Raw genomic sequence first — 57,671 nt, 5'->3', positions numbered from 1 at the left:
TCTGGCCTGATCCGTTTAATACCTGACGCACATTTCCACATTCTCAAATTTTCAAATTATCCTTCGAACCCCAAGTCCTCAGTCAGACCGTTTCCGTCAGCAGCGGCGGTCGCCAGTGCATCACACCGGTTGTTGTAAGGATTGTCTGCATGCCCCTTGACCCATACAAAACGAACCTGGAATTGTTTTGCAAGCTGATAATACTGCATCCACAGATCTTTATTTTTCTTGCCACCCTTAAAATCCGTTCTCACCCAGTTATTCAGCCATCCTTTTGTAACCGCATTCACCACATATTGGCTGTCGGAATAAACAGTAACCGGCAGCGCAGCAGTCTTTAGCGCCCGGATACCCTCAATTACAGCCATCAATTCCATGCGGTTGTTGGTGGTACGTTTAAATCCCGCAGAAAGCTCCTTTATATGTTTCCCATACATCAGTACAACACCATATCCCCCCGGGCCGGGGTTGCCACGGGAAGCGCCGTCTGTATAAATAATAACCCCCCTGGATTGCATAGCGGACAAAGATAATGGTTGCCGCCTAATAATCGGTTTATGGATTTTTACAGTCCTGTACTCTCATTTTACAAAACAACTCTTTCGCCAGCTATTATGAAAATCCTTATCCATCTTGCAATCTGTTACAGTGTGATTTTATCTTATATCCCCGGCTGCGGGTCTGCAGCCCGGCCATCCCCGTCTGCAGTCAATGATCCGGACCAGGCTGCAGATTATATTCCCCGCTCCGTTTCGGGTATCTTCCTGCCGGAAGGATACAAACGCAGTGCATTGCCGGCTTCCGCCTTTGGATACTACCTGCAGAACCTGAAACTAAAAAAAGATAAAACGGTCTATCTGTTCAATGGGGCCAAAAAGCCCAATCAGCAGGCGCAATATGCGGTACTGGATATGAGTGTAGGGGCCAGGGATCTTCAGCAATGTGCAGATGCCTTGATGCGCCTGCGGGCCGAATATTTATTTTCAGAAAAGCAATTCGGACAGATCCGGTTCCCTGCGGGAGATGGCACCTTGATCTCCTACAACGATTGGCTAAAAGGATGGCGGTATAAGCTTTCCGGAAACAAGCTGATCCGGGTGCCGGGCAAGCCGGTACCCTGCACCCGCGAGTCGCTGTTAAAATACCTGGAAACCGTTTTTACTTATTGCGGAACCTCCACGTTACCCGCGTCTCTTTATAAAAAACCCATAATGGAAATGCAGCCCGGCGACGTATTGTTAAAACCGGGCGCGCCCGGTCATGCCGTGATCGTTATGCGTATGGCAGAAAATGAAAACGGGGAAAAAATATACCTCCTGGCACAAAGCTATATGCCCGCTCAGGACATACACCTTCTTAAAAACCCGGCGGGCAGCCGGAGCACGCCCTGGTATGTTTTGGGTAATGACCAGCATATCCAGACCCCGGAATGGACCTTCTATACCGACCAGCTGTACGGCTGGAAATAGAAAGTACAGCACACATTATTCTTCCTGCCTCAAAAGCCGCTTGTCTACATGCAGATGCCGGGTATAAAGTATCTTTACTTTTTTGAACTCGGGGTGCACTGGATTCAGCAAATAGTTATACTCTTCCGGCATTACAGCAGAAGGCACTTTGAGGGCAAGGAATTTTTTTTGTTTCACAAACCGGTCGCCGATACTCCTTAACGGATCAGGGGGTGGATTCACAAACCAGCTTTCAGGAAGCTGTTCGGGTTGCCACTCCATTATGCTGCCCTCCGGCATTTCCAGGCCAATAATGCAAAGATCCAGCTTTATAACTGTGGTAATGTGCACCACACTTTCCAGCAGGGCCAGGGAAGGCGAGGCCGCCGTGTATAAAATATACGTGCCTTTATTATGCCAGCGGCCCGGAAAACGCGAGGCACCGGTACCCGTCAGATCATCGATATAATTGCATTTGCTGATACGGTATATTCTCATATTTGGTGTTTGGTGAAGATCAGGGTCGTAGTATGCGGCTGGTCATGTTTCAATCAGCAACCGGCGGCAGATGGCTTACGCAAATATACCCTGCTCAATACGCCCCAGTTCATCCATAAGAAGCTCAATGCCCATAGAAGTATCCAGGAAGGTCATGGGCTTTTGAGCGCCCAGGGCATCTACTGGTGTTGTCATCCAGGTTTTAAAAGCATCCAGGCCGTCAAAAACATCCGTCCCCCTTGCATAAAGCCGGGCCAGCTCTATAATACGCTCTGATTGTTCTGCACTTAATTTCTGGGCCGGGGTGTACCGGCGTAAGGTTCTGTCTGAAGTATGTATGATACCGGCCATTTCTACATCGGATATTCCCATAACGCCGGCCAGATGATCCAGGGCTTTCTTGGGAAGCCCTTCGCGGATGCGGTCGATAAAATCCATTGCATTCTGAACGGCTTTAAAAGCGTGTTCATCCTTCAGCCCCATGAGCGTAAGGGAAACGCTTACATTGCTTGAACGGGTTTGATACACTGCGGCCGGCTCTTCGAGAAGGTTGTCCGGGCGATGTTCTTTCTGATATTTTTTTTTGGTGGGTTTCACGCTTTGCTTATTTGACACAAATTTACGGTCATTTGTCCGGTTTTTGAATTTTTTTTCTTCCACCATGAAATTAATGCCCCCGTGATGAGTTCTTAGCCAAAATGAACTTAATTTGGCGCAACAAAACCTGGTTAACGAAAGAACGATCATGAGCCAACTGCTAAAAATCACCACCCTACTTCATGGACTGCTACTATTTTTTATCCCTGCTCCCGGCCAAACAGGTCCACCACAAAAAACACATTTCCGCCTCTCGCTCGCTGCCCTGCAATCAACCGAAAGCTTCAGGTGGTCTATCGCCGGTAACGAACAGGGTACTGGTCCAAACATCTTATCGGAGCTCCGTTTTGCCGCACTGAAACGCACAGGGTTCCGGGTGGAGGGCCGTTACCGGCTGAATCGATACCTGGACCTGAGTGCTGCTGCCGGCCGGCAATACGGGTATTCCGGCGGAGTTACGGATGTTGATTATGCCGCAGACAACCGGAGCCGCCCAACGTCCTACCTCCGGCTCCAGAGTAAAAAGAATCCCACCTCCTGTTACCGGTTTCAGCTCCACTACAGAATAGCCCACACCCGGTCCGTATCTGTTTCCGCCGGTGGAGGCTATGCCATTTCTAAAGCCCGCTACCGGATGCAGGACCGTTCGCCCGCCTCGGTTAAAGGTCTCTACGATGCGCAATGGCAGGGGCCGGAATTCTGCCTGGAAGGATGGGTCCAATTAATGCAAAGCTGGCGGTTGCTGGCCGGTCTGGGTGGCCGGTACAACAAATACAAAGCGCAAGCCGATTGGATATATCGCTCCGATTTTAGTCATCCGCTCAGTTTCGTCCACCAGGCAAAAGGTTGGGGAATGAATGGGTCGCTCGGCTTAAATTATCAACTTACAACCAGGTTCGGTCTGCACCTCGGTGGATCAATGCAACAATGGGAAACAGGCCCCGGCAGTGACCTGCTGTTCATGGCCAATGGACAAATAACCCCAACGCGCATGAACGAATCCGTCAAAACACAATTGTGCATTGATTTGGGCGGCGTATTTGATTTCTGGTGATCCTGCCAGGGGGTTTTCGGAACCATCTCAAACCGTCTGAATCGCCGGTACCGGACAAGTAAGGATCCAGGGTCTTACTGCCTGGATGTTTGTCCTTCCCAAAAGGCGTCCTCGCTCCATAAAAAAAACCGCCGGGAGGCGGTTTCGAAAAAACTTGATGCAGGAGTTACTTAAAAAATATAGCGGATACCCAGCTGCATGTTCCAGGTACTAACAAAATTATTGGCTTTGCTGTACAGGGCTTTACTGCCCGAAGGGTCAAATGTAAATTTTCCGGTGTTCCGATCTACCCCCACAATGCCCTGGTCAGAAAACCCGCCATAGTTATAAGAATACCTGTTTCCCCATCCATTGTTAAATACATTCAGCAGGTTCTGAATATCAACACTGATCTGGAAGGTATGTTTACGGCTGCCAATCGTCGGCTTGATGTCTTGCAGGAACCGCAGGTCCAGCTGGTTCACCCAGGGTAGCAATCCATCAAAACGCTCAACATAGGAGCCTTTGCGGTCCTTCAATTGCTTGTCGTTCTCAATAAAGGCCCAAAATGCATCAGCCTGTTCTGCCGGGGTATAGGTTGTGGAAACGTCATCTTTTTTAACGGTTAATGAAGTAAACTGCTGTTCGAGTCCATTTCTGGATTCGGGAACATAGAACAAGTCATTGGTGGCACCGTCCCCATTGATATCGCCACCGTACCGGTACAGGTAACGTTGCTGGGAAGCACCGGAATAAAACAAGGTAATGGTACTCGCCAGGTTTTGATTGGCATATTCAAATCTGTAAGATGCATAGGCGTTTACCCGATGAGGGATGTTGTATGCAGAGTACCCCAGTTCCGGAGCATTGGGGTTTGCAATGATCGCGTTTTGAGTCCAGGAGCTTTGTGAGCGGTCTCCGTTGTTGGGAGATATATCTTTTGCATTAGCATATGTATACGCCACAGAGGCCTGCCAGTTTTTAGAGAACCTCCGGGACAGCGCTGCAGTTAAAGCAAAGGATGATCCTTTGGAGGTATTGTCCATTACAAACACCTGTCCAACTTCGCTCGTGAAAGAGCTGTTATAGACATTCCGGTCATCGCCGCCAAAACCAGTACGTTGTCCTTTCACATCCCCCAGGTTGGCGTTGTAGTGATAAACAGCATTGATTGTTTTGGAAAAGATCCCTTCAACAGAGGCGGTGTATCCGTCGCCAAAGCTTTTATCAATAGCCAGGTTGCTTCTCCATACCTGCGGTATCTTAAAATCCGGGGAGGTCACACTATAATAAGCTCCCGGAATGATTCTGATTGTTGATGGCAGTGTTTGAGGAACATGCGCTGTCCTATTGGGATCAAACAGGTAATCATTCATGTTCGCATTGGAGGAACTGTATGTAGCAGTAGTGTTTAATACCCCGTTATCAGACGATTGGTTTACCAGCCACACAAACGGGATCCTTCCAGTAAAGATGCCGGTTCCGCCTCTAACCACCCAACTCCTGTCGTCTCCGGCAGTATAAGTAAAGCCTACACGGGGAGATACCAGCAATTTTGCCTTCGGCCAGATACCCACGTCTGCACGAAATTCCTGGCCGGAGGGGTCACGCAGTGGAATAGCGTATAAAGAATCATTAGACACTTTGTTGCCGGGATAGAACGGAAGATCAAAACGAACACCATAGGTGAGTTTCAGACGGTCGTTTACCGTATATACATCCTGCAGGTAGAAGCCCGCCTGACCAAACTTTGCTTGTGCTGCTTCTACTGCAGCCCGATCCGTATTGCTGTAAGTAATCGCAAAAACAGAGGGGGGATTATTGTCAAAAAAGTCCTGCATAGATGCATAGCGGTAATAACTCTGTCCACCGAAGTTTGCAAATGAGTTCTCAAAACTCATATAATCAAAGCTGATGCCCGCCAGGATGTTGTGCTGCCCCAGATTCCAGGTAAGGTTATCTGCAATGTTTACGGTATTATTCTTAACGTAGTTCTGGTAAGAATATATTTCAGAGCCAAAACTCATTAAAACATTGTTAGCATCTCTCATGATATCCACGAAAGGAAATTGAGATCCCGGCGTGGCACGAAAGTCGTGGATCTTTGTAAACGAAGCCAGGAACTGGTTGGAAACAGAACTATTAAACTTACTGTTAAGTTCCCCTACCAGAGAATACACGTTATTGTTCTGCGTATAGTTGGAATTAGAAAAGCTTAAGCCGCCGGATCTTCCTCCAACACGGCCGTTCGAAATGCGGGGGTTAGGGCCACTGCTTGTGTTGGTTAATACATCATCAGAAGTTTCAGATTGATTGTATCGTATGGAAAAGCGGTTGTTATCATTAATATTCCAGTCGATACGTCCCAGGAACTTGGTGTTTTTGGTATTAAAATCATAACCAGAGAATCCTCCCGGATCGTATCCGTATTTCGATTTCAGAAAATCGCTCATCTTCACCATGTCCGATTCCTGAACATTGGGGGTGGCATTAGGATTGCTACTTCCGTTTGAAGGAATCCAGTTTTGGCCGGGATTCACCTTCTTTTCATATTCACCGTTTACAAAGAAGAACAATTTGTTCTTGATGATGGGGCCGCCTACACTGGCACCAAAAATATTCGAAGAAGATTTCAGGATGGAAGGCAGTTCAAACCCATCCACTTTTTTGCCGTTAAAGCTCTGGTTTTTGTAGTAGTCATACACCGTTGCGTAAAACGCATTGGTACCACGGCGTGTAACTGCATTTACGCCCGCACCTGTAAAACCGGCCTGGCGTACATCATAAGGTGCCAGGTTTACCTGCACCTGATCGATTGCATCGATAGAAATTGGCTGGGATGCACCACCCGGAAGCGGGTTGGAGCCCAATCCAAAGTTGTTGTTAAATACAGAGCCGTCAACCGTGATGTTATTAAAACGATTACTCATTCCCAAAAAGCTGCCTCCGTTGGACTGCGGCGAGAGCTTCGTAACGTCCATCAGACTTCTGTTGATATTAGGAAGATTGGTAATCTGCGTTCTGGAAATATTGGTTGCAGCACCAATACGCTGGTTCCGCGCTGCGCCTGAAACGATTACTTCAGACAGCTGTCGAGCCGCAGTGCTCATGTTTACCGTAGCCTGATAGATGTCGCCGAGAGGAATAGAAATATCAGATAAGGTGTAGGTTTCATAGCCGACATTGGATACCTCAAGTGCATAAGGCCCGCCGGGGTTCATATTCTGGATATTAAATACACCTCCATTCTTTGTTATTGTACTATATACCGTCCCCGTTGGCGTATGAGTTAACACAACTGTTGCACCAACAAGGGCCTCCCCGTTCTGTCCTTTTACTGTCCCGGAAGCTCCGCTCGTTGTTACCTGCGCATGCAGAAAAGCCGTGGAGAGAAGCGCCACAGCGATGAATAGATAAATCTTCTTTAGCATAAAATTTGGGATTAAGTGATTTCAGGGGCAAAGAAACAGAATAAACTTTAACATTTCAGGCGCAAATATTAACAAATTGTAACCAATCCGCTAACATTCGTTCATAAATTGACCGGGATCAACCCACACTCAACCCAGGCACGAAACTTTAAACTAAAACGGGCAACCATAGCACAAAACAGTGAAACCTGTAACGACCGAACACGAAACTTTGCCGCCTAAACCAAACCCGGCTTACAATCGTTATCTTTGTATAAATTTCTGCAAAAAATATGTTTGATTCAATAGAAACCGCCATTGATGCAATCAAAAATGGCAAGTTGGTTATCGTTGTAGATGATGAAGACCGTGAAAATGAAGGTGATTTCATTACCGCTGCAGCAACCATTACCCCGGAAGTCGTAAATTTTATGGCCAAGAACGGCCGTGGGCTGATCTGTACCCCCCTGCCGGAAGAGCGGTGCGACGAGCTGAACCTGCCGCCTATGGTGACCAACAATACCGCGCTGCACGAAACCGCCTTTACCATTTCAGTGGATCTGCTGGGTAACGGCTGTGGCACCGGCATTTCCGCTTCAGACAGGGCCAAGACCATTGAAGCGCTCAATAACCCCTTCACCAACCCTTCTGATCTGGGCCGTCCGGGACATATCTTTCCCCTGCGTTCAAAAAAAGGCGGGGTGCTGCGTCGTGTAGGACATACGGAAGCAGCTACCGACCTGGCCCGGCTGGCAGGGTTCCCTTACCCGTACGGGGCCGTACTCGTGGAGATCATGAACGATGATGGTACCATGGCCCGGTTGCCCGACCTGATCGAAGTAGCGAAAACATTTGATCTGAAACTTATCTGCATCAAGGACCTGATCGAATACCGTCTGAAACGCGATTCCCTGATCGAAGAGATCGTGCGCGTAAACATGCCTACACGCTATGGCAACTTCACCCTGGTGGCATTTAGAGACAAGAACAGCAACAACGAGCACCTTGCGCTGATCAAAGGCGAATGGGAAAAAGGAGAGCCGGTACTTACAAGAGTCCATTCCTCCTGCTTTACAGGTGACATCCTGGGCTCGCTGCGCTGCGATTGTGGCGACCAGCTGCACAAAGCCATGCAAATGGTAGAGCAGGAAGGTAAAGGCATTATTTTATATATGAACCAGGAAGGCCGCGGCATTGGACTGATGAATAAATTAAAAGCCTATAAACTGCAGGAGAACGGTATGGATACCGTAGAAGCCAACCTGCACCTGGGCTTTAAAATGGACGAACGGGATTATGGTGTGGGCGCCCAGATCCTGCGGCACCTGGATGTGACCAAGCTGCGCCTGATGAGCAACAACCCCCGGAAACGTGTAGGCCTCATCGGCTACGGGCTTGAGATCGTGGAAAGTGTACCCATTGTGATCAGCCCCAACGAACACAACGAAAAATACCTGCGGACAAAAAAAGAAAAACTGGGCCACGAATTTTAACACTCCACCTCGGGGATCATCGTTCCTAAAGATACATCCCGGTAACCGGTAGCGGTGCTCTGGGATTTTTTTTTGCCTTACCGGCGAAGGAAAGCAGCCTCCCGCCCTGCGCCTGCCCGCTTCCGTCGGACTACCCGCCTTTTTTAACCCGGAGGTGCGGCAATCAAATCAGCCGTAATTATGAACCGGTATCAAAATGATCTTTATAAATTTATTGTCCGGTCAGTAAGGATACTGACCGTGGCGCGGATCATGGTTTCTTCACAAACCGTTTAAGAGGATATTTTTTACTAAAATCAATACCGGTCCATTATAATATTCTTCAGCAATTACAAATTTGTAATCAACATTTTGGCAATCACCTTGATTACAAATTTCTTGATTACAGCCGGTAGATTTTTACCGGCTGCCGCCGTTACGGGTTGTTCCTGTAACGGCGTCTTCCTGGAAAAGCCATTTTTGAAAGGCTTTCCTATTCTATTTTGCCGGCTGCTTGCCTGTGGTTTCCTTTACTATTATAGTAACCCTGCAAGCCTGGCCGGAACCACCCGGAAGCGGGGCGGCCCCGTCAGCACCACAACTGGCAACCATCAAAGACAGGGTCCGGAAACAGCGGTTCGGCCCTTCCATCGCATTCCTGATCGATATGCGCCAGCCTTCTTTCAAAAAGCGTTTTCTTATTTATGATCCGGCCGGGGACCAGATTACCGGTTCCGGATTGGTCACCCATGGGCCTTGCGGAGAACGATGGCCGGGGGGCGGCATTACAGTAATGAGTCAGGTAGCATGTGTACCTCCCTGGGATGTTATAAAGGCGGGAAACCCTACCAGGGAAAATTTGGACTGGCCTATAAATTATACAGACTCGACAGCAGCAGCAGCCATGCATTTGAACGGTACGCGGTCCTCAACTCCCATGCCTGCGTACCGGAAACAGATGTGAACTACGAAATTTGTCAAAGCGATGGCTGCCCCACCGTAAGCCCTGGTTTTTTAAAAAAGCTGCAATCCCTTATTGATGCTTCCACACAGCCCATACTGCTTTCTGTTTATGATTCCGGGCTGCATGCAGCGCCCCCTGTACACCCGGTAAGAGGGCTCAATTCTTAAACCACTGAACTTTACAAAGAACCATCCCCCCGATCGCGATCGGGAAAACATCAAACTTTATCTATCTTTGCCGCCTATGAGCAAAAAAGGTGAAATCGTTTTAAGTGGAGTACGGCCTACAGGGCAGCTTCATTTGGGGAATTATTTTGGAGCGCTGCGGAACTATGTAAAAATGCAGGACGAATACAGTTGCTATTTTTTTATCGCAGACCTGCATTCACTCACCACCCACCCCGATACAAAGGAGCTTAGAGAACACATACTCTCAGTTACCTCTTATTACCTGGCCAGTGGGTTGGATCCGGATAAATGCGTATTGTATTGTCAGAGCGACCTTCCGCAAACAACCGAACTTTATCTTTATCTCAACATGCTGGCCTATAAAGGCGAACTCGAAAAAACCACCACCTTCAAGGACAAAGTAAAGCTACAGCCGGAAAACGTAAATGCCGGGTTGCTGACCTACCCCGTGCTGATGGCTTCCGACATACTGATCCACCGTGCACATTTCGTTCCTGTTGGTAAAGACCAGGAGCAGCATCTTGAAATGACGCGTACATTTGGCAACCGTTTTAATCACCGTTACGGCGAAGTGTTTCCGGAGCCCAAAGCGTTCAACTACGGGCAGCAGCTGCTAAAAGTGCCCAGTTTGGACGGTGCCGGCAAAATGAGCAAAAGCGAGAACCAGTACGCCACCATATACCTGTCGGACGACGATGACCTGATCCGCAAAAAGATCATGAAAGCCAAAACAGATGCGGGGCCTGCAACAGCAAATTCAGAAAAGCCCGATTACATTGTCAACATCTTTGACCTGATGCGACTGGTAAGCGACCCGGCGGTCATTGAAAAATACGATGCTGATTTTAACGCCTGCACTATTCGTTACGGCGATCTTAAAAAACAGCTGGCTGAAGATATGGTACGGTTTATCAGCCCCATCCGCGAAAAGGCAAAAGCCATCCGGGAAGACGAGCGTGCATTGAGTATCATCCTGAAAGTAGGCGCACAAAAGGCAGCAGAAAATGCGGCGCAAACCATACAGCTGGTACGCCAGGCCATGGGCTTGAAATACTTTTAAGAAAAATAGAATGATTTAAAAAAGAATGGTTATTTTTCAAAACAAAACCATTCTTCGATCACCCTTGTAACATGGCTAAATCAAAATCCAAACCCAAGCACATTGCCATAGCTGGCAATATTGGTGCCGGTAAGACCACCTTAACGGAAATGCTGAGCAAGCATTATAAGTGGATCCCCAATTTTGAAGATGTGGATCACAACCCTTACCTGATGGATTTTTATGATGATATGCCACGATGGAGCTTTAACCTACAGATCTATTTTCTCAACAGCCGGCTAAAACAACTGATCGACATCCAGAATGGTACGGAAACCGTGATTCAGGACCGTACCATTTACGAGGACGCCAACATCTTTGCGCCCAATCTTCACGAAATGGGACTGATGAGCAAGCGGGACTTTGACAATTACTACCAGTTCTTTCAAACACTGAAATCAATGGTACGTCCTCCGGATCTCATGATCTACCTGAATGCCTCCGTGCCTACGCTTGTAGGACAAATTCAGAAACGCGGACGGGAATATGAAGAGAACATTCGCCTGGACTATCTGAAACGGCTGAATGAATACTACAATAAATGGATCGGGTCGTACAAAGAAGGAAAGCTGCTGATCATCGATGTAGATAAAAACAATTTTGCAGATAACAGCGAGGATTTTGGAAAGATCATCTCCAAAATTGACGCCCAGCTGTACGGTTTGTTCTGACCATGCCCCCTTTTCGAAAACAGCAGCTTCTGCTGATGATCCCGCAAAGAATCCATCCCGGGAATACAGGCTCATTTTTATGAACTGATCCAAAAAAGGCAGCCCTCCAGTTAAAAAAAGGAATATTCAGCAGATCCTGTGGACCGCTTTATAAAAACCTGCTCCAAAAACATTTATAGCGAACTCGTATCAAAACTATATCCGGTCGGTGCGGACACTGCCAGTAGCGCAGGTCATGGTTTGTATCTCCGCCAGATGCATCAAGCGCTTATTAGCAAGCAATACAAGATTGAATAGAGGTGCCCGCCCGGATGATCCTTTCGGACGGTCAGCGCACCGCTAATAAGGCTCCTAAAAGATTCCCGCCGCGCTGCGGCTAAGAGCAAGTTCCGGGAGTTCCTGTTACAATGATTTGCGGCGCGCTGCGCCTTGTTTGCTATCAAAAGATCAGGCCCTTTTAGCTTAAATGGCTTATTCGGGCTGCATCTTATGATGATAGACCTATTTTTAACCTGACGGCTATGGCCTCTCTAGAAACCATTTAGGAGAACACTCATTTTAATAAAATGGATGCCGGTCTATCATTAGTCCTCAAAGCGGCTTTTTACGGAAAAGAAGCCCCCTCTCCTCATAAAAAGATCGGCGGGATCCGTTCCCTGTTTCAGGAGAGCCTCTTTCACAACCAACAGTACTTCAAATATTAAGTTTAATTATATTTATTTTAATTAATTTTTACGTTTAATTATCTTAATTTAGTTTAAATTTGTTAATGTTTGCTTAACAATTTGTTATTGTTTGCCCAATAGATTTGCCACCTTCTAAACAACTTCATTATGCATCTACTAAAACGAGCCTTCTACAGGTACGCCGTTCCTGTTCTACTCATCGGGCTCTTTGAAGGCGGGGCCATATGCGCCCGCCTGCAAACGGCAGCCGCCCAGGATACCACCCCGGGGGAACTGGTGGGGATATTGACCGATTCTGTCCATAACCCTGTTTCCGGCGCAACGGTAATGGTGCAGGGCCGGCCTCTCTCTGTCATCAGCGGCACCGACGGCAGCTTCCGGCTGCAATTAAAAGCAGGTCTGTACACGCTTCACATCACACATATTGCCTACACGCCCCAGGAAATAAAATGGACGGCTGCAGACGGCAGGAAGGAGACGCGCACCGTTGTGCTGCAGGCAAAGCCCGGAAGCAATATGGATGAAGTGGTTGTAGTGGGTTATGGAACCCAAAAGAAGATCAATTTGACGGGTGCGGTTGCCCAGATCGGCTCCGAGGCGCTGGAAGACAGGCCTTCGCCCAACCTTACCCGTATGCTGCAGGGTGCGCTTCCCAACCTGAATATTAAAATGGTGGATGGCAGCCCCACCCGCAGCGCCACCTATAACCTGAGGGGCGCCACCTCTATCGGCGCCGGGGGGAGCGCCCTGGTGCTCATCGATGGAGTGGAAGGCGATCCCAACCTCATCAACCCCAATGATGTGGAAAGCGTTTCCATTTTAAAGGACGCCTCCTCAGCAGCCATTTATGGATCAAGGGCGGCCTTCGGGGTGGTCCTCATTACAACCAGGTCCGCCAAAAAAGGAAAGGTAAAAGTAGATGTCAACAGCAGCTATACCACCAACAGCCGCATCATCACTCCTTCCCTGATCACAAACGGCTACCAATGGGCCAAAAATTTTGATGAAGCATTTAATGCCTGGTACGACTACAAATCCCATCCCATATCTGTAAACAACATTTATCCGTTTTCGCTGGAATACCTCGACGAATTAAAAAAGCACGATGAAGATCCCAGCTTACCGGAGGTGGTGTACAACGAACAAAAAAAGCGCTACGAGTACTTTGGAAATACCGATTGGTACAACCTGCTGTATAAAAACAGCATGCCGGCGCTGGAAGAAGCCATCAGCGTGTCCGGCGGTTCCGAAAAAGCAGATTACTATATCTCCGGACGGTATTATTACCAGGACGGGATCTTCAATTACCTCAGCGATAAGTTTAACAAATACAATCTGCGCGCAAAAGGTACCATACGCATCGCCCCCTGGATCAGCCTGCAGAACAATACGGACATCAGCAATTATACCTACCGCTACCCGATGTTTTCCGATGGAGATGGCAATATCTGGCGTCAGTTCGAGCATCAGGGCTATCCGATGGCTGTCATCTACAACCCCGATGGTACTTATACCCACTCCGGCGTGTACACCGGTGCCGCCTCCTATATCGAAGGCCGCAACAAATCGGATCTTTCCAATTTTTTTATTCGTAACACAGCAGGGATTGTCTTAACGCCCATTAAAAACGCGCTGACTTTTAAAGCGGATATCACCTTCTCCAAAGAACTGGAGACGGAAACACGCACCAATAATTTTATGAACTACAGCATCGCCCCCGGCCGTATAGACCGCTTCGGCAGAAGCCTGCTGCGTCAGTTCAATAACAATGAAAGCTACCTCGGCTCCAATATTACCGGTGAGTTTACCAGGGACTTTGGCCAGCACCATTTCAAGTTCCTGGGCGGTTACAACGTGGAATCCTTTACACGCAAGGAGCTCGACGCCAGCCGCGATGGGATCCTGGTGGAAGAAAAACCCGATTTCAACCTGATGGACGGGCTGAACTACGGTATCTCCGGCGGCGGGTTGCAATGGAGTTATATCGGCTGGTTCTACCGGCTGAACTATGATTTCAAAAACCGTTACCTGATCGAACTCAACGGGCGGTACGACGGCTCCTCTAAATTTCCAAGCACTCAGCGGTTCGGCTTTTTCCCTTCGGTATCTGCAGGATGGCGGCTGTCGGAAGAAGCCTTCTTCCAGCCGTTGAAGCCCCTCATCAGTGAACTGAAGTTCCGCGGCTCTTACGGATCATTGGGCAACGGAAATGTGGCCGCCTACCGTTACTTGGAGATCATGTCTGTGGCTAAATCCAGCGTTATTCTAAATGGCGTCCAGACCAGCTATACACAATTGCCGAACGTCATTCCCAATGGCCTTACCTGGGAGCGTTCTACCACCTTTGATCTGGGCATGGACATGACCCTGCTGAACCGGCGGCTGGATCTGGTGTTTGACTGGTATAACCGGCAAACCACGGGTATGTTTACCCAGGCCGAGCCGTTGCCCGCCGTTTTTGGCGCTGCATTGCCTTTTGGGAACTATGCCGATCTTTCTACCAAAGGCTGGGAGCTGACCCTTTCCTGGAAAGACAATACCACCGTTTTCGGTAAGCCCTTCCAATACAGCTTCAGCGGATCTTTGTGGGACAGCCGCTCCTTTATTACCCAATTCAACAATCCTAAAAAAACCCTTGCCTCTACTTACTATGTGGGTCATGAGATTGGCGAATTGTGGGGATACACAACCCTTGGATTCTTTACTTCAGCCGAAGACATCGCGCAGCACGCCAACCAGGATTTTTTACAAAACTCCAATAACCGGCAATGGCTGCCCGGCGATCTGAAGTTTGCAGACCTCAATGGCGATCAGGTGATCAACCAGGGAACCAACACCGTTGACAATCCCGGGGACCGGCGTATCATCGGGAACACCTCCCCCCGTTATCAATACGGGTTTACCGTAGCCGCCGCCTGGAACGGGATCGGTCTTTCTGCATTCTTCCAGGGGATCGGCAAACGGGACTGGTATTTTGCTCCCGAGGCAGGACTGTTCTGGGGTCCGTACAACCGGCCCTATGGCTATCAACCCACCAAGATGATGCAGGATTACTGGACGGCAGAGAATCCCGATGCGTACTTCCCGAGGTTCAGAGGCTATACCGCTTTAAATACCAACCGTTCACTGGGCGCTCCGCAAACCCGGTACCTGCAGGACGCCAGCTACATGCGGCTGAAGAACGTCACTCTTGATTATTCCCTTCCTTCCGGTTGGCTAAATAAATTAAAGATCCAACGTGCAAAGGTGTACGTCACCGGTCAGAACCTCTTCACTTTTTCAGGCCTGTTTAAACATACAGACAATTTTGATCCGGAGGTGCTGGAAAACCCGATCGGGGAACTGACCAATGGCAGCGGACAGGGATATGCCTATCCCATGCTCAAATCGATCACATTTGGTTTAAACCTTTCACTTTAATTCTACCATTCCATGAAAAAGATAATCATTTCTGCAAACATCGTTGCTGCGCTCTTTCTTTTTTCCTCCTGCAGCAAAAATTTTCTTGATAAAGAACCTTTTGACAAGTTGGTTCCCCAATCATTTTTCAACACAGAAAAAGACCTGAACCTGTACACCAACTCGTTCTACCAGCGCATGCTCCCCTCCGCCCTGGCGGTTACCACCGAAGACGAGTGGGGCGACTATACTTCAAAAAATCAGTCCCCGCAGTTCATTGCCGGATCGTACACTTCGGTGAACGAACCTTCCTGGAGCTGGACGAATCTGCGCAACATCAATTATTTTCTTGAAAATGCCGGAAAAGCAGGCGTTGCACAGGAAGTGAAGGACCACTACATTGGGCTGGCACGCTTCTTCAGAGCCTGGTTTTATTTTGACATGGTACAACGCTATGGCGATGTACCCTGGTATTCCAAAACCCTGTCTGCGGCCGATCCGGATCTCTATAAATCGCAAGATAGCCGGAGCACCGTCATGGATTCTGTGCTGGCAGACCTGGACTTTGCTTCTGAAAAAATAAAGGATGTGAAAGACAATACGGCCTCTACCATTACCCGGCAGGTGGCCCTGGCCTTTAAATCGCGGGTTTGCCTCTTCGAAGGCACGTACCGGAAATATCATACTGAGTTAAAATTAGAAGCCACTTCAGGAAAATGGCTGGAGGCAGCTGCCGCTGCAGCAAAAAAAGTAATGGACGCCGGCATGTACAAGCTGTATACCAGCTCCAAGCCCGCGGCGGACTACCGTACCCTGTTTATTTCAGAGAACCCCGTGGCCGACGAGGTATTGCTGGCAGTGGTGTACAACAATGCCCTCAGAAGATGGCACGAAGTGACCTGGAAATTCAACAGCGCTACCTATGGCTCGCGTTGGGGGCTGATCAAACAATTTGTCAACACCTACCTCAACACCGACGGCACGCGATTTACCGACAAACCTGGTTTTGACACGATCCAGTTCGTGCGGGAAATGGCGCAGCGCGATCACCGCCTCGCACAAACCGTCCGGTCGCTCGGTTACCAGCGCAGCGATGGCAGCGCCGCCCCGCCGAATTTCGGATACACATTCACCGGCTACCACCTCTTAAAATTCAGCCTGGACGACAAGCGGCTGGATGGCGTGGGCGAATCCTATAACTCCATTCCCCTCATCCGGTATGCAGAAGTATTGCTGAACTATGCGGAAGCAATGGCCGAACTGGGCAAAATGGATGCTGGTATCTGGAACGAAACCATTGCACTTCTCAGAACAAGGGCCGGTGTGGAGCCAACCGGGCCGCAAACCGCAGATCCCTACCTGCAGACCACCTACTTCCCTGAGATCACCGACAAATACCTGCTGGAAGTAAGAAGAGAGCGGGGCATCGAGCTGGTGTACGAAGGATTCCGTTATGCTGATCTGCTCCGCTGGAAAAAAGGCAAGCTGATGGAAATGCAGTGGCGGGGTATCTATGTGCCGGCAAAAGACCAGCTCATGGATCTTGATGGCAACAATACACCTGATGTTTGTTTTGTGGACAAAGTGCCCGCAACCAAGGTTCCGGGAGTCATCTACTATGTACTGGACGGCACCGCATCCAAATTATCGGAAGGCAATAAGGGATTTATCCTTTGGAGAGAAGATGAAAAAAGAGCGTTCAGCGATAAAAAATATTACCATCCCATTTCCAATACGGACATCGTACTGAACCCCAATCTTCGCCAAAATCCCGGTTGGGAATAGGCTGCATATCGGTAATACGCCCGGATCAATGCTGCACGTTTTGCAAGCATGCAGACATACACCGTATTTCGTCCTACAAAACAGCTCGATCCCGGTTCATGATCAGGCAAAAAGGAGATGGTTTCAAAAATGGGCTTAGAACCCGCTGCCCTACCGGTCCCCGGGCTGAATGCCAGGGGCGGTGTCGCGGCAACCACTTTTGAAACCGTCTTTTTATATTTACCTTACATTGAAAATAATGCCGGGTAAAAAAACCGGTATTACCATCCCGGGGTTTGCTGATAGGCTCCGCCACTCAGGTTGATCTCATCCGGGCTGATGGGCCAGGCCATTTTTGCCTGGGTATAGTTACGCGCCGGCCAAACCTGCTGAACGGTGTACGGAGAAGCCGGGTTCGACTTATCTGTATGAATGCGTCCATGCAACGGAGCATTGATCTTTGCCACATCATTCCAGCGTTTCAGGTCCATCAGCCGGTCTGTCCATTCACAGGCCAGCTCGCAACGGCGTTCATGCTTCAGGTCATTTAATGTAGGATTGGTTATTGGCTCCAGGCCAACCCTTGCTCTTACTTCATTCAATGGTCCTGCCGCCTCTCCGTTCTTTCCCTGCTGGATCAGCGCCTCCGCTTTAAAAAGCAGGATCTCCGCGTAACGCATCAATGGAAGATTCAACGACGTAGTAGGATAATCCCCGTTCTGGTTAATCTTGTCATTGGTCTTGGGATCGCTGTTGGAGCCATAGCTGTACGGTTCCATGTATTTATTGATCTGGAACCCGGACAGGCTGTTTGTAGAAGAATAGGTCCGCTCCACGCCAAAAAAAGTAAATTGATCACCAAACTTTAAAATGGTCGCTTCCCTGCGGGGATCATTCGGCTCATATTCTTTATACAGCTCTTCGGTAGGCTGGAAGTAGCCCCAGCCGTTATATACGCCCCAGCCTTTGTTCTCCAGCACTACCCCGGGAAACTCTGATCCGCCGATGGTTCCGGAGGTTACTGACCAGATGTATTCGCTGCTCCAGTTGTTAGCAACGGCAAAAACCGCTTTATAGTTGTCTTTAAATGAGCCCTTCCCGGTGATCAATGCCCGGCCGCATTCGGTCTTAATACGATCGCAAATCGCCGGGATCAATGCCCATTTGCTATTGTCAAACTGCGCCCAATAGGCGTAGGTCTTCACCAGGTAGCCCAGCGCGGCGGCTTTATGCGCCCTTCCTTTGTTGACATCGTCATACGTGCTGAACAGGGGCAACAGGTCCGCTGCCTTCTGCAGGTCTCCGGCAATCGCCACATAGTTATCCGTAACCGACTTTAGTTGCGGAGGTACCCGTTTCCCAAACTCCGGATTTTCGATCGCATCATAAGGCACGCCCTGGTCTTTATGCCCCCACAGGTAGGCCAGCCAGAAATGAGAAAAGCCACGCATAAAATAAGCTTCTCCCAATGCCCGCTGTTTCAGTTCTTCTGATACATTGGTGGCAGTAGGCACCCCGGCAATGGCCTGGTTAGCCTTATTCAGCATCCAGTAAAGATCATTCCAGCCGTCCTTCATATATCCTTCGTTACCGGTACAGATGAAGTTTTTGATGTTCTCCGCATCGGCTTTGGAACGCCCTACGATCAGATCATCGCTTGCATTCTGCATCCAGAACAGGTTGCGGCCCCAGGTACCTTCATTGCGCATAGGAGCATACAGGGCCCCGATCGCTTTTAAAACATTCTTTTCCCCGTCCCATTGATAGGCTGTAGACGGAACGCCCTGTGGTTTTGTATCTACCCAGTTCTTGCTGCAGGAACCGCACAAAAACACAACGGCTATGATTAAATACGTAAGATTATATTTCATATACTGATTTTATTTTTCGGTTCATCCTTTTTTTAGAAAGTCAACTTAACACCCGCGGCATAGATCCGGGAAACCGGAAACTGGCCTCCGTCAAAACCCCATCCGCCCACTTCAGGGTCCATACCGGAATATTTGGTAATGGTGAGCAGGTTGTCGCTGCTGATATATACACGCAGTTTCATATTGCGATACAGCTTGTTGAAATTATAGCCCAGCACCACACTCTTCAGGCGCAGGTAATTTCCATTTTCCAGGTACCAGTCGGAGGGTGTCTGAAAATTGTTATTCGGATCGTTGGCCGAGATGCGTGGGATTGTTCCTCCTGTATTGGAGGGCGACCAGGCTTCCAGTATCTTATCCCAGCGGTTATAGCCCTGTTCAGATGCATTTAGGGTGGATTCTTTAAATATATGGAACAGCTTTACGCCGCCTACCCCCTGCCAGAACATGCTAAAATCAAAATTCTTCCAGGAGGCATTTGCGGTAAAACCATAAGTGATCTTCGGAAACGCATTCCCCATATAGATCCGGTCATCATCATTCAGTTTGCCATCGCCATTCTGGTCTATAAATTTGAGATCTCCGGCCCTGGCATTTTCCTGGACCCGTTTTCCATCCGGCCCTACATATGCAGCGGCTTCTTCATCTGTTTGAAAAACACCGCCTGTTTCATACAGCCAGAAGGACCGGTAGGGCTGCCCCACAACCGAACGGTAAGGCTTAATGGTTCCCCTCCATGTATCACCGTCGTTCCAGGCCGACCCGGGATTTTCATCAATATAAGCCACCCGGTTCTTCAGTGTTGCAAAGTTTCCGTTCACATCATAGGCCAGTTCTCCGATCTTCCCCCTCCAGGCAGCGCTGAACTCAAAACCGGTATTCCTGATCCTCCCCTGGTTGATCAGGGGCGCACCAAAGCCCATGGCCACCGGCCAGTTATTGCTTTGTGTCGTGATCAGGTCAATGGTCAGCTTATCAAAATAATCTGCTGTAATGTTCAGCCGCTCGTCCAGGAGGCTGATGTCGATACCCAGATCCTTTTGCTCAGAGGTCTCCCAGTTCAGGTCGGGGTTGTGCAAACTGGCAAGGTAATATACAAAGCTTTCAGGCGCACCGTTACCGAGCTGGTTCGAATTTCCTCTCGTAAGCGTGGGATATCCATAGTACAATCCAACCGAGTTAATGTTTCCGATGCGCCCCCAGCTGGCCCGGAACTTAAGCAGGTTTATAGCCCGCACATTAAAAAAGGACTCCGAGCTCAGCTTCCAGGCAGCGGTTACACCGGGAAAATATTTTGACCGGTTCTGTGCCGGCAACCGGCCAGCGATATCATTCCTTAAGCTTGCCGTCATAAAATACCGGTCGGACCAGCTATAGGAAAAGCGGCCTACATACGACTGATTGCGGTCTTTCCAATCCCAGTCCTGAGGTTTGATATCGGTAAAATTTTCTGCAAACGCAAGAAACTGCGCCCAGGTAGCTTCATCATCAAAGGTCTTTGCCGACGCACTAAATCCTTTTGCCCCGTTCTGCTGTGCCGTAGTGGAAAGCATCAGACCCACACTGTGCCCGTTGAACACCCGGGCATAGTTCAGCGTATTTTCCCAGATCCAGTTATTCCTTTTATCGGTAGAATAATCCAGCTGGTTCGAATTGTTGGGCTTGCCCGGCTCTGTACGCCGGGGTACAAAATTTTTATAGAAGGTTTGTCCCTGGCGATAGGAAAAACGGGTAATAAATGAAAGCCCCCTCGTAACAAGGTTATTGACCGTTAATTCAGAAACCGACTGAATGTCCAGTCCTTTACTATCTGGCTTATTCCGCAGCAAGGTAGCCACGGGGTTTACCACATCCCCGTGGATACCGAGGTAGTCCGATTCACGCGGTCCCACGCCGCCAAAGCTACCATCCGGATAGTAAACCGTGGCCGAGCGCGGCATGTAGATCGCCGAAAGGATGGTACCATCGTAACCGCTGAACGTGCCGGTACCCCTGCTGTCGCTGTTATTGTAAAACAGTTCCTGCCGGAATTTTATATTGGATGCCAGCTGGTATGCCGCATTAAACCGCAGCGACATATTTTTTGCATAGGTATTCACCAATGTGCCCTGATTTTCCTCATAACGTCCCTGAAAAAGCGTGCTGAATTTTTCGGACCCGGCATTGACCGTTACTGTATGCCGCTGGATCAGGCCGGTACGGAAAATGGACCCGATCCAGTCTGTACGCGTTTCCTGCGCATAGGGGTTTTTGGCAGCATCCCATCCGTCCAGCGGCTGCGATCCGGCGTTGGCAGCTGCCTGGTTGGCCACCCAGGCTTCTTTGTCTGCCGTAAGTGACTGGGGCAAGCGCCAGGCATTTTTTGCCCCAACAAAACCGGCATACTCCACGGCAGGCGCACCGCTCCTGGCTTGCCGGGTCGTGATCAGGATCACTCCTGCTGCGCCCGAAAAGGCCCCGTAAATGGCTGCTGATGCAGCATCCTTTAGGATCGTGATCGATTCTACATCCGCAGGATTGTATGGTGCATTGGGTACCCCGTCGACCACGTACAACGGGCTTTCCCCATTCCGGTTGCCCACACCCCGGATCACCACCTGGGCACCATGATCCGGGTGTCCGCCATCATTCACAACCGTGATGCCGGCCACCTTTCCCTGCATGATGTTTTCTACGCTCAGCACCGGCCTGCTCTTTGCCTGCTCCAGGTCCGGAACAGTTGCCACTGCCGCCGAAAGATCCTTTTTGCGCATCGAGCCATAACCGATGACCACCACCTTATCCAAAGCGCTGCCGGCGGGCCGTAGTTCCACGCTTATGGAAATGCGGCTGTTCTCCTTTACCTCATAGCCCTCCAGGGTATCGGACTGATAGCCCACATAACTTACAATAAACCGGTAATCGGCACCCAATGGGATATTCGTAAACTGGAAGATCCCACTTTGGTTCGTTGTAGCTGTCAATCCCAGCCGGTTGGTTCCGGCATCCGTTGTTTTCTGAAGAAACACGGAGGCGCCGGCCAGCAGCTCTCCGTTTTCATTTTTTACCACCCCCGTTGCCGAGTTGGTACTATTGCCCTGCCCAAACGAAATGTAAGGGGCACAGACAAGCCATAGCAGTACAATACGTAATTGCTTCATAAGAGATTTTGATTTAGTTTTTCGTTAAAAATCGGAACTTCTTCCGGATATAAACAGTGCTTATTTACTTTGAGACAGGACTGCTGGCTTCGTCACCGGCACGGATCAGAAACCCCGCTTTTATTTTCTCTATTTTTAGATGATTTAATAATGCAAGTGTGTTCAGAAACTGCCCGATTGTTTCTGAAGAAGGCCGGTAGGTACCGGTAAAGCGCATTTCTTTTACTGCGGTTTCATCAAATACTACCTTTATACGATACGTCTGCGCGATCTTCCTGAATACAGCAGCCATCGGCTCATCATTAAATTCGAGAACGGTTGTAACCGGTCCCTCCGTTTGCTCTGGGTCTGCCTTCGCCGTTAGAGGCCTGTTCCCAAACCGGTGTACCCTGTTGGAGAAATCTACATTATTGAACAACAGCTCCTGACCGGGTACCAGGAATACCGCGCCCACTTTTTTCGCCACATGCGGTTCTCTTTTCACAACGACTTTGCCCTCTAAAAGGCGCACGCTTGTAAGCAGGGAATCTTTATCCGCCACGCTAAATATCGTTCCCAGGGCTGTGATATTGATATTCCGGGTATGCACGCAAAAAGGCCGGGACCGGTCTTTGGCAACCGAAAAGGAAGCAGTGCCGGTCAATGTCACATCCCGCCGGAACCCGAAAACCGAGTCAAAGCGAAGCACGCTGCCCGGCGCCAGCGCCACCTGCGACCCGTCGGGAAGCCTCACATTCTTTACAATAAAAGAGGGGTTCGTTACCTGCACACAGGCGATCGCTACCGGCTCCCTTACCGGAAAGGTTGTTTTCCGCTGCATCTGAAAATAAGCCAGACCTGCCAGTAGGACCAGCGCCGCAGCAGCCGCGCTCCGCCGCAGGTACCGGCCCCGCGCGCGCATTCTTCGCAGCAAATACCGGCGCATACGCTCCGAAGCGGCAGCCGGCAGGGCACCCTCGGCACGAAACCGTTCCCAGCTTTGCTCCGTCATGTACGGCGCAAGCAATTCCGGATGCTTTACCAGCCAGGTCCTTATTTCGAACTCCTGCTCTTTTGAACAGTTCCCTTCAAAAAACCGTTGCAATATTTCCGGGGAGATCTCCATATACCTTTGTTCGTACAAACAAAAAAAATCCCTTACAGCCGCAACAACTTTTTTTAAAAAAACAACGATAACGTTTTCTTTAGCCGGCGTACGGCCCTGGTGACATGGGTTTCCACAGTTTTGGCAGAAATGGAAAGGAGGGCAGCGGTCTCTTTATGGGAAAGGTCGTTGATACGGGTCTGGGTCAGCACCTGCTGTTGCATTACCGGCATGTCGTGGATGGTTTCCATTACCCGTTTCAGATCATCTTTCATTTCGATGGCGGTGATCACAGAGGTTTGCTCGGTAAGCGCTTCGGGGTGTGGAAGCTGTACTACTTCACGGATCTTGTTCTTGCGCAACAGATCAATAAGGGTGCTCTTCGCTACGCGGAATAATTGGGTAGATAGATTGTACTCCAAGGATAATTTTTTCCGTTGCTCCCATATTTTAATAAAACTCAATTGCACGGTCTCTTCGGCCAGCCATTCTGATCGGGTATGCATATAGATATACTGGTACAGGCGCGCATGAAACAAGTCGTAAAACTCATGAAAAGCTCCCTGGTCGCCCTCCCTTATTTTTTGAAGCATTGCAAGCATACCCGCTGGTAGTAGACTTTAAAATTACCGTAAAATAAAAAACAATTACAACAAAGCCGCGGGGCTTTGCCATTCACAAACAACACATCTGTCTCCGGGCAGCCTTCTTTCTGTATAAAATGCGGCTCCGGAAATTTTGTGAAAGATAGCAATTTTGCAAACATCGGGCTTTATGCCGTTGCAGATCCCCGTGAAAGATAACAATCTGGTAATTTAAACGGGCAGTCAGTAACCGCGGTTTTGGTGCCGGTGCCTGTTTGCACACGCCTTTCCCGGCACAAAAAAATAATGCATTCTTTCTCCGGCAACGGCAGGAGATTAGCGACAAAATCCTACCTTAGGCCAAAACCCTGCTGAAATTAAATTTTATGCACATGAAGAATTATTTACTGGCGATCCTTGTCACCGGCGCCTTCTTTTACAAAACAGAGGCCCAGCAACTCAAAGTAGCTACCTTCAATATAAGAATGGAAACCAGCGCAGACCAGGGAAATCTCTGGAAAGACCGGGCCACACCGGCTGCAGCGCTCATCCGCTACCACGATTTTGATGTATTTGGTACTCAGGAAGGTTTTAAAAATCAGCTGGATGATCTCAGCGGGCGTCTGCCTGCATATGCGCGCTATGGAAAGGGCCGGGATGATGGTGGCGACAAAGGCGAGCACTCCGCAATTTTTTATAAAAAAGACCGCTTCACATTACTCCGGTCAGGCGACTTCTGGTTGTCCGAAACACCCGGCAAACCGGGCAAAGGATGGGATGCAAAATGCTGTAACCGGATCTGCTCCTGGGTTCAGCTGAAAGACAGGCATACCGGGAAAAAATTCTATTTCTTCAGCGTGCATTTTGATCATGAAGGGAAGGTCGCCAGGGTAGAAAGCGCCAAACTGATGCTGAAAATGATCCGGGATATCGCCAAAAAAGAAAATACGGTCCTGGTGGGCGACTTCAATGGCGACCGGAACTCTGAATGGTACCGGGTGCTTGCAAACTCATCCCTTCTGAGAGATGCCTACCGGGATGTTAAAGAACCATACGAAAACAACGGCTCCTTTAACGCGTTCGGAAAAGCACTGGACCGCAGTACGGTCATCGATCATATTTTTATCACCCAAAACGGGAAGGCCTTAAAATGGGGCATCTTAACGGATACCTACAGGGGCAAATTCCCTTCTGACCACTTCCCCGTGGAAGCGATCATCCGCTTCTGATCATTTTATTACCAGGAAGCAATTGCCGGCTGCAGTCGGACAATGCTGCCTGCCGCAGCCTTCGGACCATAGTACTGAGCAGTTTTATAATATCAAAAAATACCCCAAATGGGGTATTTCTAACATATTAATAAAAAATATCTTTGAATCTCAAAATTTAACTCGCTTAGCTATGAGTGATCCTGCTGATAATAACAGAACCGCTTCTGTGCGCTACCGTGTTTTAGAGAAAAAAAACGGATCGGGGGCGTTGTCTGAAGTTATTAAATCAGAGGTAGAGCTAACCGACAACGAAAATATAACGGGGATCACGATGGAGATCATCCGGCAAAACAATCCTTCCAGGAAAAAGAAGATCACTTTGTCGATAAAACTGGACCGCGAAGAAGTGTTGGAATATGTAAAGACGATCGATTTCTATTTAAAGAACAAAACAATGCTCTCAAAATACAAGAAGAGCATCGGGCAACTGAGTGCCCGCGAAAAAGAGATCTGCCTGTTGCTTACAAAAGGGCATTCCAGCGCCGAGATTGGCGAACTGCTGTTTATTTCTACCGATACGGTAAGGACGCACAGAAAAAACATTTTCCGGAAACTGGAATGCAACAGTGTAAAAGAGCTCATTTTTTACTCCATGCTGTTGTGATCCGGATATAGCACTGCCGCGTGCAAACGATTGCCCTGCAGCCATACCGGCCGGAAAGGATCTCCCTTCATTAAAAATACCCCCATTGGGGTATTGCAGGGGTAGGGAAAGTAGTTGATATTTGTATCCTGAATCTGCAACCAGAAAAGAGTTTATTAGGATGTATGCAGCCTGAATCTGCTTATGACAGTTCCAAAAACAAAGACGGTCATATCAGTTTGGTGTACGGTAGAATAACGCGCAGAACAGGTAATGCCTGTTAAATGACGCATACCAGGTAAGTTATTGGAGGTATCTGCGGTGTGCGTTCTTTGCCCGGTGCACATTGTAAAAAAAAAGAGAGAGCGCATATTTAAGTCATTGTGCTATATGCACGCAATAAAAAAGGATCGAGGTTTACATTGAAAGCAAAAAAACGCCCATCTTAACTTTTGTATAAGTGGTGTTTATTTTGAAGGCTGTCCTATTCTTAGGGCAGCTCTTTCTTTTTAGGCATATTGAACAGCGGGAACACCGCCAATGCAACGGGCAAAAATGAATGCCCCAGGCCGGCGGGCGTATTCCGGCGGTGGGTCTTCTTGCCGGTTTTGCTGTATATTTGAATTCTTTAAACAGCATACAGGCACATGAAATACTTACCCCTTGATCCGGCCATTTTTATCAGGAACCGGAAACGCTTTATAGATAAGACCGAGCGCAATTCCATTGCAATATTCTTAGCAAATGATGAAGTTCCGGAAAACGGCGATGCACTTTACCGCTATAAGCCCAACAGCAGCCTGTTCTGGCTGTCGGGCGTACAGCAGGAAGACAGTATGGTAATTTTATACCCCGATAACCCGGATCCGAAATACCGTGAAGTACTGGTACTGGTGCGTCCAAACGAATTGAAGGAAAAATGGGATGGCAAGCGGCTGCGGGCCAATGAAGCCAGCGCTACCAGCGGCATCAAAACCATCGTTTGGCAGGATGCCCTTCCTGCCCTCCTCACCTCCTGGATCCACACAGCAGATACCATTTACCTGGATACCAATGAAAATGACCGGAAAAGTTCCTGGATCGAAACCCGGCAATACCGTTATATAAAGGAGTTGAAGGAAAAATATCCGCTGCACCAGTACAAACGCGCCGCCCCGCTCATGAAAGAGCTGCGGGCCATTAAAACACCGGAAGAGGTGGAAGTGATCAAAAAAGCCATCGGGATCACCGAAAAAACATTCCGCCGGCTGCTGCAGTTCATCAGGCCCGGCGTGTGGGAATTTGAAATAGAAGCAGAGATTCTCCATTCCTTTTTAAGCAACAGGGCTACACGGGAAGGCTATGGCAGCATCATCGCCAGTGGCGACCGCGCCCGCACACTGCATTATGTAAGCAATAACCAGCAGTGCCTCGACGGCGAGCTGATCCTGATGGATTTTGGCGCCGAATACGGAGGGTACAATGCAGATCTTACAAGAACCATCCCCGTGAGCGGGAAATTTAGCAAACGCCAGAAAGAAGTGTACAACAGCTGTCTGCGGCTGCACCGTTATGCAGCATCCATACTGAAACCGGGTATCACCATTGTAAGCTACCACGACAAAGTAGGGACCGAAGCAACAAAGGAATTCATCAAGCTGGGATTGCTTACCCGGGCAGACATTAAAAACGAAGACCCGGAAAACAGGGCTTACCGTAAATATCTTTACCATGGCATCAGCCATCACCTGGGCATCGACGTGCACGACCTCGGGCCGTTCCGCACTCCTTTAAAAGCCGGTATGGTGCTCACCATTGAGCCCGGAATTTACATAGAGGAAGAACAGATGGGCATCCGGATCGAAAACAATTTCCTGCTGACCCGCAATGGCAATATTGACCTGATGAAGACCATGCCCATCGAAGCCGAAGATATTGAAGCGCTGATGAACAGCTGATCAGGCCGGTTGGAATAGCGTATCAACGGATAACAGAGCAGGTCATCATGAATGCTTGCCGGCACTAGTGATGATCCGCATTTTTGTTAATCCCCAGAAATCCCTGAAAACAGGCCTCCTGCTGCCGTCCGCCGGGCCCGGGAAGATGCCGAGGGTCCATTGTCCGGATACCGGGCATATTCAGCCCATTATGAGATCCGGGAAAAAAGGGATTCCCCATATATATTTCATCCTGTTCCTGATACACATTTAAATACACGCTCATTTTAGCAGGAAGAGCGTCCGGCGCCGTTGTGGCTTGTCATTTTTTTGTCACCAAATTAACTGTGATGCGTTAACTTTGCATGCAATTTATTCACCTTCTATAAGAAAATATGAACTGGTCTCAATTTTTTACTTCCTCTGTTGGTAAGAAAATTACCATGGCGTTGTCGGGAATCTTTTTAATCCTTTTCTTAATTGTTCATGCCGGGTTAAACGCCTGTATCTGGGCAAATGACGGTGGAGTTATGTTTAACAAAGCGGCGCATTTTATGGGCTCCATGGTGGTGCCCCGCGTGCTGGAAATCGGTCTGTTCTTATTCTTTCTTCTTCATATCATCCAGGGCATTGTGCTGGAGCTGCAAAACCGCAGCAAAAGAGGGGTGGGCTATGCGGTAAAGATGGGCAACCGGGGCAGCACCTGGAACAGCCGTGCAATGGGCATCCTGGGTGCATTGATCCTGATCTTTCTGGTGATCCACATCAGCGATTTCTGGATCCCCAGCCGTTTTGGCGGGCTGCAGCCCATGTTCATTGACAATGCCAGCGGGCAGATCGTACCGGAAGGCACCCCCGGGGCTAAGGAATACCACGATTTATACGGGGAAATGAAATACCAGTTTACAGAATATCCCTGGATCATCATCATTTACGAACTGGGGGTCATCGCACTTTTCTGGCACCTGGTCCACGGCTTCCAAAGCTCTTTCCGCACACTGGGCCTTACCAATCACAAATACATCGGGCTGATCAAAGGTACCGGGGTCGTATATTCAGTGATCATCTGCCTGGCATTTATGCTGATGCCGTTAAGCTTTTATTTAGGGTGGATCCAATAACTCCGCGCACCGACACATCCGATCGTTGAAATCTCAAATCAGAAATCTCAAATCTCAAATCAGTTATGCTTGATTCAAAAATACCAGCCGGAAAATTAGAAGAAAAATGGACCGATTACAAAGGCCATTGCAAGTTGGTAAACCCGGCCAATAAACGGAAATTAGAAGTGATTGTTGTGGGAACCGGGCTTGCGGGCGCCTCCGCCGCTGCATCATTGGGTGAGCAGGGATACCAGGTAAAAGCCTTCTGTTTTCAGGATTCTCCGCGCCGGGCGCATTCCATCGCAGCGCAGGGAGGGATCAATGCAGCAAAAAACTACCAGAACGACGGTGACTCTGTCTTTCGTCTTTTTTATGATACCATCAAAGGGGGCGACTACCGCTCACGGGAGTCCAATGTGCACCGCCTGGCAGAAGTAAGCGTAAACATTATTGACCAGTGCGTGGCACAGGGAGTGCCTTTTGCACGGGAATACGGTGGCCTTCTGAACAACCGTTCCTTTGGCGGAGTGCAGGTAAAACGGACCTTCTACGCCGCGGGGCAAACCGGCCAGCAGCTGCTGATCGGCGCCTACCAGGCCCTGGAGCGCCAGGTGGCCCTTGGCAATGTAAAAATGTACAACCGCCACGAAATGCAGGACGTAGTGGTGATCGATGGCAAGGCTCGCGGTATCATTACCCGTAACCTGATCAACGGCCAGCTGGAGCGTTTCTTCGGTCATGCCGTGGTACTGGCAACCGGCGGCTACGGAAATGTGTTTTACCTTTCTACCAACGCCATGGGCAGCAATGTTACCGCAGCGTGGAGGGCGCACAAAAAAGGAGCGCATTTTGCCAACCCCTGCTTTACACAGATACACCCCACCTGCATTCCGGTTTCCGGCGACCACCAGAGCAAGCTGACGCTGATGTCGGAATCCCTGCGGAACGACGGGCGGATCTGGGTACCCAAAAAACAAAATGATACCCGCAAAGCCAACGAAATACCGGAAGAAGAAAGGGACTATTATCTCGAAAGAAGATACCCGGCCTTTGGGAACCTGGTACCCCGCGACGTGGCCTCTCGTGCTGCAAAAGAACGCTGCGATGCCGGCTATGGGGTAGGTACCACCAAACAGGCGGTTTATCTTGATTTTAAATACAACCTGATCAATAAATACGGAAAGGCGGAAGCCAACAAACAGGGCATTCAGAACCCGGATATGGAAACACTGATCCGCCTGGGTAAAGAAGTGGTAAAAGAAGAGTATGGCAACCTGTTTGATATGTACGAGAAGATCACCGGGGAAAACCCATACGAGGTTCCCATGCGCATCTACCCTGCGGTACACTATACCATGGGCGGGCTTTGGGTGGATTATGACCTGATGACCTCGGTGCAGGGGCTCTTCTGCCTGGGCGAAGCCAACTACAGTGATCATGGGGCCAACCGTTTGGGCGCTTCGGCACTGATGCAGGGCCTGGCAGACGGCTATTTTGTGATCCCCTATACAATGGGTAACTACCTTGCAGGTGAGATCGGCGTAAAACCCATTCCCACCACGGACCGCGCCTTTGTTGAAGTGGAAACCAAAGCAAATGAACGCATCAACCGGCTCATGAACATCCAGGGTACACAAACCGTTGAAAGCTTTCACAAACGGCTGGGTAAGATCATGTGGGAAAAATGCGGTATGGCCCGTAATGAGCAAGGGCTTAAAGAGGCCATTGAAGAAATAAAGGACCTTCGGGCCGACTTCTGGAAGAACGTACGGATTCCCGGCAGTATTTATGAAATGAACCCGGAGCTGGACAAAGCCAGCCGCGTAGCCGATTTCCTGGAGCTGGGTGAGCTGATGTGCAGGGATGCCCTGGAGCGCAACGAAAGCTGCGGCGGCCATTTCCGGGAAGAAAGCCAGACGCCGGACGGAGAGGCCCTGCGTAATGACGACCAGTATATGTATGTTTCTGCATGGAAGCTCAACGGCGAAAACTCCTGGGAACTGGAAAAAGAACCGCTGAATTACGAGTTGATCAAACCGACCCAGCGGAACTATAAATAATGTGGAAATGTGAGATTATGAGAATGTGAGAATTAGGGGAATGAGTACATTTGAAGTATTATTCACCTATAAATTTCACATTATGGAAACGAAAAACATCGTTGTAGAAAAATCGTTAACCTTTGGTGTAGAAGTAGTAAAGTTTTCGGAGTTATTGGAAGGAACGAAAAAATATGTAGTGGCGAAACAAATATTGCGTTGTGGTACATCAATTGGAGCAAATATTTTTGAAGCACAACATGCAGAGAGCAGATCAGACTTTGTTCATAAATGAAAATAGCCGTAAAAGAGGCAAACGAAACATTGTACTGGCTGTTTATTTGTGAACGAAGTGAAAATTATCCCGTTAGTAGTTCTTTAAAAGAGATGTGCGAAGAACTGATACGGATTATATCAAAAATTATTATATCAAGTAAAGGCAGCATGAAAGAAAGATTAATATTAAGTTTAATCGCTCTCTCTACTGTATTTTTAACAATAAGAATGGTTTTGGCAGGAGTGTGATTGTATTTTCATATTTCCACACTTGTCACATTTACACATTATAGTTTGTTTATGGAGCATTATTCAATGAATTTGACCCTGAAGGTTTGGAAACAAAAGAACGCCGAATCCGGTGGAAAGTTTGAAACCTACAAAGTATCCAATATCTCGTCGGAAATGTCGTTCCTGGAGATGTTTGATGTATTGAACGAGCAACTGATCCGTGAAGGAAAAGAGCCGATCGCTTTTGACCATGACTGCCGTGAGGGCATCTGTGGTATGTGCTCCATGTACATCAATGGCCGCCCGCATGGCCCGTGGCACGGCACCACTACCTGCCAGCTGCATATGCGCGCCTTTAAGGACGGCGATACCATCGTAGTAGAGCCCTGGCGGGCAAAAGCCTTCCCGGTAGTAAAGGACCTGATCGTGGACCGCAGCGCTTTCGACCGCATCATCCAGGCAGGTGGCTATATTTCTGTAAATACAGGAAATGCCCAGGATGGTAATGCCATCCCCATTCCAAAAGAAAACGCGGATAAAGCATTTGCCGCTGCCGCCTGCATCGGCTGCGGTGCCTGTGTAGCAGCCTGCAAAAACTCTTCGGCCCTGCTATTCCTCTCCGCCAAAGTATCGCATCTTGCACTGTTGCCGCAGGGCGAGGCGGAAAAGAAGGACCGCGCACTGAATATGATCGCCCAGATGGACCGGGAAGGATTTGGTTCCTGTACCAATACCGGTGCCTGTGAAGCGGTTTGTCCAAAAGAGATCGAGATCACCAATATTGCCCGCCTCAACGGGGAATACCTGGGGGCAGGACTGGCCTCCGACACCAGAAAGCATTAACAGCCCGGCGCTCCGATATTTTAAGCCCCCGTTAACAGCCGGGGCTTTTTTTATGCCCTATTTTAGCTGCACACATCAAAACAAACCACAATGAATGCTGCAAAACGAAACCTGGGGCATCCCGTTTTCCTGCTATCGGTCCTGCTGCTGTTACTAAACGATTGGCTGTTGAAACCCTTATTCCACAATGATCTTACAGGAAAGCTTTCGGATCTTGCAGGGCTCTTTGCTTTTCCCTTTTTCCTGAGCGCATTTTTTCCGGCACATAAGAGAACCATTCAATTACCTTCAACCTGGTCTTTATTACCAGTTCCTTTGCGTTTATGGCCACATCGGTAATGCGTCCTGCGCTCAAAAAAATTGAGCACATTGACAAACAGTACGATTTTAGTATGTCTAAAGCCAGGCTGATCTCTTACTTTAATACCATACAGTTGAGTGAAATTAAGAACTATAACGGGTTGGTTGACTTTGATAGCGATAAGGGAATTTTTCACCTCCATAATTCAAAGGATACGGTCGCCTATCCCCTGGATTATCGTAAACTGGCGGGGGAGGATACTATTATTTATAAAACCTCTTATGCAGAAATACAGTTCTCAGGAGACTATGCCCGGTCATCATTAAAGCTGATCAGTCTCTATGCCGCATGGGGTAAAAAGAACTATACACAAAAAGCCGTAGAGCAGTTTGAAAAAAAAGTGATCCGGAAAATAAGGAAAATGCAGCGGTAATATCCTGTTTCCCCCGCTCAGATGAGCGGATTAGCAACCGGTGCCCGGTCACCTGTTTTCGGGCGACAGGATGACCCGGAAAGACCGGGTCTGCATCAAAGCCGTTTTATAGCATGTTGTCGTTCTGAACTTGTTTCAGTACCCTATTCATAACCCATCCAGCCTTCAATGCTACTGCAGGGTCTCCTGTTTTGCTCCTAAAGAAAAATACTAATAACGCATTCTTGGAAAGGACAATCTTTTTTGCACCACGATGATCCTTGTAACCACGATAATGGCAATAACAATAAATTTGCTGATATCCGTATTCACCTTAAAATGCAGCAGCAGCAGGTAAACTGCTCCGCCAAAAATGCAGACCGTGGCATAGATCTCCCTTCTGAAAATAAGCGGGATGGTATTTAAAAGAATATCCCGGGTGATGCCGCCAAAGCAACCGGTAATGGTACCCAGCGCAATGCAGATGCCCGGGTTCAATCCGAAGTTAATGCCCTTCTGCAGTCCTACTACCGTAAACAGGCCCAGCCCCAGGCTATCAAACAAAAAGAGCGTCACCTTCAGTTTCCGGATATAGGTCTTAAAGATAATAGCAGCAATAGAGGTAACCAGGATCACCAGGCATACCTGTACATCCCGCATCCAGGCTACGGGCGTATCGCCGATCAGCAGGTCACGGATGGTACCCCCTCCTACCGAGGTTACAAACGCAATGATCAGCACGCCAAACACATCCAGCTTCCGCTGCATTGCAGAAAAAGTTCCGGATATGGCAAATGCAATGGTTCCCAGTATTTCAATTATTTCAGAGGTATTGGAGAACATCCTGTAAAATTCTAAATTTCAAATTCTAAAACACAAGACTCAAATTTCGACCGGGCCTGAAAAATAATTTTCAGATTTGAGATTTCAAGACTGACAACAGAAATCAGAAAACTGATATCTGACTGCTAACCACTCACCAGTTATTCCCCTGCTCCTCGTTCATCCGTTCAGATACATCCTCCGGTTTTGTCTGCCGCCAGTCAGGGTCATACTTCACAAACCAAGACAACCATAAGCTACGGGAAAAGCGCATCAGCCAGGGCTGCAAACAGATCAGCGCCACCGAATTAAAAATGAGCCAGTAGATAAAGCGGTTATCGCTTGCGGAAAAACCAATGATCAGCCACCACAGGACGGCACTGATCACCGTAAGCATTACTGCTATAAAATAGCTGACATAACCCGTTCCGTAATAGAATCCCACTTCAATTTCCGTGGGCTGGCCGCATACCGGGCAATATTTGTTCATCTTCAGGATCTCTTTGATCCGTAAGGTAAAAGATTTTTCAAACAGCTTCCCTTCCCTGCACCGTGGGCAATAACAGCCCAACACCGTTGCCAGGTAGCCCCTGCTGTTCTTTTCCGGATTCATAACTGCCATTTAAGCCCCAAAGGTACCCTGCGAAATCAGAAATTTCAAATACTAAATATCGGGATCATAAATTATCGAGCACCTTTTCCATTTGCGTGCTCCGGCTGCCTTTGACCAGCAGCAGGGTGTTTTGCGGCCGGTGGTCTCCAAACCATGCGGCGGCATGACCAGAAGTTTCAAAATACCGGAACCGGTCCTTATAGGGTTCAAACGGCTTACCTACAAGGATCACATCGCTCCAGGAATGCTGTTCAATCAGCTCTATCATACGCTGATGTTCCGCTCCGGTTTCCGCTCCCATTTCCGCCATGGCGCCCAGCACCAGTATTTTTTGAGCGCTCTCCATTTTTACCAGGTTCTCAATAGCGAGCTTCATGCTGCTGGGGTTGGCGTTGTAGGCGTCCAGGATGATCTTATTGGACCCCTTCTCCAACAGCTGGCTTCGGCTGTTGGAAGGGGCATAGTTTTCGATAGCCGCTTTTATCCGTTCCGCTGCTATATTAAAATGCGATCCAACAGCAACCGCTGCCAGTACATTGGGCAGGTTATAATCGCCAACGAGCTGGGTACTGATAAGAGTTGGGAAAGGCCTTTCCAGTTCAACCGTAAGAAAGCTTCTTTGACCGGCGGCATGCCCTGCCACATCCGCATCCGTCGTACCATACCGGACAATGCGGGCGATGCCCCGGCTCATATCCCGGAGATAGTCGTAATCCCACATCACAAAAGCAGTCCCATCGCCACGCCCCCTCAAAAAATCATATAGTTCCCCCTTCCCTTTTTTTACCCCTTCCACGCTGCCAAAGCCCTCCAGATGCGCCTTTCCTGCATTGGTGATCAGGCCATGGGTCGGCCGGGCTATGGTGCAATACCCCCTGATCTCCTCCAGGTGATTTGCCCCCATTTCGATCACCGCCATCTGCGCATCATCCTTTATTTTCAGGAGGGTAAGCGGTACCCCGATGTGATTGTTCAGGTTGCCTTCTGTTGTGTAGGTCTTATAAGTAGTGCTCAATACCGCATGGATCAGTTCTTTGGTAGTGGTCTTCCCATTGCTTCCGGTGATGGCCACCACCGGAAAATTAAATAGTGCCCGGTGATGGGCCGCCAGTTGCTGCAACGCCTGCAGCACATCCGGCACCAGGATGGTCTTGCCCGGAATCTCATATGCCGCCTCATCGATCACCACTTTTGCCGCTCCTGCGTCCACGGCCTTCTGAGCAAAAGTGTTGCCGTTGAAGTTCGGTCCTTTCAAGGCAAAGAAGAATTCGTTTTCTTTGATTTTCCGGGTATCTGTCTGTACATCCGGGTACTGCCGGTACAGCTGGTACAAGTCCTCCATATTCATGAAACAAAAATAGGCCTTAGCGACTTAAAGTTTTACATCCGCAGGAATTTTACAGAGCATTAATCTAAGCGTCACTGATTCGCAGATGAACGCAACGAGCGTTTCTTACGGACCACCTTATTGAGCATTCAAAAAAGATCAGCGGATCTGCGGTCATATCCCGACTGAATCTGCGACTGCTATGCCTTGACCCGTACAATTTTACGCCCCAACAGGATTATCATGATTATTTTAGTTACTTTGGCCTCCGTAAAAAAACAAAGGCACATGAGTTACAGGATCGGATCCGGAATCGATTTCCACCAGTTTGCAACAGGGCGCGATCTGTGGATCGGCGGTATTAAAATACCCCATCACAAAGGCGCGCTGGGCCACAGCGATGCCGATGTACTGCTTCACGCCATTTGTGACGCCCTGTTAGGCGCCCTGGGCCTGGGCGATATCGGGGTGCATTTCCCCAATAATGATCCCCGGTATAAAGACATCGACAGCAAGATCCTTTTAAAGGAAACCATGCAACTCATTTCAGAAAAAGGATACCAGGTGGTGAATGTGGACAGCTCCCTTTGCCTGCAGGAGCCCAAAATCAAAAAATTTGTGCCTGCCATGCAGGAAACCATTGCTGGCATCCTGGCCGTAGCCACAGCGGATATTTCCATAAAAGCCACTACCACGGAGGAAATGGGCGCGATCGGGCGCGAAGAGGGGCTGATGGCGATGGCCACTGTTTTGTTACAAAAAGTATAAAATTTCATTTTGCTGACGGCGAATGTTAAAGTAGTATGATATTCGTAGGAAGCGTTTAACTTTGCCCCGATGGCCTCAATTGAAATAAAAATCATTAATCAATCATCCAATCCGCTGCCCGGTTATGCAACAGCAGGGGCTTCAGGCATGGATGTAAGAGCTTCCCTGGAAGTTCCCGTTATCTTAAGATCCCTTGAAAGAGCATTGATCCCAACCGGAATTTTTATGGAAATTCCCGAAGGGTATGAGGTACAGGTACGCCCTCGTAGCGGACTGGCTGTAAAGCAAGGACTTACATGCCTGAACACCCCCGGTACCATCGACGCAGATTACCGGGGCGAAGTAAAGGTTATCTTAATCAACCTTTCCAATGAAGACCAGGTCATACAGCATGGAGACCGTATTGCCCAGCTGGTAGTGCAAAAAGTAGAGCAGGCAGAATGGGTAACAACAGCGGTCCTGAGCGAAACCGTTCGGGCAGCTGGAGGATTTGGACATACCGGAAAACAGTAACACCCTTACAAAATACGATACATATGGCGGTTGCCGCTTAAACAAAGCAGGCGTCCGGCAGTTTTTTCTTTTCAAAAAATAAAGAAACAACAAACAATGAAGTACATAATCTTGTTTTTGTCAGCAGCCCTGATCTTTGCCTCCTGCAATCCGGCTAAAAAAGCACAACGCACCCCTCCGGCAACAACGGCAGACAGTTCTGTAAAAACAGAGACGGCCTCTACCGATGATATGGGCAAGGCAAGCGATAGTATGGCGATGGAAACCATTTCCACCGTTCTGGAAAAGCTCAACCACCTCGAATACACTACTTTTTCCGGAAAGGCGGGCGTTATTTATAAGGCCAAAGGAGATACAAAGAATTTTGACGTAAAAGTACAGATCCATAAGGACAGCCTCATCTGGGCCTCAGTGATCGGGCCGTTGGGCATCGAAGTAGCCCGGGGCATCATCACACCGGATTCTGTGCGGATAATTAATAAACTGAATAAACAATATATTTCTTCCAGTTACGTTTATCTACAGGAGCAACTGGGACTACCGCTTGATTTGGCCACACTCCAGGACCTGCTGGTGGGTAATCCGGTTTTTATTGACAAAACCAATAGCAGTTATACCAAACAGGACGATACCCTTCAGATCACCAGCAGAACAAAATTTTTCAGGAACCTTTTGAGTGCAATGCTTCCTGACTACCTGCCGGCCGTAAGCAACCTGGACGACGTGGATGCAGACAGGAACCGGTCGGCAACGTTAACGTACGGTGGTTACGAGAAAGTGAATGGTGCCCGGTTCCCAAGATCGAGAACAATAAACGTAAAATATAAAACAGAGATACAAATTCAATTGGATTATAAGTCATTTACCTTTAATGAAGCGCTGCATACGCCCTTCTCGGTACCAAAAGGTTATAAAACCAAAAAATGATCCTGTAAAACTTTGGATGCTTTATGGTGAAGTTAAAAAATTGGCTATGGATGGGCCTTATGCTTTTGAGTGGAACCGGGATGGCCCAGGACGATGTAAAGACCACGCTGCGAAAAGAACGTGCCGAGATCCTGAACGACGTAAACGGAATTCAGCGGACCTATAACCGCACAAAGACCGTTTCCCGCGAGGCAATGGTCCAGCTCACGACGCTCAACCGGAAAATTGAAGGACAGGAACGCTATATCATCAGCATGTCGCGCCAGCCGGGATTCTTCAACCTGGAAGAGACCCAGGATAACGACCGCGAGATCTCCCGCATCAAAAAGGCTATTGAAACATTAAGGGATCATTATTATCATCCCGAAACCAATACCCCGCCGGCTAAAAAAGAGCCGGCCGATGAACCGCCGCCTGCATATACGCCTCCGCCGCGGAACTATCCTGTTCTTCCGCCGCAGCAGCATACCACCTATCCGGTAAACAGCGCTGCACTGACCGGCGATTTTGGACTGTATCGCGGGCAGATCCCCTACCCGTTGGATAAAGGCACCATTGTCCAGGGCTTTGGCCGGTTTAAAATTGAAGGGGAAGGGCCGGATATCGTAGGCGATAACCCGGGATGCACATTCTCCGCCCCGGTGAACACCCCCGTTAAAGCTGTTTTTGAAGGCGATGTCATCAGTGTTTCCAAACTTGGCGCCATGTTTTATGTGGTGATCCGCCACGGGCGGTATGTGACCGCTTACAGCAACCTTGCCGGCGCTGCCGTTGTAAAGGGGGCAAAAGTAAGAACGGGCCAGGTGATCGGCACGGTAGGGCGCGATGATGAGACGGGTTATGGGAAACTGGATTTTATCCTGATGCTGGATGATAAGAACCTGGACCCGAAGACCTGGTTCCTTCCCATACCACAGCAATAAAACCTATCCATTATAAAAAAGCGGATCCTGCGACCCGCTTTTTTATATTATCCGTTTATTATGAAATCCTGTTAAATGATCAGCAGCGCATCTCCATAGCTGAAGAAACGGTATTTATCTTTGATCGCCTTCTTATACGCTTCAATGGTCAGCTCATAACCGGCAAAGGCGCTGGTCATGATCATCAGGCTGGTTTTGGGAAGGTGAAAGTTGGTCACCAGTGCATTGGCAATGTTAAAATCATACGGGGGATGAATGAACGTATTCGTCCATCCCTCTGAAGACTTTAACAGCTTTTGGGCGGTAAATGAAGACTCCATGGCCCGCATGGTAGTGGTACCAATGGAGCAGATACGGCGGTTTCCCTCTTTTGCCTTGTTCACAACGCGGCAGGCGGCATCATCAATATGATAATACTCCGCATCCATCTTATGCTTGCTCAGGTCTTCCACCTCGATGGGGCGAAACGTACCCAGTCCGGTATGAAGGGTTACTTCCGCAAAGCGGATGCCTTTGATCTCCAGCCGCTTGATCAGCTCACGGCTGAAATGCAAGCCTGCAGTGGGTGCAGCCACTGCACCTTCATGCTTGGCATATACGGTCTGGTAACGCTCTTTATCGTCGTCGTCCGGCTTTCGTTTGATGTACTTGGGCAACGGGGTTTCGCCCAGGGCTTCCAATTGTGCTTTAAATGCATCTTCAGAGCCCTCCCACAGGAAACGGATGGTACGGCCGCGGCTGGTAGTGTTGTCGATCACCTCTGCAACCAGCTCTTCATTTTCCCCAAAATACAACTTATTGCCTACCCGTATCTTCCGGGCGGGATCAACGATCACATCCCAAAGGCGGTTCTGCTTGTTTAATTCCCGTAGAAGAAATACTTCAATTTTGGCACCGGTCTTTTCTTTGCGGCCGTACATACGGGCAGGAAAAACCTTGGTATTGTTCACCACGAAGACATCCTTGTCATCAAAATAATCCAGGATATCACGGAAGTTTTTATTTTCCATCTGCCCCGTCTGGCGATGTACCACCATCATACGGGCATCTTCTCTTTTTTTTGTAGGATGCTGTGCAATAAGGTTAAGAGGTAGGTCGAATTGAAATTGTGAAAGCTTCATTCTGCTGTTTAACGGTTTTAAATATCATTACCGAAAACGAGTGAGGCCCGGGGAGGAAGTTTTGAACAAACTGGTTACCAGTATGTTTTATGCTTTCGATCCCCGGTCTTACGGCACCGGTTTTCGATTTGTGCGTGCAAAGGTACTATTTATATAAAATATTCGGGTATTTTCATCAAAATAAATAAAAAAAGTTGATCTTCCCCTACCTGTTAGGTCTTAGAGACCTAACAGGTAGGACAGGCCTTCCCTTATATCCCTTGCGGGATGGATGCGATCAGCTTTTGGGTATATGCGCTTTGGGGATGCCGGTAAATCTCCTCGGCAGGGCCCTGCTCTTCGATCTTACCCTGGTTCATCACAATGATCCGGTCGCTGAAGTAGCGCACCACCGACAGATCATGGCTGATAAAAACAATCGTAAAACCAAACTCTTTTTTCAGGTCGTTCAGCAGGTTCAATACCTGGGCCTGTACGCTCACATCCAGTGCAGAAACTGATTCGTCGCAAATAATAAAAGAAGGGCCGAGGGCCAGCGCTCTTGCGATAACGATCCGCTGACGCTGTCCTCCGCTGAACTCATGGGGATAACGGTGATAATGTTCCGGCAGCAGGCCTACTTTTTCCAGTAAGGCTTCCACTTTCTTTTTACGGGCCGCCGCATGAGGCTCCAGGTGGTGTACTTTTAATGGTTCTTCAATGGCCGGCCCGATTTTTTTGCGGGGGTTCAGGGAGGAATAAGGATCCTGGAAAATGATCTGCAGCTGCTTTCGCAGTCCGCGCAACTCCGCCGTTTTAAACAACGCCATATCCCTGCCCTGGTAAATGATCTTACCGGCCGTGGACGGAATAAGCTGCAGCAGGGCCCGGCCCAGGGTTGTTTTTCCGCAGCCGCTCTCACCTACCAGACCCAGGGTTTCATTCCGGAAGATCTCAAAACTTACATCATTTACCGCCCTGGTATAGTTCAGCGGTTTCCCCAACCAGCTCTTTTCCCGGGGAAACCATACGGAGAGATGCTCTACACTGACCAGGACATTCTTCTCTTCTCTAACCAGGGGCCCGGCAGGACCCGTTCCCTCCGCCGGCAGGACCCAATGTCTATCCGTTACCGGATCCTCCTTTGCATCCATAAAGTCGCTTACCACCGGCAACCGGCTTCCCCTTTTATGATTGACGGGCCTGCAAGCCAGAAGCGCTTTTGTATAGGGATGTCCGGGATTTCTGAAAAGGTCTTTAACGCTGCCTTCTTCCACCACGGTTCCCCGGTACATCACCACCGCCCTGTCTGCGATCTCCGCTACCACGCCAAGGTCGTGGGTGATAAAAATAACGCCCATGCCGGTTTCCTGTTGCAGCTCCCGGATCAATTGCAATACGGTCTTCTGTACCGTTACGTCCAGAGCGGTGGTTGGCTCGTCGCAGATCAGCAGCCGCGGTCTGCAGCACATCGCCATGGCGATCATTACCCGTTGCTTCTGGCCGCCGCTCAGCTGATGCGGGTACCGGTTATATATGCCCGGAGGGTCCGGCAGCTTTACCCGCTCAAACCAGCGGATCGCCCGGGCCCGGGCCTCCTCTTTTGTAACGCGGGTATGAATACGGATGGCTTCCGCCACCTGGTTGCCGCAGGTATAAACGGGATTTAGCGAGGTCATAGGCTCCTGGAAGATCATGGAAACGGCATTGCCCCGTATCGATTGCAGCCCCTCTCGGTCCTGTTTCAGAAGATCGGTGCATTGCCCGTCTTCGCCGTAAAACAGGATCGACCCCTGAACATACCGTGCCGGCGGAGTAGGCAACAGGCGCAGCACGGATAAGGAAGTAACCGATTTTCCGGAACCGGATTCGCCCACCAGGGCCACGATCGTTCCTTCGTTCACCGTAACCGAAATATTCTTCAGGGCATGGTTCACTTCATCGCCCGAAATAAAGTCTACCGATAATTCCCGGATCTCCAGTAAGGGACGCTGCGTCATTATTGCACTACTTTAATGTTCAGCTTTTTACCGGGCGTAGGATAGAAGGCCATACATACCGCGCAGTTCTCCTCCTTCTTTTTGGACATGATCTCAAAATAAAATACATCGCCTTCTTTAATCCCCGAAGGAAACGCACAGGGGTTGCTGATGCCAAAAGCTTTCCAGTAGGTCTTGTTGGTTTGGGGGTTTGTCCAGGTTGCCTCCACCAGCCAGGGATCGATCTTTCCTTCGATCACGGAAAAGGTATAGTTGGAGCACATCCCGGCCACTTCAAACCGGGCCTTATAGCGGGTACCCTGCCCCCGCGTGGCTTTTGAAGAACAGGCGGTCAGCGCCGAAAATACAACAACGGCAGCTGTCAGAAGGAGTAAGCTTATTTTCATTTTTGTATATTTTAAAATCGAAGATGGCGTACCGTCTGACCGTTATTGATCAGTTGCTTCAGCGAATCGATCCCGATCCTGAGGTGACTTTCTACATATTTTGCCGTTACTTTCTTATCACTTTCTGCGGTCTTTACCCCATCTGGTATCATGGGCTGATCGCTTACCAGTAACAGGGCTCCCGTAGGGATCTTATTAAAAAAGCCAACCGTGAAAATAGTGGCGGTTTCCATATCCACCGCATAGGCCCTTATCCGCTGCAGATAGGTTTTAAATTCCTCGTCATGTTCCCATACCCGCCGGTTGGTAGTGTACACCGTTCCGGTCCAGTAATCGGTTTTTGCTTCTCTGATGGTGGTGCTTACCGCCTTCTGCAATGCAAACGCCGGCAGGGCCGGCACTTCATGTGGAAAATAATCGTCTGAAGTTCCCTCGCCGCGGATCGCCGCAATCGGCAGGATGAGATCCCCGACCTTGTTCCGCTTTTTCAAACCGCCGCATTTTCCAAGGAACAATACAGCCTTGGGATCAATGGCCGTTAGCAGATCCATAATTGTGGCGGCCGTAGGGCTCCCCATACCAAAATTAATGATCGTGATGTCTCCCGCAGTAGCACATTGCATCGGCTTACCGAGCCCTGCTATTTCTACATTATTCCAGTCTGCAAACAGCTTTACATAGTTATCGAAATTGGTCAGCAGAATGTATTCGCCAAAATTCTTCAGGTTTTCACCAGTATACCGCGGCAGCCAGTTCTTTACTATCTCGCTTTTTGTTTTCATCTGCGTTGTTTTTAACAATTCATCCAGGAGTTCCGTTCTGCTTCGGCCGGCCAAAAGTCTGTTTAGTTCACATCCCGTAAAATAAACATCCTTACAGGCGTTGCATAAAGCAGGTTTGAATCAGTCCGCCCATCCCATTTCTCTTTCAAATGTTGCTGCGTCTACGGTGTCACCGGAAAAGCAACATTCAAATATGTTTTCGTCGGGACCGGCTGCTACCGTTCCGCTCAGGAGTATTCCTGAAATTCTTTCAATTTCATCAGCGCTATGGTTTTTGCCTGGTCTTTTATTTGAAAAATTGTCGGCCTGCATACCCAATTTCTTAGCAAGATACTCATTTTTATACACAGGTTTCAACAGCAAAACCGTTATTTTTGGATCGATGATACGCGTTCAATATCCGGAACCTGAGTTTAAAATTGAAACCCGCAACGGTCAGCCGCATATTTTTGACTCCCTGCGTAAAAAATGGCTGGTACTCCAGGATGAAGAATGGATCCGCCAGAATTTTATCCAGCACCTGTTACAGCATATGCGTTACCCAAGGACCCTTATTGCGCTTGAAAAAGAGATCAGGGTCGGCGAATTGAAAAAGCGGTTCGACATCCTTGTATATGATCCGCAACACCAACCCTGGATGCTGGTGGAATGCAAAGCAGAACAGGTGTTACTGAATGATGCGGTATTACACCAGGTGCTGCGCTACAACATTGCCCTTCCGGCGGCATACCTGATCATTACCAATGGTAACCAGACCCTGGGCTGGAAAAAAGAACCCGGCGGTTTGACCAGCATCGAACAGCTACCGGAATTTCTCGCTCACCACTAAGTCCCCGGATCCCTGCGTATAGATATAAAACCCTTCCCCGGACTTCACACCTTTTCTTCCGGAGGCTACCATATTCGCCAGGAGCGGGCAGGGTGCATATTTGGGATTGCCCAATCCCTGATGCAGCACGTTTAATATAGATAAGCAGACATCCAGGCCGATGAAATCAGCCAGCTGCAATGGCCCCATCGGGTGCGCCATGCCTGATTTCATAATGGTATCAATGGCCTCCACACCAGCCACACCTTCATACAGGCTGTAAATGGCTTCGTTGATCATGGGCATCAAAATACGGTTGGCTACAAAACCCGGGTAATCATTGGCCAGGGCCGGGATCTTCCCCAGTTTTTCGCTCAGTCCAATAATGGCAGCGGAAACGTCTGCACGGGTAGCGTAACCGTTGATCACCTCTACCAGCTTCATTACCGGAACGGGGTTCATAAAATGCATCCCGATCACCTGCTCCGGCCGCCCCGTAACCGATGCGATCTTTGTGACGGAGATGGAAGAAGTATTGGTCGCCAGGATGCAGTCCGGCGGTGCTGCGGCGTCGATCTGCTTAAATATTTCCAGCTTCAGCAGCTCCTGTTCTGTTGCCGCCTCTACCACCAGATGGGCCGCTGCAACGCCTTTTTTTATGTCAGTTTCCATTGTAATGTTCCGCAGCGTTTCCTCCTTTTGCGGTCCTGTTATGGTTCCCTTCGCCAGCTGCCGGTCCAGGTTCTTTTCAATCGTCTTCAATGCAGTTTCCAACTGGGCAGCAGCAACATCGATGAGTACTACAGAATGGCCGGCCTGTGCAAAAACATGGGCAATCCCATTGCCCATGGTGCCGGCGCCGATTACCGAAACATTTTTGATCATAAGGTCTTTTTTTTACTTAATGTAAGGTGAAAAACGAATAGACTACGAGTCCCAATAAGAACGACAGTATCAATGCTATATTAATGATAAAAAGTGCAAAGCTCTTCAGCCGGGAAACCCGCTTCCGCTCTCCGTAAACCCGGCTGTGTGCCCTGAAAAAATAGAAGAAAGAGTACCCCGAAGCCGCCATGATAATGCTCACTTCAATAGTTTTCACCAGCGCATGCTCTCCGGCCAGGCCACCAAAGAATAAAACAAAGTACAGCAACGTTACCAGCAGCAGCAAAAAACAGAAATAATGCAGGGTAAAAACTCCATGATCGAAGAACCACCATTTTCTTTTGCTATGGAACAGCCACAGAAAAAAGGCAAACAGTGGCATATATAAAAACAGTGCTTTGGGAATATTATGAATAAATGCCTCCCCGACCCTTTCGATGATCTGCTTTTTTGTATACCCTTTCTCCCATAGTTCTATGTGCTTTTTCGCAAGCAGGTAATCGACCTTATCGATTTCTTCTCCAGAAGTTTTTTTTACGGAGTCCAGCTGGGCAAGTGTGCGCACTCCTTTGGGAACGGCACCTCCTCCGATATTGATAACGGAACCGGACGGGTCAAGACTTGTTGAATCTGCTCTAAGCTCGTTCAGATCCCTGGTCTCATCTGCGAGATCTTCATCCAATTCCTCAAGCTCCTCCCGGAGCCGCTCTTCATACGCCGCCTTTGCTTCCCCCGTTAATCCCCCAATGGGCTTCCCGATCAGGCTGCCCAGGCTGTCCTTCGCTTTCTTCAGTGATTCGATACCCGTAACCAGCTCCAGCTCTTTTTCCTTAAAAGTCTGTGGTTTCGACGCACTGTGCGTGGAGAATAAGAAAACAGGCAACAAAAATGTAACAAAATTCAAAAAGATATACAAGCGCACCGGCGGCACATAGCGCATTCTTCTTCCCGCCAAAAACTCCCTGGTCAGCCGCCCCGGGCGAAAAAGCAAAAACTTCATCGTTTTCCAGAACTTGCTGTCATAATGCGTCAGATCCTCAAAGAAATGTGTAAAAAGATAATAGAAGGGTTGCCTTGGTTCGATGTTTTCCTGGCCGCAATGGGAGCAGAAATGCGCTGTTACCGTATGACCGCAATTGAGACATGTTTTTTCATTTCTAAGTTTGTGCCCCGACATTTATTTTTAAAAGCAAGATAATCAAAAATGCGAAAAGCGGAGGTGCGCAGGCCGGTTGCCTTCCAGATCGCATGCCGGATGTCGTGCCCTGCATGATGTTTTCAGAAAAGCTTTTTTTGGTGGCCTTCCGCCCGGCAATGCCTTGTTATTCCTTCTGTATATGCCTTTGCACAAGAAAGCTTTTCTGGATAAAACATCCGGAGCATCGTTAAAGGACTTCCATTAAAAGCAAGCGGGCAAAAGTGCAGCGCGTCGGCTATCCCATACACCGTACCTGTATCAATTTGACGTCATTACCGGTGCGCTGCTGTTTGCTTACAGAACCGGCAGCTTCCCAATCGCAAGCATCAACCGGATGCACCGGCAACGACTGTCAGGCCCGTCCCGGCGCCGAAAACTGCAGCTGAACACCAACAGATCCTGAAACACCCGCGCATTCAGAAGTTCAAAAAGACAACATGCTGCAAAACGATCCTTGATATTGCCTCCGGCCTGCCCGTCATCGCTTATTGTTTTTCCTTTGTAAATGATCAAATCAAAGTAACGCCTGGCCCTTTGATCTTGATCCGGAGCGAAAATCGGCCGGCATCCTGTTTTGCCTCTTTGCATATCGCAATTTTACAGTACGTTTGTTGCGCGGATCAAAGCAATGAACATGCAAAAACAAAACAGGTGGCTGGTCCTGCTTCTTGCAGCAGTCCTCGTTCTCGGATATTTCTGGTGTGAGCACCGGGAAACAGAAACAGTTGTGCCTTCTTCATCCGAAAAGCCTGTTCACCCGTCTCAAAAACAAGATACGGCACCGGTTGATGCGCTTACAAAGGAAACGGTTGTGATACCGTATATAAAGAAAAACGGCCGTCTCCCTGATTATTACATTACCAAACAGGAAGCGCGGAAAAAGGGATGGATCGCATCCGAAGGCAATCTTTGTAAGGTGCTTCCGGGAAGAGCGATCGGCGGGGATATTTTCACCAACCGGCAAAAGGCCCTCCCTGTAAAAAGCGGCCGAACCTGGTATGAGGCCGATCTGAACTATGCTTGCGGCCGGCGCAATGCCGACCGGGTGCTGTTTTCAAACGACCGCCTGGTTTTTGTAACAAAGGATCATTACAGGACATTTGAGGAAAAATAAACAATATGAGAGAAGTCATTTTTGATTTTGACCGGATCGGAACGGAAGAGGACTTTTACAAAACAGCCGTAAAGCTGCTGGAGCTTCCGGATTATTTTGGAAAAAACCTGGACGCGCTTTATGACGTGCTTACCGGTGCCATTGAGCTTCCGGTGCGGATCCGGTTCCTGAACCTTTCGCTGGGACAGCTGGAAAAGTTCGGCGATATCATTACTGTTTTTGAAGATGCAGCAGCAGAACTGGAAGCGCAGCTGGTCTTTGAGTACTATCTCAAAAAACCCTGAGCACTCTAAAACAATTTGAAAATGTGGAATTTGGGTATCAGTATGAAAACCGGATCCAACCTTACTGAAACCAAAGCATATAACTGGATCTTTTAAGCTCCTTCCCGGGGAAAACCGGTCTAACGAAAAACATCAACCGTCAAATCCGCTTATTTCCGTTTGTAGTCGCCCCGTTTCCAGGATTTGATAAATTCGGCCCAGGCGGCAGGGTTGAAAATATTCATTGGCGGGATCTGCCCCTGGTAACGCGCCTTTTGAGAGATCATGTTGAGCTGCATATTGGTCACTTCCCGCCCATCGTAAGCCGTTTTCCTCAGCATGGCACGTTGCATTTCCTTTGTATTGTTCTTCCGGATGATCTCCATCTCATCGTCAGCAACGCTGGTGTTCACAAAATCGCGCGCAAATTGTTCCGGTGTAGGCCGGGGCCGGATGATAGCCGCAGGCAGGTAAACGGTATCCTCGGTCATCAATACCACCATATTGTACTGATTGCCTTCCAGGTCGCGGGGAATGGGTTTCACAACCGGCTTATAGGTTACGTGAGAAAATTCTATCTCGTCGCCCTTCAATACCGCGATGGAGAACACACCATCCTTATTGGTAATGGTTCCCCGTTGCGACCCCTTTACGGTTACGCTTACGGAGGGAATGCCGTACAGGCTGTCGGACGACATTACGATACCAAAAAGCTGGATCACCGAATCACGCGCCTTTTCAAACTGGGCATGAGCAGTTGATGGGATGATAAACAATAACACAATAACCGGTATGATTATTTTCTTCACAGCCTCAAATTTAAGTAACGATTTGTAAATAAGACAACAAAATGCCCAATAGGATGTTTAACTTTGCAGATTGTAGTGAATTTAACATAAGCTTTAGTAAATAAATGACAAAGGAACTTGTTTTACAGGCATTAAGTACCGTTCATATCCCCGGTTCTCATAAGAACATCGTGGAGCTGGATATGATCAGGGACCTGGTAATTGAAAAATATTATATCTCTTTTAATATAGACCTCCCCAGCCAGGACGCCCAGCTAAAGGAGAAGGTGAAAACAGACTGCATCAAAGCCATCAGGGAGCAGGTGAATGAAAAAGCAGTGGTCAAGGCAGGCTTTGGCAGCAATACGTCAAAAGCACCGTCCGCCGCCAGCGCACCGGCTAAGGTATTACCCGGTGTAAAGAACATCATTGCCGTGGTAAGCGGAAAAGGCGGCGTTGGAAAGAGTACCGTTGCGGCAAACCTTGCATTGGCGCTTTCGCAATCCGGTGCCGCTGTAGGGCTGATGGATGCAGATATATACGGGCCAAGTGTTCCCATTATGTTTGGCGTGCGGGGCGAACGCCCGATGATGAAAGACGTGAACGGGAAGGGCATGATCGTACCCCTGGAACGGTTTGGCATCAAACTATTGAGCATCGGGTTGCTGGTAGATGAAAGCAAAGCGGTTGTATGGCGGGGCCCGATGGCCAGCAGCGCCATTAAACAATTCATTACCGATGTAGACTGGGGCAACCTGGACTACCTGATCGTGGATATGCCCCCGGGAACCGGCGACATTCATCTGACCCTGATGCAGATTGCCCACGTCAGCGGTGTGGTGATCGTAAGCACCCCGCAGGATGTAGCACTGGCAGACGCGAAAAAAGGAATTGCCATGTTTGGACAGGCACAGTTAAATGCACCCATCATCGGGCTGGTGGAGAACATGAGCTATTTCATCCCGCCCAATAGCGGGACGGAATTACCGGATAACAAGTATTACATCTTTGGTCAGGAAGGCGGAAAGCGCCTGGCCAGCGAGTACGACCTTCCCTTTTTGGGCGAGATACCGCTGGTACAGGGGATCCGAGAAGGTGGGGATATCGGTATCCCGGTGATGATGAGCGACGACGAAATTACCAAAGCCGCTTTTAAAGCTTTTGCCCGGGAAGTGGCCCGCTTTGCGGAACGCACCGAAAGAACATAACAGCGGAGGAACTTCCAATCATACCAGTATCATCCTTTAACACCCGGTCAATCCCCGTATTTTTACCGTATAACCTCCAGGGGCGCTCCAGGCCGGGGGCGATAGAAAAAATAGGGATAAATGGCCAGGCCTTCTTTCCGGATCGCAATGACCGGCGACTCGTGCAAAAATTCAGGATCGGTACGTATCAGCGTTACCACTTTGCCATCGCCATACAGGACCATTTTGTATTTTTCCAGCGGGGCCATTTTCTCAATTTTTGAGAGGGTACCCTCCGTATTAGTGATCCAGCGCCTGCAATCTTCGTCGGAGTTGAAATAATGCGCCGTATTGTATTCCAACGCACGCTGATACTGCGCTTTCGCAATGCCTTCAAGATCCTTCTCTGCATAGAGCGACCGTATCTTATCGGTAAGCGCCACTACTTCCTTTTCAAGCGCCGCACTATCCTCCTCTGAAAGGTTTACACCATCGGACCACCCCTTTAATGTGTAAGGGACCGTAGCCTGAAAGGAACCGTCCGTTTCAAAATAAGGAACGCTTCCGTCAAACGGCGGCGTTGAAATCGCAAAAACTTCTTTAAAGGCATCAGCGGCCGATTTCCCGTATTCCCCTTCCACTATCCGTATCTTCAGCGATGTATTACCAGACAGCAGGGTATCGGGCTTATGATCCCGGCCGGTTTCCGGAAAGACCCGTATCCTGATCCGCTGTTTGCCCGGGTTTAAAATAAACTCCCCGATATCTGCGATCTGCTCTCCGGCGCTGTTGCCGGGACTGAATGAGTAATATACCGGAAAATCATTCACCAGTATTTCATAAGAGCAGGCTACCCCCGTAAACCGGATCTGATATGAGGGATTGTAATCATACTTTTGAATGCTTTTACACAAAGTGGCCATCTTCTCTACATACACATCCGTTTTCATTTTTTCCTTTTTTGCTTTTTGCTGGCCACAACTACTGTTATAAAACATGGTAGCAGCGACCATGAATCCTGTTAATAATCTGTATCGCATTTATAATAGATTTTATCTGTGGACGCTTTCCCGTCGCCCAATGTAATCTTGCCTTTTACGCCAAGATTGCCGCCAATGATTTCCTTGTCTTCATACTGTCCTTTGTCATTGCGTACCCGCTCAATGATCTGGTTATCCGCCACCACCTCAAAATACAAAATCAATCCCTCAAAAGAGGCTTCCAGCTCCAGGTAAGGCCCCACGTTATCCATACCTAAATTTACGCCGCACCCAAACCCCACCGAGGCGCCGGCACCAAACCCCAGTTTTGTCACATAGCCGTATTTACCAACGATGACCCTTCCGTTGATCATAAATTTCAGATCAACGCCAATTTGTATTGCAATATCTCCTTTTACATTGGTATCCTTTGTTTTTCCCAGAAAATTATAATCCAGGTTAAATGCGCCGCCAATTTCTCCTTTAGCCCAAAAATCAACGATCACATCCTTGGTAGGGTCACCCCCGATCAGGGAAACCACGCCCTTTAAGGCCACCAGTACGGCATATGCCACGGGGTGCCGCCGGGCCAGCAGGTCCAGCAGGTGCCAGCGTATTTCCAGACCGATAAGCGGCTTTACCTCTATTTTGGTCTTTAAGCCCAGGCCCACCCGGTCCACTACTGCGGCCCGTTTTGCAGAAGGCACCAGCTTTTCATCAACCTTTTCAAACTGCCATTCGAACGCAATGGCAATTTCGGGATAAACGAGCTCGATCTCCGTGGGCTTCTGTTTAATGCTTTTGATAAAAGTCTCATAGCGCGACTTCATCTCCTCATCGATGGAGCCCTGGTCGATCTTCCCTTCGATCAGGTCCTTCACAAATGTAATAGCCCTCTTAAGTCCTGAAACCTGGTTGTACAACTGTTTAACAAACTCGTCGGTGATGCTCTTCTCAACGGTATCATTATTCCATTGAGACGACACAGAAACATCCGCTTCCTTCAGAATATCCAGGAGTGCTGCCAATGTCTTTTTGGGCGGTTCCGCCTTGCTTCCCCGCGCCCTTCCCACACCCGTTTCTTCCCTGAAACGCGCCTTCTCTTTCCGCTCAATTTCATGACGCGCATTGGTGCTTATTTCTGAGTTTTTCTTTTTTACAAATCGCCCCAGCTGCTCTTCATACCGCTCCACCTTTTTATTGATGCGCCACCGGGGCACAAAGGTTTCCAAATGTTCCTTTTGAACATTCAGCCCGAAAACCAGCGACCATTTAAGATCGGGATAGATGCCCAGGCGCAGCAAATGACTCCATCTGCAGGTGCTGATCTGCACATCATATTTTTTTATCGGAATATCCGGCATCCATACAAACTTCCTCAACTCAAGGATCCGTACCGCTCCGTTCTGATAAAACGGATAGTCATAGAACGCGTCAAATTCAAGATGGCTGTCAGAATGGACCACGTTACCGGATGCCGGTTGATTGGGTGGTGTCTCTTCTTTGGATTTTATGCCATAAAACCCGGTGGTCGTTTCCTGCTTTGATTTTTCATCTTCTTCTTTTTTTTCCGGAAGCTTACCCCCATCCTTATATCCGTTGGTCAGCAGACTCCGGAAATCGATGACCCGGCCCACATGTTTGGGATTGGCAATGCAGTCAGCATCCGTTCCTGAAAGTTGTTTTACTTCAACAACGACCGTCTTTTTTATGTTTCGATCGCCTGTAACCACATCAAAGTTCAGCTGGGGGTTATAGGCCTCAATTTCCTTTTCATTGAATATTTCCTTTTCAGCCTTATCACCTTCCTTCAACGTGATGATGGGATAAAAGCAGTGCTCAAACCGTTTGATGTTTACCGGAACGGCTCCCTGGGTCACCACTTTATTTCCGACAATACCGGCATCCTGTTTTCTTTTTTTATTATCAATAATAATGAACTGCTCATCAAACATCTCTCTTTTATCTCCGCCGATCCGGTACACCCGGGCATACAGCTTTGTGCTTCCGGATGAAAGCGCATATTGCCAGAGAGGGTCGAGGTTGATGGCGAAGACCGCCTTTTGTACAAACAGGGCATGTTGGTCGGGCTCCTCGTCCTTGGGTACCACCAGCCCGCCTACCACTGCCTTATCACCGGGGCGCTTTTGCTCATCTGCCAGCACCTTGTAAACAGAGACCTGCGCGGTGAAGGTATTCGTAGATAATTTGTAAAATTGCTTTGTGGTAGCAATTTGTTCATTCTGTGCCTCCCGGTTCTTTTCCCGCTTTGCTTTTTCTTCGGCTGAAATACCCCGCTCCTCAGGATCCGGTAACTCCTCAAACTTTACATCCTGTCTTTGCCCGTATATATCCACCGGGGTATCTCCATCAAAATAACCGTCAACATTATCCGTAAAAAGCTCCAGCTCCACATTGGCACCGTACATGGCGCGGGTATATGCATGCAGCTCTACATTATCACCCAGCAACCGGTCAGACCCATCGATGATGGCGCCGTTATGATCGGCGTTGTTCTCCCGCCAGCTCACGGACAGGAGGCCGGGATTATTTCCCTTTGCAGAAATATAGTAACCATTGGGCGCCCTGTTACTGGGCGTTTTGACAAAAGGCTCTGCCCATGCCAGCCCTCCTCCCTCTACCACTTTCGGAAAGTTGATCTGCGTTCTGGTTGTCTGGCCGTTCACCGCCTGGGAAGCATCAAAGCCAGGCTCTCCGTCCAGCAGCCGGTAGATCCAGTTGAATTGCACCGGTGTGTCCGGCGTTTCATTAACGGTAAACGCAATGTTATCCGCATTTACACCTGGTCCGGCGTCTTCAACGGCCAGGATAATGGTACCCGCTTCCTTTAACTGGATATGGTTCCCTTTTACCGTACCATTTTTTACCGGAACCTTGTTTTTTACCACATCATTGACCTTTGCGGTAACGATCTTTTTTTTCCTTGCCATAGGTTAAAGAAATTTTATTGCCAGCTCAATATCCGGTGCTTTTTTGTCAAGCGCAAACAAAGGGTTTAACTGCGCCTGTACCCGCGGATCTGATTTTTCTACATTGCCCGGATCCACCGCTGCCGACTGGCCATGAAAGCTGATGGATACACAGGGACTGCCGCCGACGGCACAGATCGCTTTGCTGTCTTCCAGCAATGGTTTTCCGCCGTTTTCAAGATCGATCGGCTCATGGAACCCCTGCCATTGCGTGATGGCCGGTTTGCAGGCGCTCCGGGTAACGCTGCAGGTGCCAAAGGTATTGGCTTCAAAAGGCTGGCCGATATCCATTGTATTGGCAATCGCCTTTTTCCCCGGCTCATTCTCATTGATGTAAAAGTCAGCCTGCTTTACTTTCAGCTTATCCGGCGTTGTGCCGAACTGGCATTTGCAAATAGCTCCGTTACAAACAAAATGTTTCTGGCTCATAGTGCGCTCTTTTAAAAAATCCCGCTGCGTTTTTTCTTTTCCGTCTTTACCGGAACGGCCACTTCAACGGCGTCCGTCAACACCCGGTCCGCATCTGCCTGGTGATAGGTTTCAAACACAACGGTCCGTTCATCCGCCCCCTTGCTGTCCAGAACAACCGTTGCCCTTATGGACCGCATGGAATGATCCCGGTGATAAATATGATAGGTCAGATCAAGCAATCCGGTGGCCGGCGCTCCCGTTCCGTACAAATGACGCTCCATTGGAACGGGGCGCCTGTTCAGAATATCGGCCACGGTCCGTTCCTCTTCCGGTGCTCCTTTATAGTTGATCACAAAAGTTTTTGAGCCGGTATTGCGCGCAGCCAGATCGCCTTTTGCCCTGTACCGCACCATTGGGCCGTAAGGGATCAGCGGAAATTCCATTTCCACTTCCTGCTTATAACTAAACGCACGTTTCCCCTGGATACCGGCAAAAAAGATATTGCAGAACCAGTCTTTCTTCAGGGCTTCTTTGAGATGCTCCTCCCCTTGCAACAGGCGGTCCATCTGCACGATGGCATTTTCCGGTATGGCCCCCTTGTAATACCGGGCTATTCCGGGCCGCTCCTGCTTCCACCGCTCAACAAGGTCTTCCTGATTGATCAGCTGTTCAAAGACCCCGTCAAAACGAACCAACAGTAACAAGGGGTATAATACACTTCCCAGGGTGTCCGACAAACGGTCGGCCAGCAGATAAGGCGCCCGATTATTGATGTACACCTGTTTCCGGTTTAAAAAAAACAGGTACCCTTCTTCTTCAATGGTCCCCAGTTGTGCCACATCCGTTTCGTAATGCACTTTCAGCGTTTCATCAAAAGTGATCACCGTACCATAGGTGCGGCAAAGCGCCTCCCGGGGAATGACGATCTGCCGGTCCGGTCCGATCTGATATGCTGTTTTTATTTTCAAAAAAGGATCTACTAATTTATCTTTTTTATACCCGATCCGCTTCTTTGTTTATTTCTCAATCTTTTTCATGGATCAGCCTGCGTTCCCATTGCTTTATCCTTTACAGTAAGAAAGCATATAAAGAACAACGAAGCAATAGAGGAGATTGCACCAGTCTTTATTTCTGGTACTTCCTTATTCTTTTAAATGCATTTCAAGCCACCGGAAAACTTTATACGCTTCTTTCATATCCCCGGGAACGTTTTTTTCTTCGTTATCAAATTCCATTATCACTTCTTCCCCGTTTTTTAATTGAATGCTCATTCCCCAGCCACCACTATCATCGGCATTGGGGCTCCCATATGTCTGCCGCTTTAATGAATCCCTATACGGGTAGGGTATCAATGCGTTCATGCTTTTATCCGTGTAATCATCGTTCTTAATCCGCTTCACCGTATCCGTGCTTATTCTTGTTCCGTCTTGCAAGGCCAGCTCCTTTATTTTACAGGTTTGAACAGAATCCATGGAATAAAAAACGGACTCGACAGGCTCTTTCATCGTTACCATTCCCTTTATCTGGTAAAATGTGATGGTCTTGATGTTCTTCATGGGGTTATTTTGACCATTGGCCGCCATTTTATCATTACATGAATTAGACATCACAAATAATAATAAAAGCAATAGATGATTCACCATGTTTACGATCATTAATAATTAAAAATCAGGCTCCTGTCACCTCGCATAATATCCCATTGCCATTTGTAAAATGCATACATTTTCCCGTTATACTTATTCGGCCCGGACGAATACAATTGACCATTTCGATATATTCCTGCCATCCAGGTATAATCCATGTAATTATCCGTATAGCCATGGTAGAACGTATGTTTCGCTAAAGACCCTTCCTGAAATACATGGGGCAACGATAATGAATGACCACATTCGTGAACGATCGTATGATCATGCAAGAGCCCGGAATGAAAGACCACATACATATTTCCCCAAACATTGTTTGCCAGGGAGCATACCCCCAACGTATTTCCCGCGCTTAGTGTAGTAAAAAACAGGTACGTTCTTTTATTGATGTTCCCGTCAATGCCGCCGGTAGCCTTATACTTCCCATATTTATCATACAGATCTCTGAAGCCATCCCTTATCTGCGCATAAGTGGTATTGGGGTTTTGAGTAGCAATCAGAAAATTATTGGCATCCGCATGGCCCGTTAAGGCGGTAAGATCAAACTCTGTATCCACTTTTACCTCTGCTCTTATCAATGCCTGATTGAAAGATTGATTTTTGAATAAATGCTGATAGTCATTTCTCAATGCCCCCTTTTGCGTTGGACTGGTAATAACGTTCACCACTACGATCTCTGCCTTTGGGATCACATTATTTTTATAGATCATTAGCTTGCCAACTTCCTCTTTCCGGCCTTCCAGCTTTGCATACACCTTGATCTCTTCATGCGCTCCAAGCGGTTTCGTGCATTTGATATTGACCTTTTTCTTTAAGGTATAGTAGTTCACATAATTGGGATTGATCAATCTTCTTTTTTTACCGGAGGCGATCACTTCGGCAACAGAAAATTTACTGGGTGTTACCTCAATTCCTTCGTGACAGGATTCCAATATGATCTCTGTGCCGTCATCGATCATCGGCTCCAGCTCATCAAACTGCAGGTCTAACGAAACGCCATTTTTATGCATGGTTGAGCCATGCGGGAACTGTTGCGTAGTGGTATGCGGAAAAAGGGATAACCAGGCGGGATAATAACGCACCCCATAGGGCGCTATCGGGTTTTTAACATCCCTCAGGTATTCCTGTTTTAACTTTGGCACATCCTTGCAAAGCGGATGCATACTGCCGGGTATCACGGCCCCGTTATTGTCGTGGGTTACAGTAACCAGGGGAAAGATATACTCTTCACGCAGCCAGTCAAACCCATACGCTCCTTCATAGTCATCCGGTCTTCTGAAATGCACCAGAAACTTTTTAAGCACTTTGCTTTGCTGCTGTTCCCTTGCCGGTGGTGCACCTCTTAACAATTGTTCTCCCTGATCTCCATTTTTGCATACCAGCCCTTTTGCCCCCAGGCTCGTGTTGCCATCGTGCGCGATCCAGGTAACATCATTGGCATTCTCCTGGATCCGTTTTGCTTTGAATATAATGTCTCCCATCAAAAATTCTGATTAACGTTATGCAAAGTTTCCCTGTTCCCCGCTTTTGCTGATCACTCTTTTGGCACTATAAATTTTAAAATCTTCTTCATGGGCATTCGCCTCAATCGTATTCCCCTCTTTTTTGATGGCATTCCCCGCATTGTGCGTCAGGCTGTCATCCGCCGTACCGTAAATATTTGTGGCCATCATCGACAGGTCTTTGGTAGCCCTGCTCATTATGTTTACACCGGCAATACTGCTCATATTTTTTCCGGCGTTGGTAGCCACATCGGCTCCCGCCGTGGTTTTGATATCAACCCCTGCATTGGTGGTGATGTTCTCCTCGGCATTGATATAAATGTTCTTTGCATTAAAGGTCATGGTTTCGGGGGCGGTGATGGTGATGTTCTTACCCGTAGTGTCCAGGTAGATCTCGTTACCACCCGGATCCCGGATTATGATGTGCGTGCCTTCACCGGCATCGTTAAACTCTACCGTATGACCACTCCGCGTCCGGATCACTTTCAGATCGTTTGCTGCATTGCTGAACCGGTTGTTGGCACTCCCATGGTACACCGTCCCGATCACATAGGGCTTCGTAGCACTGTCGCTCTCAAAACCCACGATCACCTCTTCCCCGATCTCCGGTATAAAAAAATGACCCTTCCCGCCGCCGCCATGCGGGCTCGTTACCCGGATCCACGGCGTCTTCTCCGACCCGTTCATCCAGTGGAACTTTACACGCACCCGCCCCAACCCGTTGTAATCGTTGTTGTCCGTTACGATCGCNCTCTGCGTCTCACATACCGGGTCCACCGGAACCTCCACCGGCGGCACTTTGATGCTCGAGGGCACCGCCGTAAATTCATTCTCATAATTGCCCTGCGCATCCACATG

Annotated in this window: 49 protein-coding genes and 1 pseudogene; 24 read left to right on the top strand and 26 right to left on the bottom strand. The window is 48.7% G+C overall.

Annotated features, from left to right (window positions below; all coding sequences use genetic code 11):
* Positions 1-56: 56 nt before the first annotated feature.
* On the bottom strand, positions 57-518 hold the full coding sequence (gene rnhA, locus B160_RS0112245) for a ribonuclease HI (protein ID WP_040679811.1): 462 nt from the start codon (positions 516-518) through the stop codon (positions 57-59).
* A 132-nt stretch (positions 519-650) separates the two neighbouring features.
* Between rnhA and B160_RS28980 the strand changes: the two genes are divergently transcribed.
* Entirely contained in the window at positions 651-1,469 is an 819-nt protein-coding gene (locus B160_RS28980; protein WP_169540047.1) for a DUF4846 domain-containing protein, read from the top strand.
* 15 nt (positions 1,470-1,484) lie between these two features.
* Here B160_RS28980 and B160_RS0112235 read toward each other — a convergent pair whose 3' ends face one another.
* Both B160_RS0112235 and parS read right to left on the bottom strand, forming a co-directional pair.
* On the bottom strand, positions 1,485-1,946 hold the full coding sequence (locus B160_RS0112235) for an RES family NAD+ phosphorylase (RefSeq protein WP_018628208.1): 462 nt from the start codon (positions 1,944-1,946) through the stop codon (positions 1,485-1,487).
* A 75-nt stretch (positions 1,947-2,021) separates the two neighbouring features.
* Entirely contained in the window at positions 2,022-2,543 is a 522-nt protein-coding gene (parS, locus tag B160_RS0112230) for a type II RES/Xre toxin-antitoxin system antitoxin (RefSeq protein ID WP_169540045.1), read from the bottom strand.
* Positions 2,544-2,655: 112 nt separating this feature from the next.
* Between parS and B160_RS0112225 the strand changes: the two genes are divergently transcribed.
* Entirely contained in the window at positions 2,656-3,597 is a 942-nt protein-coding gene (locus B160_RS0112225; RefSeq protein ID WP_040679810.1) for a hypothetical protein, read from the top strand.
* Positions 3,598-3,767: 170 nt separating this feature from the next.
* Here B160_RS0112225 and B160_RS0112220 read toward each other — a convergent pair whose 3' ends face one another.
* Positions 3,768-7,007, bottom strand: a complete 3,240-nt coding sequence (locus B160_RS0112220) for a TonB-dependent receptor (protein WP_018628205.1) — start codon at positions 7,005-7,007, stop codon at positions 3,768-3,770.
* 272 nt (positions 7,008-7,279) lie between these two features.
* Here B160_RS0112220 and B160_RS0112215 point away from each other — a divergent pair, with 272 nt between their 5' ends.
* The 6 genes from B160_RS0112215 (at position 7,280) to B160_RS0112170 (ending at position 17,250) form a co-directional block, all read left to right on the top strand.
* The gene (locus tag B160_RS0112215; protein ID WP_018628204.1) at positions 7,280-8,479 is read left to right on the top strand and encodes a bifunctional 3,4-dihydroxy-2-butanone-4-phosphate synthase/GTP cyclohydrolase II; all 1,200 of its coding nucleotides are present in this window, start codon (positions 7,280-7,282) and stop codon (positions 8,477-8,479) included.
* Between the two features lie 747 nt (positions 8,480-9,226).
* On the top strand, positions 9,227-9,589 hold the full coding sequence (locus B160_RS31120) for a murein L,D-transpeptidase catalytic domain-containing protein (protein WP_071597032.1): 363 nt from the start codon (positions 9,227-9,229) through the stop codon (positions 9,587-9,589).
* Between the two features lie 76 nt (positions 9,590-9,665).
* Positions 9,666-10,670 (top strand): tryptophan--tRNA ligase, encoded by a 1,005-nt coding sequence (gene trpS, locus B160_RS0112190; protein ID WP_018628199.1) that lies wholly within the window; start codon positions 9,666-9,668, stop codon positions 10,668-10,670.
* A 71-nt stretch (positions 10,671-10,741) separates the two neighbouring features.
* Complete coding sequence (locus B160_RS0112185) at positions 10,742-11,380, top strand: deoxynucleoside kinase (RefSeq protein WP_018628198.1); 639 nt, start codon at positions 10,742-10,744, stop codon at positions 11,378-11,380.
* Between the two features lie 833 nt (positions 11,381-12,213).
* On the top strand, positions 12,214-15,486 hold the full coding sequence (locus B160_RS0112175; protein ID WP_018628196.1) for a SusC/RagA family TonB-linked outer membrane protein: 3,273 nt from the start codon (positions 12,214-12,216) through the stop codon (positions 15,484-15,486).
* A gap of 12 nt (positions 15,487-15,498) precedes the next feature.
* Positions 15,499-17,250, top strand: coding sequence for a RagB/SusD family nutrient uptake outer membrane protein (locus B160_RS0112170; protein ID WP_018628195.1), 1,752 nt, complete (start codon positions 15,499-15,501; stop codon positions 17,248-17,250).
* A 260-nt stretch (positions 17,251-17,510) separates the two neighbouring features.
* On the opposite strand, the gene B160_RS0112160 is transcribed toward B160_RS0112170, so the two are convergent.
* The 4 genes from B160_RS0112160 to B160_RS0112145 all read right to left on the bottom strand — a co-directional run bounded on the left by B160_RS0112160 (position 17,511) and on the right by B160_RS0112145 (position 23,926).
* Positions 17,511-19,100, bottom strand: coding sequence for a RagB/SusD family nutrient uptake outer membrane protein (locus tag B160_RS0112160; protein WP_018628193.1), 1,590 nt, complete (start codon positions 19,098-19,100; stop codon positions 17,511-17,513).
* A 32-nt stretch (positions 19,101-19,132) separates the two neighbouring features.
* Positions 19,133-22,240, bottom strand: a complete 3,108-nt coding sequence (locus B160_RS0112155; protein ID WP_018628192.1) for a SusC/RagA family TonB-linked outer membrane protein — start codon at positions 22,238-22,240, stop codon at positions 19,133-19,135.
* Between the two features lie 64 nt (positions 22,241-22,304).
* Positions 22,305-23,345 (bottom strand): FecR family protein, encoded by a 1,041-nt coding sequence (locus B160_RS0112150; protein ID WP_018628191.1) that lies wholly within the window; start codon positions 23,343-23,345, stop codon positions 22,305-22,307.
* A 53-nt stretch (positions 23,346-23,398) separates the two neighbouring features.
* On the bottom strand, positions 23,399-23,926 hold the full coding sequence (locus B160_RS0112145) for an RNA polymerase sigma factor (RefSeq protein ID WP_157558030.1): 528 nt from the start codon (positions 23,924-23,926) through the stop codon (positions 23,399-23,401).
* Positions 23,927-24,300: 374 nt separating this feature from the next.
* Here B160_RS0112145 and B160_RS0112135 point away from each other — a divergent pair, with 374 nt between their 5' ends.
* The 7 genes and pseudogenes from B160_RS0112135 to B160_RS0112090 all read left to right on the top strand — a co-directional run bounded on the left by B160_RS0112135 (position 24,301) and on the right by B160_RS0112090 (position 32,170).
* A complete protein-coding gene (locus tag B160_RS0112135) occupies positions 24,301-25,137 on the top strand; it encodes an endonuclease/exonuclease/phosphatase family protein (protein WP_018628188.1) in 837 nt (278 codons plus the stop codon).
* Positions 25,138-25,309: 172 nt separating this feature from the next.
* Positions 25,310-25,783 (top strand): helix-turn-helix transcriptional regulator, encoded by a 474-nt coding sequence (locus B160_RS30615; protein WP_018628187.1) that lies wholly within the window; start codon positions 25,310-25,312, stop codon positions 25,781-25,783.
* A gap of 626 nt (positions 25,784-26,409) precedes the next feature.
* A complete protein-coding gene (locus B160_RS0112115) occupies positions 26,410-27,699 on the top strand; it encodes an aminopeptidase P family protein (protein WP_018628185.1) in 1,290 nt (429 codons plus the stop codon).
* A gap of 374 nt (positions 27,700-28,073) precedes the next feature.
* A complete protein-coding gene (locus tag B160_RS0112105; RefSeq protein ID WP_018628183.1) occupies positions 28,074-28,799 on the top strand; it encodes a succinate dehydrogenase cytochrome b subunit in 726 nt (241 codons plus the stop codon).
* Positions 28,800-28,864: 65 nt separating this feature from the next.
* Positions 28,865-30,841, top strand: a complete 1,977-nt coding sequence (locus tag B160_RS0112100) for a fumarate reductase/succinate dehydrogenase flavoprotein subunit (protein WP_018628182.1) — start codon at positions 28,865-28,867, stop codon at positions 30,839-30,841.
* A 40-nt stretch (positions 30,842-30,881) separates the two neighbouring features.
* Positions 30,882-31,345: pseudogene (locus B160_RS32240) on the top strand (four helix bundle protein).
* 51 nt (positions 31,346-31,396) lie between these two features.
* Entirely contained in the window at positions 31,397-32,170 is a 774-nt protein-coding gene (locus B160_RS0112090) for a succinate dehydrogenase/fumarate reductase iron-sulfur subunit (RefSeq protein ID WP_018628180.1), read from the top strand.
* 193 nt (positions 32,171-32,363) lie between these two features.
* Here B160_RS0112090 and B160_RS31645 read toward each other — a convergent pair whose 3' ends face one another.
* Entirely contained in the window at positions 32,364-32,540 is a 177-nt protein-coding gene (locus tag B160_RS31645) for a hypothetical protein (RefSeq protein ID WP_018628179.1), read from the bottom strand.
* Between the two features lie 22 nt (positions 32,541-32,562).
* Here B160_RS31645 and B160_RS0112080 point away from each other — a divergent pair, with 22 nt between their 5' ends.
* Positions 32,563-32,904 carry a hypothetical protein gene (locus B160_RS0112080; RefSeq protein ID WP_018628178.1) on the top strand — a complete coding sequence of 114 codons (342 nt, stop codon included), beginning with the start codon at positions 32,563-32,565 and terminating at the stop codon, positions 32,902-32,904.
* A gap of 210 nt (positions 32,905-33,114) precedes the next feature.
* Here B160_RS0112080 and B160_RS0112075 read toward each other — a convergent pair whose 3' ends face one another.
* The 3 genes from B160_RS0112075 to B160_RS0112065 all read right to left on the bottom strand — a co-directional run bounded on the left by B160_RS0112075 (position 33,115) and on the right by B160_RS0112065 (position 35,666).
* Positions 33,115-33,726 (bottom strand): trimeric intracellular cation channel family protein, encoded by a 612-nt coding sequence (locus B160_RS0112075; RefSeq protein ID WP_018628177.1) that lies wholly within the window; start codon positions 33,724-33,726, stop codon positions 33,115-33,117.
* Positions 33,727-33,859: 133 nt separating this feature from the next.
* Positions 33,860-34,318: a DUF983 domain-containing protein gene (locus tag B160_RS0112070; protein ID WP_018628176.1), complete on the bottom strand. Its 459-nt coding sequence runs from the start codon at positions 34,316-34,318 to the stop codon at positions 33,860-33,862.
* A 64-nt stretch (positions 34,319-34,382) separates the two neighbouring features.
* Complete coding sequence (locus B160_RS0112065; protein ID WP_018628175.1) at positions 34,383-35,666, bottom strand: UDP-N-acetylmuramoyl-tripeptide--D-alanyl-D-alanine ligase; 1,284 nt, start codon at positions 35,664-35,666, stop codon at positions 34,383-34,385.
* Positions 35,667-35,933: 267 nt separating this feature from the next.
* On the opposite strand from B160_RS0112065, the gene ispF reads away from it, so the two are divergent.
* The 4 genes from ispF (at position 35,934) to B160_RS0112045 (ending at position 38,776) form a co-directional block, all read left to right on the top strand.
* A complete protein-coding gene (gene ispF / locus B160_RS0112060; RefSeq protein ID WP_018628174.1) occupies positions 35,934-36,413 on the top strand; it encodes a 2-C-methyl-D-erythritol 2,4-cyclodiphosphate synthase in 480 nt (159 codons plus the stop codon).
* A gap of 69 nt (positions 36,414-36,482) precedes the next feature.
* Positions 36,483-36,926 carry a dUTP diphosphatase gene (gene dut / locus B160_RS0112055; protein WP_018628173.1) on the top strand — a complete coding sequence of 148 codons (444 nt, stop codon included), beginning with the start codon at positions 36,483-36,485 and terminating at the stop codon, positions 36,924-36,926.
* 96 nt (positions 36,927-37,022) lie between these two features.
* Positions 37,023-37,853 carry a lipoprotein insertase outer membrane protein LolB1 gene (gene lolB1 / locus B160_RS0112050; protein WP_018628172.1) on the top strand — a complete coding sequence of 277 codons (831 nt, stop codon included), beginning with the start codon at positions 37,023-37,025 and terminating at the stop codon, positions 37,851-37,853.
* Between the two features lie 23 nt (positions 37,854-37,876).
* Entirely contained in the window at positions 37,877-38,776 is a 900-nt protein-coding gene (locus B160_RS0112045) for a murein hydrolase activator EnvC family protein (RefSeq protein WP_026309722.1), read from the top strand.
* A 71-nt stretch (positions 38,777-38,847) separates the two neighbouring features.
* Here B160_RS0112045 and queA read toward each other — a convergent pair whose 3' ends face one another.
* The 4 genes from queA to B160_RS0112025 form a co-directional block, all read right to left on the bottom strand.
* Positions 38,848-39,897 (bottom strand): tRNA preQ1(34) S-adenosylmethionine ribosyltransferase-isomerase QueA, encoded by a 1,050-nt coding sequence (gene queA / locus B160_RS0112040; RefSeq protein WP_018628171.1) that lies wholly within the window; start codon positions 39,895-39,897, stop codon positions 38,848-38,850.
* A 251-nt stretch (positions 39,898-40,148) separates the two neighbouring features.
* Positions 40,149-41,876, bottom strand: a complete 1,728-nt coding sequence (locus B160_RS0112035) for an ABC transporter ATP-binding protein (protein ID WP_018628170.1) — start codon at positions 41,874-41,876, stop codon at positions 40,149-40,151.
* Complete coding sequence (locus B160_RS0112030; protein WP_018628169.1) at positions 41,876-42,262, bottom strand: hypothetical protein; 387 nt, start codon at positions 42,260-42,262, stop codon at positions 41,876-41,878. Before B160_RS0112030 ends, B160_RS0112035 begins: the two co-directional genes overlap by 1 nt.
* Before the next feature lie 11 nt (positions 42,263-42,273).
* Complete coding sequence (locus tag B160_RS0112025; protein ID WP_018628168.1) at positions 42,274-43,044, bottom strand: AMP nucleosidase; 771 nt, start codon at positions 43,042-43,044, stop codon at positions 42,274-42,276.
* A 382-nt stretch (positions 43,045-43,426) separates the two neighbouring features.
* Here B160_RS0112025 and B160_RS0112015 point away from each other — a divergent pair, with 382 nt between their 5' ends.
* Positions 43,427-43,873, top strand: a complete 447-nt coding sequence (locus B160_RS0112015; protein WP_018628166.1) for a type I restriction enzyme HsdR N-terminal domain-containing protein — start codon at positions 43,427-43,429, stop codon at positions 43,871-43,873.
* On the opposite strand, the gene B160_RS0112010 is transcribed toward B160_RS0112015, so the two are convergent.
* Both B160_RS0112010 and B160_RS0112005 read right to left on the bottom strand, forming a co-directional pair.
* Positions 43,847-44,737 (bottom strand): 3-hydroxyacyl-CoA dehydrogenase family protein, encoded by an 891-nt coding sequence (locus B160_RS0112010; protein WP_018628165.1) that lies wholly within the window; start codon positions 44,735-44,737, stop codon positions 43,847-43,849. The two genes, B160_RS0112015 and B160_RS0112010, sit on opposite strands and share 27 nt — an antisense overlap.
* 16 nt (positions 44,738-44,753) lie before the next feature.
* Positions 44,754-45,914, bottom strand: coding sequence for a DUF3667 domain-containing protein (locus tag B160_RS0112005; protein ID WP_018628164.1), 1,161 nt, complete (start codon positions 45,912-45,914; stop codon positions 44,754-44,756).
* A gap of 655 nt (positions 45,915-46,569) precedes the next feature.
* On the opposite strand from B160_RS0112005, the gene B160_RS0111990 reads away from it, so the two are divergent.
* Positions 46,570-47,049 (top strand): ribonuclease domain-containing protein, encoded by a 480-nt coding sequence (locus B160_RS0111990; RefSeq protein ID WP_018628161.1) that lies wholly within the window; start codon positions 46,570-46,572, stop codon positions 47,047-47,049.
* Positions 47,050-47,054: 5 nt separating this feature from the next.
* Entirely contained in the window at positions 47,055-47,333 is a 279-nt protein-coding gene (locus B160_RS0111985; protein ID WP_018628160.1) for a barstar family protein, read from the top strand.
* Between the two features lie 149 nt (positions 47,334-47,482).
* Here B160_RS0111985 and B160_RS0111975 read toward each other — a convergent pair whose 3' ends face one another.
* The gene (locus B160_RS0111975; protein WP_018628159.1) at positions 47,483-48,121 is read right to left on the bottom strand and encodes a carboxypeptidase-like regulatory domain-containing protein; all 639 of its coding nucleotides are present in this window, start codon (positions 48,119-48,121) and stop codon (positions 47,483-47,485) included.
* A 104-nt stretch (positions 48,122-48,225) separates the two neighbouring features.
* On the opposite strand from B160_RS0111975, the gene B160_RS0111970 reads away from it, so the two are divergent.
* Positions 48,226-49,308 carry an Mrp/NBP35 family ATP-binding protein gene (locus tag B160_RS0111970; protein ID WP_018628158.1) on the top strand — a complete coding sequence of 361 codons (1,083 nt, stop codon included), beginning with the start codon at positions 48,226-48,228 and terminating at the stop codon, positions 49,306-49,308.
* Positions 49,309-49,370: 62 nt separating this feature from the next.
* On the opposite strand, the gene B160_RS0111965 is transcribed toward B160_RS0111970, so the two are convergent.
* The 7 genes from B160_RS0111965 to B160_RS32235 form a co-directional block, all read right to left on the bottom strand.
* Complete coding sequence (locus B160_RS0111965; RefSeq protein ID WP_157558029.1) at positions 49,371-50,327, bottom strand: hypothetical protein; 957 nt, start codon at positions 50,325-50,327, stop codon at positions 49,371-49,373.
* Positions 50,309-53,218: a hypothetical protein gene (locus tag B160_RS0111960; protein ID WP_018628156.1), complete on the bottom strand. Its 2,910-nt coding sequence runs from the start codon at positions 53,216-53,218 to the stop codon at positions 50,309-50,311. The genes B160_RS0111965 and B160_RS0111960 overlap by 19 nt, the downstream gene beginning before the upstream one ends.
* A 3-nt stretch (positions 53,219-53,221) precedes the next feature.
* Complete coding sequence (locus tag B160_RS0111955; RefSeq protein WP_018628155.1) at positions 53,222-53,686, bottom strand: DUF4280 domain-containing protein; 465 nt, start codon at positions 53,684-53,686, stop codon at positions 53,222-53,224.
* Positions 53,687-53,697: 11 nt separating this feature from the next.
* The gene (locus B160_RS0111950; protein WP_018628154.1) at positions 53,698-54,636 is read right to left on the bottom strand and encodes a hypothetical protein; all 939 of its coding nucleotides are present in this window, start codon (positions 54,634-54,636) and stop codon (positions 53,698-53,700) included.
* A 174-nt stretch (positions 54,637-54,810) separates the two neighbouring features.
* A complete protein-coding gene (locus B160_RS0111945; protein ID WP_157558028.1) occupies positions 54,811-55,275 on the bottom strand; it encodes a hypothetical protein in 465 nt (154 codons plus the stop codon).
* 47 nt (positions 55,276-55,322) lie between these two features.
* On the bottom strand, positions 55,323-56,792 hold the full coding sequence (locus B160_RS0111940) for a zinc metalloprotease (protein ID WP_018628152.1): 1,470 nt from the start codon (positions 56,790-56,792) through the stop codon (positions 55,323-55,325).
* A gap of 18 nt (positions 56,793-56,810) precedes the next feature.
* Positions 56,811-57,590 (bottom strand): phage baseplate assembly protein V, encoded by a 780-nt coding sequence (locus B160_RS32235; RefSeq protein ID WP_425411196.1) that lies wholly within the window; start codon positions 57,588-57,590, stop codon positions 56,811-56,813.
* Between the last annotated feature and the right edge of the window lie 81 nt (positions 57,591-57,671).

Origin of the sequence: Niabella aurantiaca DSM 17617, from assembly GCF_000374125.1 — a bacterium.
GTDB classification, from domain to species: domain Bacteria; phylum Bacteroidota; class Bacteroidia; order Chitinophagales; family Chitinophagaceae; genus Niabella; species Niabella aurantiaca.
The sequence above is the reverse complement of the archived record's forward strand: the minus strand, read 5'-3'. Positions and strand labels throughout refer to the sequence as shown.

Bases quoted from the DNA above. Each gene is read 5' to 3' on its own strand.
- rnhA (WP_040679811.1), bottom strand. From the start codon at position 518: ATGCAATCCAGGGGGGTTATTATTTATACAGACGGCGCTTCCCGTGGC.
- B160_RS0112235 (WP_018628208.1), bottom strand. From the start codon at position 1,946: ATGAGAATATACCGTATCAGCAAATGCAATTATATCGATGATCTGACG.
- B160_RS0112220 (WP_018628205.1), bottom strand. From the start codon at position 7,007: ATGCTAAAGAAGATTTATCTATTCATCGCTGTGGCGCTTCTCTCCACG.
- B160_RS0112215 (WP_018628204.1), top strand. From the start codon at position 7,280: ATGTTTGATTCAATAGAAACCGCCATTGATGCAATCAAAAATGGCAAG.
- B160_RS31120 (WP_071597032.1), top strand. From the start codon at position 9,227: ATGGCCGGGGGGCGGCATTACAGTAATGAGTCAGGTAGCATGTGTACC.
- trpS (WP_018628199.1), top strand. From the start codon at position 9,666: ATGAGCAAAAAAGGTGAAATCGTTTTAAGTGGAGTACGGCCTACAGGG.
- B160_RS0112185 (WP_018628198.1), top strand. From the start codon at position 10,742: ATGGCTAAATCAAAATCCAAACCCAAGCACATTGCCATAGCTGGCAAT.
- B160_RS0112175 (WP_018628196.1), top strand. From the start codon at position 12,214: ATGCATCTACTAAAACGAGCCTTCTACAGGTACGCCGTTCCTGTTCTA.
- B160_RS0112170 (WP_018628195.1), top strand. From the start codon at position 15,499: ATGAAAAAGATAATCATTTCTGCAAACATCGTTGCTGCGCTCTTTCTT.
- B160_RS0112160 (WP_018628193.1), bottom strand. From the start codon at position 19,100: ATGAAATATAATCTTACGTATTTAATCATAGCCGTTGTGTTTTTGTGC.
- B160_RS0112155 (WP_018628192.1), bottom strand. From the start codon at position 22,240: ATGAAGCAATTACGTATTGTACTGCTATGGCTTGTCTGTGCCCCTTAC.
- B160_RS0112150 (WP_018628191.1), bottom strand. From the start codon at position 23,345: ATGGAGATCTCCCCGGAAATATTGCAACGGTTTTTTGAAGGGAACTGT.
- B160_RS0112145 (WP_157558030.1), bottom strand. From the start codon at position 23,926: ATGCTTGCAATGCTTCAAAAAATAAGGGAGGGCGACCAGGGAGCTTTT.
- B160_RS0112135 (WP_018628188.1), top strand. From the start codon at position 24,301: ATGAAGAATTATTTACTGGCGATCCTTGTCACCGGCGCCTTCTTTTAC.
- B160_RS30615 (WP_018628187.1), top strand. From the start codon at position 25,310: ATGAGTGATCCTGCTGATAATAACAGAACCGCTTCTGTGCGCTACCGT.
- B160_RS0112115 (WP_018628185.1), top strand. From the start codon at position 26,410: ATGAAATACTTACCCCTTGATCCGGCCATTTTTATCAGGAACCGGAAA.
- B160_RS0112105 (WP_018628183.1), top strand. From the start codon at position 28,074: ATGAACTGGTCTCAATTTTTTACTTCCTCTGTTGGTAAGAAAATTACC.
- B160_RS0112100 (WP_018628182.1), top strand. From the start codon at position 28,865: ATGCTTGATTCAAAAATACCAGCCGGAAAATTAGAAGAAAAATGGACC.
- B160_RS0112090 (WP_018628180.1), top strand. From the start codon at position 31,397: ATGGAGCATTATTCAATGAATTTGACCCTGAAGGTTTGGAAACAAAAG.
- B160_RS31645 (WP_018628179.1), bottom strand. From the start codon at position 32,540: ATGTGCTCAATTTTTTTGAGCGCAGGACGCATTACCGATGTGGCCATA.
- B160_RS0112080 (WP_018628178.1), top strand. From the start codon at position 32,563: ATGTCTAAAGCCAGGCTGATCTCTTACTTTAATACCATACAGTTGAGT.
- B160_RS0112075 (WP_018628177.1), bottom strand. From the start codon at position 33,726: ATGTTCTCCAATACCTCTGAAATAATTGAAATACTGGGAACCATTGCA.
- B160_RS0112070 (WP_018628176.1), bottom strand. From the start codon at position 34,318: ATGAATCCGGAAAAGAACAGCAGGGGCTACCTGGCAACGGTGTTGGGC.
- B160_RS0112065 (WP_018628175.1), bottom strand. From the start codon at position 35,666: ATGAATATGGAGGACTTGTACCAGCTGTACCGGCAGTACCCGGATGTA.
- ispF (WP_018628174.1), top strand. From the start codon at position 35,934: ATGAGTTACAGGATCGGATCCGGAATCGATTTCCACCAGTTTGCAACA.
- dut (WP_018628173.1), top strand. From the start codon at position 36,483: ATGGCCTCAATTGAAATAAAAATCATTAATCAATCATCCAATCCGCTG.
- lolB1 (WP_018628172.1), top strand. From the start codon at position 37,023: ATGAAGTACATAATCTTGTTTTTGTCAGCAGCCCTGATCTTTGCCTCC.
- B160_RS0112045 (WP_026309722.1), top strand. From the start codon at position 37,877: ATGGTGAAGTTAAAAAATTGGCTATGGATGGGCCTTATGCTTTTGAGT.
- queA (WP_018628171.1), bottom strand. From the start codon at position 39,897: ATGAAGCTTTCACAATTTCAATTCGACCTACCTCTTAACCTTATTGCA.
- B160_RS0112035 (WP_018628170.1), bottom strand. From the start codon at position 41,876: ATGACGCAGCGTCCCTTACTGGAGATCCGGGAATTATCGGTAGACTTT.
- B160_RS0112030 (WP_018628169.1), bottom strand. From the start codon at position 42,262: ATGAAAATAAGCTTACTCCTTCTGACAGCTGCCGTTGTTGTATTTTCG.
- B160_RS0112025 (WP_018628168.1), bottom strand. From the start codon at position 43,044: ATGAAAACAAAAAGCGAGATAGTAAAGAACTGGCTGCCGCGGTATACT.
- B160_RS0112015 (WP_018628166.1), top strand. From the start codon at position 43,427: ATGATACGCGTTCAATATCCGGAACCTGAGTTTAAAATTGAAACCCGC.
- B160_RS0112010 (WP_018628165.1), bottom strand. From the start codon at position 44,737: ATGATCAAAAATGTTTCGGTAATCGGCGCCGGCACCATGGGCAATGGG.
- B160_RS0112005 (WP_018628164.1), bottom strand. From the start codon at position 45,914: ATGTCGGGGCACAAACTTAGAAATGAAAAAACATGTCTCAATTGCGGT.
- B160_RS0111990 (WP_018628161.1), top strand. From the start codon at position 46,570: ATGCAAAAACAAAACAGGTGGCTGGTCCTGCTTCTTGCAGCAGTCCTC.
- B160_RS0111985 (WP_018628160.1), top strand. From the start codon at position 47,055: ATGAGAGAAGTCATTTTTGATTTTGACCGGATCGGAACGGAAGAGGAC.
- B160_RS0111970 (WP_018628158.1), top strand. From the start codon at position 48,226: ATGACAAAGGAACTTGTTTTACAGGCATTAAGTACCGTTCATATCCCC.
- B160_RS0111965 (WP_157558029.1), bottom strand. From the start codon at position 50,327: ATGCGATACAGATTATTAACAGGATTCATGGTCGCTGCTACCATGTTT.
- B160_RS0111960 (WP_018628156.1), bottom strand. From the start codon at position 53,218: ATGGCAAGGAAAAAAAAGATCGTTACCGCAAAGGTCAATGATGTGGTA.
- B160_RS0111955 (WP_018628155.1), bottom strand. From the start codon at position 53,686: ATGAGCCAGAAACATTTTGTTTGTAACGGAGCTATTTGCAAATGCCAG.
- B160_RS0111945 (WP_157558028.1), bottom strand. From the start codon at position 55,275: ATGTCTAATTCATGTAATGATAAAATGGCGGCCAATGGTCAAAATAAC.
- B160_RS0111940 (WP_018628152.1), bottom strand. From the start codon at position 56,792: ATGGGAGACATTATATTCAAAGCAAAACGGATCCAGGAGAATGCCAAT.